Raw genomic sequence first — 47,810 nt, 5'->3', positions numbered from 1 at the left:
TTATTTTATTATCAATGTTTTTTGTCATGACAAGTTTTACAAATAGAGACGAGCCATTTGATAGGTTCTTTTCCAATGTTTCGCTTTGCATATCTTTTGTGATGAACCTGCGTCGCAGGGGTACCGCAGTAGACACATTTCCAATGGTCCCTTTTGAGAACAACATATCGTTTTCCCTTCCAATCATCTGATTTCAGATTTATGTTTCTATAATAATCCCTCCTTCTTTTACGCTTTATGTCATAAAGCAAACGCTAAAATAACCAAATAAATAATGCTAAAAGTAAAATCAGAATCTGAAAATCCATTCATTTATTTTATAGATTCAGCAAATTATACATGCCGTTTTTATTCAAATTCCGGTATGGGTGAGGATACATCTACTGTTACTCCGTTTGGGTCTTTAAGTAACAATCGTCTTTGACCGTAAAACGTGTCCGATGGCTCTCTGATGATATCAAAGCCTTCATTTTTTGCTATCTCAAAAATATCATCAGCATTTTCGACCACAAACGTTACATAAAATCCTTGAGGAATGCCTTTTATTTCATCAGGAATAATTTCACTTGTTCGGCTGATAATTCCTAACTCAAGTTGTTTGTCTTTTGAAATTAAGTGGACAAACCAGTCGCTGTCATAGTCCACATTAAAGTCGAATAATTTGGTATAATAATCTCTGCTTTCAGGTAATTTGTCGGAGCAGATGTTGGTCATCATTCTATTTATTGTTTTCATATATTTTTATAATAAAAGACTTCAGGGCCTCCTTCATCTAATCCATATAATTTACCTGCAAAAGTGAAATTAGCTTTAGTAAGTGCTCTTTGCATTTGAGTGGTTGAATTATTTGTAGAAGTGAAAACCTTATCCGACTTGCTTTGCTCACGTATAATGTCGAATGTTTTTCCACCTACCCCTTTTCTCCTGTATTTTTCATCTATAATTATCAACTCTATCCAGCCTTGGTCAAAAAAACGGTAATCGAAAATTACAAATCCAACTTCTTGCTTATCTATTAAAATGAGAAAGCATTCCTCATTTGATATTGCTTTTGTAATCTTTTCTATTCTGTGGAGTTTGATATGTTCGTCTTTGTCAAGGCTGTAGTCAAAGTCAGCTACAATTGCTCTGTCTTTACTTGTTGCTTTTCTTAACCTTATGTTTTCCATATCAATATCCTGTTTCTGCTTGCTTTAATGGCTTACATAAAGTGTTTTAGACGTAATCTAGCAAAAAAAATAACCAAAGTAAATTAGCGATTCAAGATTGCAGCTAAAACATAGTTGGACCCGGCCATGTCATATCTAAGGGGATTTATTCTTTTTGGTTTGAAGGTTTATGACAGTTTTTGGAGTATTTAATATGATTTTAGGCGGAATCTACCTTTTTTCTTAAGTCTTTTTTTGGGAATTGGACATACCTTTCCATTTAACATAACTTTTCATTTGCGGACTATCTCTGCATACTTTCTGGCTTCTAATCCTTATTTTGTGACATGTTAAAATTTACCCAAGAAGGTGCAGGGCCTGCGCTCGTTTTTATCCATGGCTTTTGTGAATCCAAATCCATGTGGAGGGATTTTATTGGGGATTTTTCCAAAGACCATACCGTCTATTGCCTGGATCTCCCTGGATTTGGGGAGAGTCCTTTATCGGGGAATCACATCAGCCTGGAAGAGACGGCTGTGCTGATTCAGGAATGGATGGAAGTAGAGGGATTGGTACAACCCATCGTCATAGGGCATTCTCTGGGGGGGTATGTAACCATGGCTTTAGCAGAACTGATGGGCATTGGCCTTAAAGGGATTGGCTTATTTCATTCTACAGCCTTTCCAGACGATGAGGAAAAAAAGCATACCAGAAACAAAACCATTTCCTTTATCAAAAAGCATGGCCTGGATAAATTTATGGATTCCTTTGTACCGCCGCTTTTTGCAGAAGAACAGCGATTAGCACAAGCTTCGCGGATAGAGGAACTGATCAGAGAAGGGAAGAAAAGCTCAAAAAATGGTGTCTTGGCTTTTCTGGAAGCCATGCGGGACAGGAAAGACAGGATGGAGGTCTGGAAGAATTTTCCCGGTCCTAAATTGATGATCGCTGGAGAGTTTGATGTGGCCGTGAAAATTGAAGCCAGTAGATTGCATCAGCCCTTTGCCACGCATTACCATGAGTTGGAAGGGGTAGGGCATATGGGGATGTTTGAACAACGAGAGAAGGCGCTTCTGGCAGTCAAGGATTTTTTGAACAATTTGTGAAGCCAAATCTAAATTTTGTTAGTCTTTAAGGCATTGGATACAAAATCCCTACCCAAGTTTTCCTTGTACTCAAAGACATAGTCCACTCCCATCGACCTATATTTTTCTGCTTGGTCCGAATACCGACTCAATGCAAAAATTTTGAAAGGGCGGTTTTTTATACGCGCTATCTCAGTCAGAGCATTCACATTTGATGTAAAATCACTTACAGTCAAAAATACAGCTTTGATTTTTTCGCAATCAACCTTGTCCCACAACTCGCTGTCTGTTGCATCTGCCCAAAGTACCTGATCTCCCTGTTGCTGTAATTCCATAATCAGGTCGTTATTATAATCCAGTCCCAAAACTTTTTGGCCATGAGTCTGGGTAAGTGCTGCAAAACTGGGGTTCCCAATGCTCCCTAATCCAATTACTAAAATTTCGGCATTGCCAAAATCCAAAGGCTCACAGTCCGGACTGTTTTCATTTTTGTTAAGTTTCAAAATAATATGCTTATACCGGTCAAATATGGCATGGGAATAGACGTTGAGCGGTGCGGCCAAAACAAAAGATAAAGACATCAACAGGGCCAATGTCACAATCCATTCATTTGGAATCAGACCTATTTGCAGTCCCACCACACCCACAATCAATCCGAATTCACTGAAATTGGTCAAACTTAAGGCGCCAAGATATCCAGTCCTTGGTTGAAGAGAAAATCTTGAAAGTATGAACAAAAACAGCAATCCTTTGAGCAAAGCAAAGGGTAAAAGCATCATAGCAGCACCAAAAGTGGAAAGGCTGGGCAACCCTACCAATCCCACATTGATAAAAAATGCAATCAAAAAAAAGTCTTTATACTCTGCCATTCGGTTATACAATTCATCAGCCTTTGGGTGATTGACCAGGAGCATCCCTATTACCAATGCTCCCAAATCAGGTTTTAATCCAACTAAACTAAAACTTAAAGCTCCTGCGATAAAGGTGGCAAAGAAACCAAAGAATGAAAACAGTTCGCCATGTTCCATTTGGTGAAGTAGCCTGCTTAGGATTTTTTGTAACAACCATAAAATAATGGGAAGTGCCAAAATCCAAAGTGATGGGATTTTTTTATCTGAAAAGGCAATAAAAAGTACTGCAAATATATCCTGTATGATCAAAATACCGATAGCAATTTTGCCATGATAGGAATCAAATTCTCCCCTTGCTTCAAGTGTTTTTACTACAAACACAGTACTGGAGAAACTCATAGCAAAACTTAGCATCAAAGTGCTCTGTAGACTTAAGTCAGAAAAAATGCTTAGTCCAAAATATGTGAGTAGCATCAATACACTTGATAAAGCCAAAATGGTTAGAACCATATGCAATGAGGCTGAAACCCATATTTCTGGCCTAAAAAGTTCCTTTAGTTTCAGTTTCAATCCAATAGTAAAAAGCAAGATTAATACTCCAATATCCGCCATGATTTCAACGGCACTGTTTAGGTTTCCCTCCTGAAGTCCTGAAAAATTGATGAGAAATCCTGCAGCAAGGAATCCTACCAGCGGAGGAAGTCCAATTCTTTTGGCAAATACCCCACAGAGAAAGGCTGCGGAGAGCCAAATTGCATCGATGTAAAATGGATTGGATATGTCCATACAGATTATAGTTCTAGCGTAAAGATCTTTGGATTATGATTGCTCCTCCTTATCCAATCAAATCTACCAACATATGGGAATGTTATTGTAAAGTAGGTCTAATTATTAAGGCTATAAAGCGTTTTAAATATTGATCAGAGTTCTTTTTTTCTTTTAAATCTTTCTGGTTATTATCAGGCTTGTCCATGATCCGGTCAATTGCATGAAGGATTTATTATTCCGTTCTAAATGGCAGCTTAGCAAGATCCACATTCCCTCCAGAGAGGATAATTCCTACTTTTTGGCCTTTGAACCGCTCCTTATGCTTCAGTAAAGCCGCCAAAGGTACCGCACAGCTAGGCTCAATGACGATCTTCATCCTTTCATAGATCAGGCGCATGGAAGCAATGATTTCCTCATCACTTACGGTCAGGATATCATCTACATGTTCCTTGATAATGGCAAAGTTGATTTTCCCGAGGGATGTCAGTAGACCGTCAGCAATGGTTTTTGGCTCTTCCATAGGGATCAGCTTCTTGGCCTGAAAAGAGCGGTAGGCATCATCTGCGCCAGCAGGTTCCCCGGCAATCACCTTGGTGGCGGGAGAAATATATTTAGTACAGAGGGCAGTGCCTCCGAGAAGTCCGCCTCCTCCCACAGGTGCTATTATGGTATCAAAAGGGATGTCTTCCTCCCACATTTCCAAGGCACAGGTTGCCTGACCTTCTATGACATCCATGTGGTCATAAGGGGGGATAAAGGTTGCTCCTGTCTTTTTGACTACAGCTTCTAAGGTAATTTCCCTTGCCATCAGGTTGGGTTCGCATTCGATGATTTCACCCCCATAGCCTTTCACAGCCTTTTTCTTAATTTCAGGCGCATTGGATGGCATGACAATGTATGATTTGATACCGGCCACAGCGGCTGCCCGCGCCAAAGCAGCGGCATGGTTACCACTGGAATGAGTGGCTACCCCATTTTGTTTTTCCTCATCGCTGAGTTTGGCCACCGCATTGGCAGCACCCCGTGCCTTGAAGGCGCCAATTTTTTGAAAATTCTCGCATTTGAAAAAGATCTTGCAACCAGCCATGGAATTGATGGCTTCAGATTTTAGGATGGGTGTGCGGTGAATAAAAGGCTGTATCCTTTGATGGGCAGCTTTGATAGCCTCTAGGGAAGGGAAATTTATCGTTTCAGTCATGGAAATAAAGATAAGAGAAGGTCCCTTAAGAGACAAAATATTTATCTTGCAGCCTATGGAAAAAAGTTTGAAACTACTGATACAAGAGGAGCAGGTATTCCCTTTGATGGGAAAATTCCTAGACCGGGGCAATACCCTTTGGATGGATTTTTCACCGGCAAATGAGGAGTTGAAGCAAGTTGATTTTTCTGATACACTCAGTTTTGATCATTATGTTTTCAGTAAGCTTCGGGCAGCGGACAAGCAGTTTGGTATTGGAGGCTATTTTGAGCAAAGGGCCATATACGCCAGGTCAGGCATGTTTGCTACCGATCAGGCGGATTTCAGAAATATCCATTTAGGGATAGATGTATGGACGGAAAGCGGTCATCCTGTATATGCGCCTTTGGAAGGGAAAATACACGCTTTTCAAAACAATTCGGGTTTTGGAGATTATGGGGCTACCATCATTTTGGAGCACCAATTGAAAGATACTGTTCTATATAGCCTCTATGGGCACCTGGCTTTGAAAGATTTGGAAGGCCTTGAGCTTGGTATGCCGGTCGCTTGTGGGCAAAAGTTTTGCCAAGTGGGTCCTTTTCCGGAGAATGGGGACTGGCCACCTCATTTACATTTTCAGTTGATGTGGGACATGCTGGGCAATTGGGGGGATTTCCCTGGGGTATGTTCCCAAAGAGAAATAGAAAAATATAGCGCTATTTGTCCAGATCCTCAGGCATTGTTGGGCTATTTGCCAAGGTAATCAGGCGAATGCCTTCGAGGGTAAGGTTTCGGTCCACTACCTCAAAGGAATCATTTAGTGTGGTGAGGATGGAGGATAGGCCTCCTGTAGCGATCACCCGGCATTGATGCCCGATTTCCTTCTCTATGGTGGCTATCATCCCCTTCACCAAGCCTGTATAACCATAGAGAATACCCGCCTGAATGGAATGCCTGGTATTTTTTCCCAAGGCTGATTTGGGCATTTTCAAGGGGACCTCAGGTAATTTGGAGGTATTTGAAAAAAGGGCCTTGATGGCTGTCTTCAATCCGGGTACAATATTGACACCTAAAATGGCACCATCGGCTGCTACAGCAGTAAAGGTGAGTGCTGTTCCAAAATCCACAATGATACAAGCCGTTTGAAATCTATCAAAAGCTGCAGTAACATTGCACATTAGGTCCGTCCCGATTTCATTGGGCTTGGTGGTACTGACCTTCAATCTCCGGTAACTTTCTCCCCGGATCAGGTAGCAGGTTTTTTCCAGATATTCATGGCAAAATTGCTGTAAAGCCGCATTGACTTCAGGTACTACAGAGGAAATACCCACATGACTGATCTGATCATTTTTGATGCCATTTTCCAAAAAGAACAAATGCACCTCTTTTTCCAATTTCAGCACAGAAAGTTCTCTATTCGTATTGACGCGGAATTCATGGGTCCACTTTTGTTGGATTTCATCATAAAATCCAAAAACGATATTGGAATTACCGGCATCAATAGCTAAAAACATAATGATCAATGGTTATAGACCGCTTGGGTATGCGATCAACTTCAAATATATAAATTGATTTTATGCTTTGGTCTTTTTTGATAACTTTCCTCCATGTATATGATAAGAAAAGGAAAGATAGAAGATCTGCCAAAAGTTTTGGAGCTGGTCAGGGAATTGGCGGTTTATGAAAAAGCTCCAGATGAGGTCATCAATACGGTGGAGAGGATGGAACAAGACGGATTTGGTCCCCATCCCGTATTTGGTTTCTTCGTCGCGGTCAAGTCAGGGACAGAAGAGATTGTAGGTACTTCGATTTACTATTACCGCTACAGTACCTGGAAAGGGAAGCGGCTCTACTTAGAGGATCTCGTCGTAACCGAGTCAGAAAGGGGAAAAGGAGCTGGAAAAATGCTCTTTGACCGTACCTTGGCCAAGACCTTGGAGGACGGTTGCTCCGGCATGACCTGGCAGGTTTTGGACTGGAATACCCCAGCCATTAATTTCTACCAAAAATATGGGGCAGACCTGGATGGGGAGTGGATCAACTGCAATTTGCAGCAGGATCAGATCAAAGAAATATTGCAAATGCAATAAGATAAAGTTGTATTTACAATATTAATGATTATCTTTGTTTTATGGCAAAAAGATATATCCTTCCCAAGAATTATGCTTCCACATCAGATGTAAGCGGTTTTTCTCCTAGTTTGGAAGAGCAGTATTTCTTTGTTCCTCCTTTTTCTACAATAGAAGAGTCCAGTTTATTGGAGAAGCCTTTTCATTTATCAGAGACAAAGGCGCTGTTTGATTACCTGCAATTCAGCCAAGCTGAGGTAGCCGAGGTCTTGGAAGTGGACCCCAGTACCTTGGTCCGTTGGAAAAAAGAAGACAGGTTGTTGAGCCGATTATTGACCAAAGCAATCAAAGACATGGATAAGATCATTGCAAAAGGAGTCAGGGTTTTTGGTACAGAAGCATTGTTTCAGGGTTGGCTGCATATCCCAAATGAAGCCTTGGGCCATAAGAAGCCTATTGACCTGATGCGCAGTCCATATGGGGTGGAGCAGGTAGATGCAGCTTTGGAAGCCATTTCCTGGGGTAATTTCCTCTAATTAACACTATGATTTTGAGGTATTTCCGATTGGTAGAAAAGTTGCCTGGCAGGTTTCCTTTAGGCTATGGACCCGGATTGGGAAGGTGGAATCCTTATGGAGTCCCTTTAATCTATGCCTGTAGCCACAATGCCCTCAATTTTCTGGAACTACTCAGTATCAAAGGCCCTGTAGTTTCCTTGGCCAACTGGTCTTTGGTCCAGTTTGATTTGGAGGCTGAGGTTCCATATTTATCGGTAGATGATTTGCCAGTGGATTGGTCCAAACGCCCACATCCAAAAAGCACCCAGGAAATAGGAGCTTACTGGGCGGGAAGTAAAGAAACCCTAGCCCTTAAGATTCCTTCCTGCCGTATCCCTTTGATCAATTACCCAGAAGAGCATAACCTATTGCTCAATCCACTTCATCCTGAGTTTCCTCAAAAAGTTAAACTCATAGAAGAAACCGAAGTTTTATTTGCCATTAATAACCTATGAACATCAACTTACAATCCCAAAGAATTCTTGTCACAGGTGCCTCAAGGGGTATAGGCAAGGCCATCGCCGAGCAGTTATCTGCTTCAGGAGCAGAAGTTATCTTACACTTTAATAGTAATTTAGAGGCAGCCAAAAAATTGGCCGAATCTCTACCCAATCCGGCGCACTTGGCTCCTTGCGACCTGTCTAACTTGGAAATGGTGAAAGGCTGGATTCCGGAATTGGCCAAAAAATTTGGAAAAATAGATGCCATTATCAACAATGCGGGAATCGCTATTTCCGTACAGGATGACGCAAGTACCGAGGACTGGACAGCTGCCTGGCTCAAAACCATGGATGTCAATATCAATGCCCTGGCCATTATCTGTAAGGAGTTTATTGAATATGCCAGAACCAACCAAAATGGAAGAATCGTCAATATTTCTTCCCGTGCTGCTTTTAGGGGAGATACTCCGGATTATTTAGCTTATGCAGCCTCTAAGGCGGCTATTGTAAGTTATACCCGTTCGATAGCCCGGTATTATGGCAAGGAGGGAATAAAGGCTTTTATCATTGCCCCAGGTTTTACACGGACAGACATGGCGCAGGACTTTATGGATCAGTACGGGGAAGCTTATGCGCTGAATGATATTGCTTTGAATGAACTGACTGAACCAAAGGATATCGCTCCTATGGTAACTATGCTTTGTTCCGGTCTGGCAGACCATGCCACAGGATGTACAATTGATATCAATGCGGGGTCATATGTGCATTGATAGGGAAATGGTAAGAGGAGAAAGGAGAAAGGGAAAAAATGGGGGGTGTAGGGTGGATGTCGGAATGATAAGTGATAGACGAAAAGCTAGACACAAGAAACAAGAACCAAGAGGGGGGGTAATTTAGGATGGAGAGTTAGGAATGAAGAATGGAGAAATCTGAAAATTTCGCTTAAGTCAAATAAAAAATAAGGCTGAAAAAAAGATTTAACCTTAGACACAGTTTAATGAACTATTCCGGGATTTCATTAAGATTTTAATGAAATCCTTAATTACCTTAACTCCTTTAATGGTGGAATGAGAATTCTGAAAGGCTCACTTTTTGTTCCTAAACCAATTTTACAGGAAAGCTGTTATTCAAAAAAAGTCTTCCATGTCATCTTCCAAAGACAGTTTCTCCCCCGAAATGATCAAGATCTTTAAAATCTTTGGACTGGGATCTTTGTTATTTGTTTTGTTGCTTTCATTCTTCAATGAGAGAAGGGCCAATAATTCAGGAGATGAAAAGCCTATGATGCGCATAACGGATGCAGATCGCTTATTTTTTAAAAACCTGCGTGCCATTCATTATGACGTGGAAGGAAGAGATGATGCCAAGATCAATATTTACCGACATGGGAAACGGCTCAAGGACCAATCCACTCCTCATCTGAATCTTTCTATTCTCATCAATCGGATAAAGGATGAAGCCTATATTTTTGTAGAACCACAACCTGATGAGTTGCCGCTTCGGCTTCAATGGGAAAATAAATTGAGTGGGGAAGAGGGAGAGTTGGTGTTTTATGGAGGGGACACTTTTGCGCATTATGAATTTGTCAGTAACTTGATACCACTGCTTGAAGAGAACATTAAAGTTGAAATGGCCGTAAATGATTCTTGGCAAGCGGTCCTTGAAGATGCGGATGTTTTAAAAACCACCATCAAGGACTACTATAGACTGACCAATAACCCAAAATAGCATATATGGATCTGCAAAGGATCAATAACCTGTGGAAATTTCTGGTTATCAAGAATAACCTAAAGTTGGATTGCTACAAGCATGAGGAGGTGACTTTTGAGATTCAAAAGGAGAATCTGGTTTTACAACACATGTTTAACCCCCGATTTCTTCAGCAATCCAAGCTTATGATATTTGAAAAAAATTTTCAGGAGAGCTGTTGTCACTTGACTTATACTGCTTCTCGGAAACGATTTGGTTTCAAGGAAAAACCGGCTTCAGCAGTTACCAAACAGGTATTTTTCCCAAAAGAGCTTTTGCAAAAACTTCATAAATTTGATTTAGAAATTAAAAAAGATAGAAAAGGCAATTACAAAGTCAGCATTTCGCCTTTTTTTCCAAAAAATATTTATGATATACTTGACAACCTGAACCCTATATCCAGGACCTTTTGGGTAAAAAACTTTTTTGCAGAGGGAATTAGGAACTGAGCAGCTATAAAGCTTAGGGTTGGTTGTCTCTTTAAAACGGATAAGTCTTATTTTGTGGGAATTAAAAAAGCCCCAAATCAATGTTGAGGCTTTTGCTATCAAACACCCATATCTTTGGCAATCATTTCTGCCAAATCATAAACCTTTACATCCTGTTCCCTTTCCTTATTTTTCACTCCATCGGTCATCATGGTGAGACAGAAAGGGCAACCCACGGCGATGGCATTGGCTCCTGTGGCAAGTGCTTCTTCCGTGCGCTCAATATTGATATCTTTGTTACCATTTTCCGGTTCTTTGAACATTTGCGCACCTCCTGCACCGCAGCATAGTCCTTTGGTACGGCATCTTTTCATTTCCACCAATTCTACGTCTAAGGCCTTGATGACTTCTCTTGGGGCTTCATAAACGTCATTGGCTCTTCCAAGGTAACAGGAGTCATGGAAGGTAATTTTCTTTCCCTTGAATTCCCCACCGCCTTGAAGCACGATTTTGCCGGAATTGATAAGCTGTTGTAAAAATTGAGAATGGTGGATCACCTCATAATTTCCGCCCAAGGCAGGGTATTCATTTTTAATGGTGTTGAAACAGTGAGGGCAGGCGGTTACTACTTTTTTGACTTCATAGCCATTCATAACCTGGATATTGGCTACAGCTTGCATCTGGAAAAGAAATTCATTTCCTGCGCGTCGGGCTGGGTCACCCGTACAGGCCTCTTCAGGACCTAGCACGGCAAAACTTACCCCGACTTTATTTAGTATTTTTACGAATGCCTGCGTCACGGCTTTGTATCTGTCATCAAAGGAACCGGCACAACCTACCCAGAATAGAATTTCCGGACTTTCGCCAGAGGAGGCCATTTCGGCCATGGTTGGAACTTTATAATTAGACATTTTTTAGACTTTTAGAGATTAGAGACGAGAAGCGAGAGAAGTGAAGCGAGATAAAACTTTCTAATCTCTCGCTTCTAAACTCTCACATCTATTTTGTTTCTTCATTTTTCAACTGATCCGCCCAATTGAATCTGTCTGTCGGGGGGAATTTCCATGGAGAGAATGAAGTTTCCATATTCTGGAACATGGCGTTCCATTGAGCAGGGGTTCCTGACTCTTCCATGGACACATACCTCCTCAGTTGGAGGATGATGGATAGTGGATCGATATTTATCGGGCAGGCTTCGACGCAGGCATTGCAGGTGGTGCAGGCATTGATTTCCTCTTTGGTAATATAATCTCCAAGAAGTGATTTTCCATCTTCCAATCCTGGACCTCCATTATCCATGCTTTTTCCAACTTCTTCTGCCCTATCCCTGACATCCATCATGATTTTTCTAGGAGACAGTTTTTTTCCTGTAAGGTTTGCAGGACACTCTGCCGTGCATCGGCCACACTCCGTACAGCTGTACGCATTCATTACATTGACCCAAGTGAGGTCATTGATATCTTTGGCGCCGAACCTTCCTATTTCAGCAGGGGGTTCAGCACTGTTCTCCGTATTTATGCCTAACATCATATTGACCTCATTGGTCACTTCAGGCATATTATTGATTTCTCCTTTTGGCTTCAGGTTGGAATACCAAGTATTGGGGAAAGCCAAAAAGATATGTAGGTGCTTTGAATAGGTGACGTAAATGGCAAAGGCCAATATACCTACAATGTGAAACCACCAGGCAAAGCGTTCTATAAAAATGAGGCTACTATCTGCCAGACCAACAAAAATCGGCTGTAAAAAGCTGCTAAAAAAAAGTCCGTCCAGTAACACATACTTTTCCACTCCCCTTGATGCAAGAATTTGATCAGTTGCGTTCATTGTCAAGATAGCAAACATCAAAACTATTTCGATGATAAGAATAAGGTTGGCATCCAATGCAGGCCAACCCTTCATTTCAGGCTTTGTAAAACGTTCTACTCTCATCACATTTCTCCGGATCAGAAAAGCCACACAGGAAACCAGCACCGCAATAGCTAAGAACTCAAAAATGTTCATTGAAATGCCGTATACTGTCCCTAAAAAAGGAGCGAAAATTCTGTGGCTTCCGGTAATTCCGTCTATGATGAATTCCAGCACTTCAAGGTTGATGATGACGAAGGCTACATAAATCAATAGGTGCAAAAATGCAGGGACTATACGTTTAAACATTTTTTGCTGACCTAATGCTACCAAAAGCATGGTCTTCCATCTTTCATTAGGTTGATCATTTCGGATTTCTCCTTTACCTAAAAAGATATTTCTTCTCACATAGCCGACTCTTTTGAAAATGATAAAGCCTGCAACAGCCAAAACCAGTAAAAAAGCCAATTGAGGTAAAATGCTCATATTGTTTGAATTAGTGTTTTATATTGGGTTTACAATAATTTTTTTAATAAAATGATTTGCATCAAAACATCAAATACCTACCTTTGCATCACTTTAACGGATTGGTGATGTAGCTCAGTTGGTAGAGCATCGGACTGAAAATCCGTGAGTCGGTGGTTCGAGTCCACTCATCACCACAAGCCCTGATAATATCAGGGCTTTTTTTATTTAAAGGCTGCTTTTTTAAGTTTATATTTCCCTTCATGGAATTGCTAAAATGCCTACGCAAAATAATAAATAGTAGGCATGCATACTATTTTTTTCGATAATTTAAAATCAGTCTAAAGTTTTTTTTTTACCAACTTGGTGTAACATTTAGATTGACCCTGCATCTTCTACTAGAATGAAGTCATTTTTTGAAACACATATTTGGCCATTAAGAAACAAGCTATACCGAATGGCTTTCCTTTGGGTGAAAGATAAGGAAGTGGCCAATGATGTTTTGCAGCAAGTGTTTGAAAAGGCATGGGTAAGACGAAATGACTTAGAGGAAATGGAGAATCCAAAAGGATGGATATTTCAAACCTTGAAAAATGAGAGTATGCAGTATTTCAGGAATTTAAAAAGGATGGAAGAATTAGCGGAACTAGAACTGGAGGATGAACCGAATCTTGAGACTGAGTCACAAGTAGAAAGAATGAAATTGGTATTCCGGTTTTTGGATAAGCTTCCTGAAAAGCAAAAGGAGGTTTTCCAATTGAGGGAAGTGGAGGGTTTGACTTATGAAGAAATTGCCGAGTACCTTGAAGTCAGTTTGGATCAGGTTAAAGTCAATCTGCATAGGGCAAGGAAAAATTTAAGAGAATATCTAATGACAAAAGAATGAAAGAACGACTTGAAGTGCTTTTGGACCGATATTGGGAGGGGGAAACAAGCCTAGAGGAGGAAAAGGAACTCAGGGACTTGCTCTCTATCATGGATGGTTATGAGACTGAAAAGGCTTTTTTCTTGGGTATCTCGGATTTTTCTGAATTACAGGAGGCTAATTTGGCAAATCCAGCCAAAGGCTATAAAAGATTCATTCCATTTTGGTCAGGTATAGCTGCAGGATTGCTGGTTTTTTTGGTTTCCGGTGTGAGTATTTACCTTCATCAGAAGAAATCAGCTGAAAAAGAAGCTTTTGAACAAGTAATCCAGGCTTTTTCATTGATTCAAGAAAACATGCAAAGGGGTACCGAAAATTTGCAGCTGCTGCAGGAATTCCAATACCTCAATACCCCTAATGAAATATTCGATATAGAAAATGAATAAGCTATGAATAAAACGATGATGCTCTTTACATTTCTTCTGATTTACTCAGGAGTACAGGCACAAGATGATGCTATAGTGAAGTTTTTTTCTAATTATATGGAAGATGACCGCTTTTCCAGGGTATATATCAGTCCCAAAATGATGCAGATGGCTGGAGGTTTTCTAAAATCTGGAGGAACTGTTTCAGACGATGAGGCCAAGGAGTTAGGAGAGTTAATTTCCAATGTTAGAGGTATTCGGATCCTTAATTCGGATGGGTTAGACGGATTGAGCTTATACAAAGAGGCTATGGATGTTCTGAATAAAAACAAATATGAAGACCTGATGGATGTAGCAGATAAAACCTCCAACACCAAATTCATGATCAGAGAAGAACAGGGTAGGATAAAGGAACTTTTGTTGATTTCCGGTTCCAAAGAGAGCTTTACATTACTGAGTATGCTGGGAGATTTCACTTACAAAGATTTAAATATCCTTGCCGACAAAACCAATATTCCTGGCATGGAGCAGTTTAAAAAGGAGAAATAAGGGAAGAGTTAAAAGACTCAAGACACAAATAGCAAGATTTAATTAGGGAAGAATTTTACACAATATTTTAAATAACGCCAAACATTATGAAAATGTACCTCATTTTATTATTTGCATCTCTGATGCTTCTAACTCAAAGGAGTTTTTCCCAAAGCAAAAGTGTGGAATCCCTTTATCAAAAGTATAAAGGTGATTCAGAATTTTTCCATCTTGATCTGGGAGGGAGTTTCATGAATTTTGCAAAAAGCTTTGATGTGAAATTGGATGAGGGGAAAGCCCAGAACTTGGCCAATTCAATGGAAAGGATGAAAATCTTTAAACTTTCATCCGGAAGTCAGTCAGCCAAATCAGAATTTCAAGTAATAAAAAAAGGATTGCAAAAAGAAAAGTATGACCTAATGATGGAAGCGAGCGACAAAGGTGGAGATTTTATGATTTATACCAAAGGCAGCAAACGCATTCAGGACGTAATTGTCTTGGTGAATGATAAATCCGGAGATTTAATTGTTCTGGAGTTGCAGGGTGATTTTGACAGCAAATTACTCTCAGAATTAGGCAATGAAATTAAGTAATCTGATAACTGATAAATGATGAAAAGCAGCTTTTGGCTGCTTTTTGGGTTTTTCAACAGTATGTTTTAAAAAATTTGTAATCGATTGCGTATTATTTTATTATCCATTGATTAAATAAATATGGAAAAAATTTTATTTTGTTGGTAAAGGTTTTTAGTCTTTTCAATTTTTTACGTTAACGATTCCGAAAAAATTTGATCGAATTATTTAATGTGTAATTATTTATTTATTTTGTTACTGTATTTATAATTAAAAGTGATAAAAATTAAAATATTTGTAATTTATTGAAATGTTGTGTATGTTTGCATTGTGATCAATAAATAATTGATCCGTCTCACCCCAAATAACCGGCTTTTGATTTTATTCGGGAGAATCCTGAAAAAGCCTAAACCAACATAATTTCTAAAACCTATTAATTATTTACTACTATGAAAGTATTATTCACAATGATGATCGCTTTTGGTGTTGCATTCAACACCATGGCAGCAGGAGACAGGCCTGCAGACGTACCGGTATCCTTAAGAAAAGTGGACCAGTCAAAAGTACAGTTGCTTTATGGTGCTGTTCCAGGGGGACAGATTACAGTGAAAATTTATGATGAAGCCAATTTCTTGGTCAAAACAGACAGAATCAATTCAAAGAATGCATTTGCCAAGTATTATGATTTCTCACAATTGAAGCCAGGTAGCTATACCATTCAAGTCGAAGAAGGCCTTAATAAAGTAGAAAAACTTGCTGTTAATTTCACTGCAGAAGTTTCAAATGCTCCATTGGTTTATTCAAAATTGGAGAAAGCGGATAACAATGCGTATAAATTACTGGTCAATTCCCTACTTCCTTCCAATTTGTCGGTATTGGTTTTTGAAAATGACAAATTGATCTATGAAGAAAAAGTCAATGGTGTAAATGGATTTCAAAAGCTGTACAAATTGAAGGGTATCAATCCAAGCTCTAAAGTAGAGTTCTTTGTCAAAACTGAGGATGGATTCTCTCAATTAATGGCAACAAAGTAATCCAGATATTTTAATTTTATATCAAAAAAAAGGCCGCGTTTTGCGGCTTTTTTTTTGAAAAATATGGTGCAGTACCAGTATTTTTTACCCTTAGTTTGAAATTTATGATTCCATTAAATAAATTTAATAGATCAGGAATAGTTGCAACTACTGACCAATGATTCTTTTTTCGTTCATTTGGTTAAATGGATAATTATTAGCATAAAGTTTAGTAATTTTATAAAAAACAGTATATAAATACAAAAAAATACCTATAAACAGATTAATAATTTTACATATACGCTTTTTTGAATAGGATATGAATTGTGAATTTTCTTGGTTAATTGGATTGGAATTCAATGTTGGGGATAGTGGGGAGGTAACATTTTTTCGTGTCTTCCGTGGAGAGTACTGAAAACCAATTATTTATTAAGCCATGAAAACATTATTAGCAATTGCCTTTGTATTGGCCATGACCAATGAGGGCAAAATCTCAGAAGAAAGAGCGGTGAATGCTCCTGTGTCCATCAAGTTGTTGGATGACAACAAAGCTTTGTTAAGATACAAGACAATCCCAGAGGGTTCGGTCTTGGTAAGGATCTTTGATGAAAACAATAAAATGGTCAAAAAACAATTTCTAAAAAAGGAATTGGCATTTGCCAAATATTATGACTTCTCCAATTTAGGGCCAGGAAACTACACGGTGGAGGTCAATGAAAAGAACCGGATCAGTGAGAGAATTCCGATTGTAATAGGTAACAAAGAAGAGAAGAACGAACAGTTCACTTCTAACCTTGAAAAGCTTCGCTGGAATTCTTACAAACTTTCTTTAGATCAGGAAAACCCAGTCGAATTTACTGTTAAGACTTTTCAAAATGGTATTTTGATTCACGAAGAGAAGATTGATCCAGTGACTTCTTTTGCGCGCAAGTATAAACTTATGGGTGTGGCCCCAAGTCACAATGTAGAATTTGTAGTAATGAGAAGCGATGGGAAGACTCAATGGTTGAGCAGCAAATAACCACAATGAATGCCAAATACCATATCTTTCAGCCTATTTATGGTAGGTATTTTGCCCCACCGTAGTAAAATAAGCGGTTGTCTCCAATTAAGGAGACAACCGCTTATTTTTTTATCAAAGAAAATATTTCAGTCTAATGACTTCTTTTTCTGTGAGGAATCTATAATTCCCTCTTGAAAGGTCTTTTTTATCTAGCCCAGCATACATGACACGATCCAAGGCGATTACTTCATAACCCAAATGGGCAAAAATCCTCCTTACAATTCTGTTCCTTCCCAAATGTATTTCAAGTCCTAAAATAGTCCTATCTTTTGAAAGCACTTGGATATCATCGACTTTAGCCAAACCATCCTCCAATTCAAGACCTTCTGAAATGAGTTTTTCATCTCCTAGTGTAATGGCCTTGTCCAGGGTTACCTGATAGATTTTTTTGATATTGTTGGAAGGATGGGAAATTTTAGCTGCCAGTTCTCCATCATTAGTAAATAGCAGTAAACCGGTTGTGTTTCTATCCAATCTCCCGACAGGAAAAACCCTTTCCTCGCATGCATTTGCGATCAGGTTCATTACCGTTTTCCTTTCCATTGGATCATCAGTGGTGGTAATGAAATCTTTCGGTTTATTGAGCAGCAGGTATACAGGCTTTTCAGGATTGATCAGTTTGTCTTTGTAACTCACCTTATCCCCTGGTTTGACTTTATAGCCCATTTCTGTAATTACCTGTCCATTGATTTTCACAAATCCTTTTTGAATCAAATTATCTGCTTCTCTTCTGGAACAAATACCTGAATTGGAGATGTATTTGTTTAGACGTATATCTTCAGTAGCATTTTTTTTACGGTGGTTTTCCTCCAGTTTTTCAAAGTTATAGTCTGGTCTTTCTTCTTTTCCTGAACTGGAATAAGGTTTTTTGAATTTTTTCTTGAAGGTTTTCTCCCTGGAAAGCTTATCAGCAGGAACCCACTCATGAATTGGCTTCTCGTCTTTTCCACGTCCCTTATATATTTTTTTGAAATCCCCCTCAGGTCTGGCCTCGGTACTTTCTCTTGATCTGTCCTCGCTTTTTCCTTTTCTTCCAGTGTAATTATCCTTGCTCCTATTTTCTTCAGGCCCTTTTCTAAACTTTGACCGTTTGTCTTCGCCCTTGTCAAAAAAATCTTTTTTGGGTTGAAATTTCCCATCTGATCTTTTCCGATCTGATTTGCCTTCGCTTCTTTGCTCAGACCTTCTGTTATTGTCTTTTCTCATAGTGGTGCAGCATCTCTGCTGGATTAATTTTAGCCTTCCTATCAAAGATCCAAATCATTGAAATTAAAAGGGATGCAAAGATAGAGAAAGAATTTTGTAAATCTTTGGGGGACTAGCTTTTATTGTAATGGGCTTCAACTGCGGCTCTTACTGTGCCATGTAGCAGCAACATTTCCCTGGCTTCATTTTCACCCAGTCCTGTGGATTCCATGATCATCCGCATTCCTCTATTGACTAATTTTTTATTAGAAAGCTGCATATCTACCATTTTATTGCCTTTTACCCGTCCAAGCTTGATCATGGTGGTGGTAGAAATCATGTTTAATACCAGCTTTTGGGCAGTTCCGGCTTTCATCCTCGTGCTGCCGGTGACAAATTCAGGTCCAACAACTACCTGAATGGGATATTCTACCTCAGCTGCCAAAGGGGTATTTAAATTACAGGTAACACAACCAGTCAATAAACCCTTTCCACGGGCAGATTTCACACCTCCAATAACATATGGGGTAGTGCCTGAAGCCGCAATTCCGATAACGGTATCATACGCATTAAAACCAAATTCCTGAATGTCCTTCCATGCTTGCTCTGGGTCATCTTCCGCATTTTCCACTGCCTTGCGAATGGCATAGTCTCCACCGGCAATTATCCCAACCACCCAATCAAATGGGACACCATAAGTTGGAGGACATTCGGAGGCATCTAAAATTCCCAGTCTACCACTAGTGCCTGCACCGATATAAAATAGCCGGCCTCCTTTTTTCATTCTCGGCACTATTTGGGTTACAAGATCAGCAATTTGAACAAGTTGGCCCGACACTGCCTCGGCCACTTTTTTATCCTCCTTGTTGATGTTTGCCAGAAGAGATGGTATATCCATCTGTTCCAGATTTTCATATAAAGAACTACTTTCTGTTGTATTACTCATAACATGTGCTGATGGTAAAGTGTTAGTCCCGCAATAGGGCTCTCTATAATCAAGTTGACCTGTATATCTGCATCGTAAGCTGCATTCCGCAGAATATCAGAATTGTAGAAAGCGATGGAGCCTACAAAGTTCACTTTTTTCTCCTTATAGTCCTTGTATTTCATGACATGCTTTTTAAAAAAATCCTGAAATGCATTATAGTAGAGCATATAACAATAAGGGTCATTTTTGTTTTCCGTAATGAAACGGCAAAAACTCGCCATATACCTTCCTGGAAAGGGTTTTTGGTATACATGCTCTATGATTTCCTGGGTGGTCAAATTGAATTTATCCAATACTTTTTCCCTGATTTTTTTTGGCATTTCCTCATGAATAAAGTCTGCCAGAAACTTACGTCCGATGTAAGCCCCACCTCCTTCATCTCCGAGAATATATCCTGGAGCAGGTCTTTTATCTACAATAATATCCCCATCATAATCACAGCTATTGGATCCTGTGCCCAAGATGCAGGCTATACCGGACTCATGCCCACAAGTAGCCCTTGCAGCAGCCATCAAGTCATGGTCCACGTTGATTTCGGCATGTTTATAAAGACTCCGAAGGGCACCCTCTACTTGTGAACGGTTCTTAGTGGAGGTACATCCTGCCCCATAATAGTATATGGTTTCCACTTTATCCCTCATTTTCAAGAGGAAGTCATCTTGAAGGTCAGTTACCATCCCCGCAGCGGTTTGGTAGTTTGGATTAAATCCAATTCCCCGATGTTGTCCAATTTCACCTTTTTCATTTATTACACGCCAGTCAGTCTTGCTGGCACCACTGTCCGCAATCAATATCATCTTATTTCTCTAATTTGCCCACTGCTTCAAATTTCAAAAAAACATTGGCTGTATGTGGAGCTTCCTGCAGCTCATTTGTTAGGTCTTGTCCTGCCCAATGTTCATAATGTTTCCCATTTTTCCAAAGTCGGGAAAGGCTAACATCGTAAATTATGCCCTGATAGGCTACCCAGACTTCGGGTTTATCCTGTCCATTACGTAGGGCGAGTTGCTGCCTGCTGTAGGTTTTCATCTACATCATTTTTAGCTGCGCATTGACCCACCTTTCTGGTATTTCCCCGGATTGGGCCATCTGATAATCTTGGTAACTACAAGGGATGATGCTTGACCTATCGTACTTTTTGTTGTCATGCTGTGGTATCTCCATCCACCATTTATCGCTTCTTTTACTCTTGTAAAAGACCAAAATGGAAGGCTTCGCATCCAAAGAAACCGTATATTTGATATAATCAGTTCCCTTAAATGATAAACTGTCTTTCCTGTCATAAAAACCTTCAATGAAATACCATATCATGGTTGCAATGACAGCCGCAGTTTTGTTTCTGTTATCGTCGAAGTAAGGTTGGTAGCCATAAATACCAATGGATGATAGCTTTTCGTTCAATCCTGCAAATCTGCATATTTGGCAGGCCTCCTCTCCTGAAAGCCCAAAAGGCTGTGCCTCCACGGCACCTGGAGCATCTTGGGAGCTAACTGCAGCCATATCAAAGCTCAGCAAGTCTGCATTTCTTATGATGGGCTCTATCTCTTTCAGATTGTGCTTTATGCTGCCCAACCTAATATGCTCAAAGTACAGCTTTTCCAATACATTGATAAGATCCTGATCTACAAGAAAACTCTGATAGGCTAAATGAGCATAATTGAATAAGAAATTCGGTTGGTGAAGTATAATGTCCTGTGCATGTACTTCCTGGTACTCTCCCTCGTCCTCCATATCCAGTTTGGCATCTACCGTAACCATAGATACCAGCTTTTCTAATCCTTCATAAGAAAGGTACTGTCCAAAATCAAGGTCATGTGTGCCTCCAAAAAAAATAGGGAGTATCTGCTTCCGCATTAAAAATTCACCTACAGCTTGAATGTACTTAATAGACTCCTCCCTACTTTCTCCCAATTTTAAATCTCCTAGGTCCACAACCTTGTATAAGCCATGGCCTTTCTTAAGATGGTAAAGCTTTTCTCTGATTTCCATCGATGCCCTGTCGATACTTTCATTTTTTTTTGCCCCTCTTTTTTCGCGAAGGCCTATAAGGGCGAGCTGTACCCCTTTGAGGTCAGGGAAAGTTTCTCCATAATAATGGATGTAATTGAAAAAACTGTTGTGGGCGTATTTCTGCTCACACAAAAATTCTGGAACAGGATCAAAGAAGGTTTTGAGATTCATAAATTCAATTTAAGCTATTCTCAAAATTAAAACAAAATCATTTGATCCAGCAAAAAATCTCTTTTTTCAAATAGCATAAAAAAAGTCCCGCAATTGCGGGACTTTTTTAGATCAACCACCGAAGTCGTCAAATCTTATATTTTCCTGCGGAATCCCCATGTCATCCAAAAGCTTCAACACAGCTGCGTTCATCAATGGAGGGCCACATAGATAATATTCTACCTCATCTGGCTCGGGATGGTTTTTCAAGTAGTTGTCATACAATACTTGGTGGATGAAACCAATATAACCATCACCTTTTTCATCTTCTAAGGAAGCCTTTATCTTCCAATTGTCTTCTGGTAGTGGTTCAGAAAGACCGATATGGAATTTAAAATTAGGGAAATCTTTTTCTATATCTCTGAAATGAGGAATATAGAATAGTTCTTTTTTAGACCTGCCGCCATACCAGTAGGAAACTTTTCTGTCTGTTTTTTCTGTATGGAACAAGTGGAATATATGAGACCTTAAAGGCGCCATTCCTGCACCACCACCTATGTAGATCATTTCTCTTTGAGTCGGGTTGATATGGAATTCACCATAAGGCCCGGAAATCATCACCTTATCTCCCGGTTTTCTGGTAAAAATATAGGAGGAACATACTCCAGGATTCACATCCATCCATTTGTTATTTGCTCTGTCCCATGGAGGCGTGGCAATTCTGATGGTCAACATGATAATATCACCTTCAGCCGGATGGTTGGCCATGGAGTAAGCCCTGAAAAGCTCCTCATCATTTTTCATTACCAAATCCCACATTTGAAATTTGTCCCACTCCCCTTTGTAGACATCAGCCGGGTGACCCAATTCTGGATGTGGGGTAATTTCCATATCTTTGAAATTACAGGTAATCGGCGGAACATCTATTTGGATATAGCCTCCTGGCTCAAAGTTCAAAGTTTCTCCCTGAGGTAACTTTACTTTAAATTCCTTGATAAAAGTAGAAACGTTGTAATTGGAAACAACTTCACATTCCCACTTCTTAATTCCGAAGATTTCTTCCGGAATTCTTATTTCCATGTCCTGCTTAACTTTAACCTGACAGGTTAACCTAACTTTTCCTTGCTTCTCTGCTCTAGATAGGTGTCCTTCTTCAGTAGGAAGCACCTCTCCACCACCTTCTTCAATTACACATTTACACATGGCACATGTGCCACCTCCACCACAAGCAGAAGGAAGAAATATTTTATTATTCCCCAAAGTACTCAATAAAGTAGAACCCGCTGATGTCACAATGGTCTTTTCCCCATTGATTACTATTTTGACATCACCGGAAGCAACCAGTTTGGACTGGGCGAACAATAGAATAAAAACCAGTAGCAAAATTATTATCGTAAATGCTACTATCGAAGTAATAATTACTGAACCCATTTATATTGAATTTTACTTTAAATTTTCACTTTAATTGCCTGTTTTAGGCCTACAAATATATTTATAATTCAAATAAATTGGCTAAAAAACGCTTTTATTTTAACCAATATGATCCTCTTCCTATAACGGGAATCTTTCCTAATTGTTGAGTAATTTTAGGAGTGTAGTCAATCTGTTTTTCAACTGCCTCCTATCGATGATGAAATCCAAGAAACCGTGTTCCAGCACAAACTCTGAGCTTTGAAACCCTTTTGGTAAATCCTTGCCTATTGTTTCTCTGATTACTCTAGGGCCTGCAAACCCGATCAATGCCCCGGGCTCAGCAATGTTAAAATCACCTAGCATTGCATACGAAGCTGTTACCCCTCCGGTTGTAGGATCAGTGAGTAAAGAAATATAGGGTATGCCAGCTTTATCCAAGAGAGCTAATTTTGCAGAGGTTTTGGCCATTTGCATTAGGCTGAAACCTGCCTCCATCATTCTGGCTCCACCAGATTTGGAAATCATCAAAAAAGGAATTTTGTGCTTAAGAGAATGATCAATGGCTCTTGCAATCTTTTCACCTACCACAGAACCCATAGATCCTCCAATAAAACTAAAGTCCATACAGGCTACCACCAATTCAAAACCGTTCATTTTTCCAACAGCAGTCCTCACTGCATCATTGAGTTCGGCTTTATTTATAGTCTGTTCGATCCTTGTGGTGTATGGTTTTGAATCGACAAATTTCAAAGGATCACCGGATACCATTTTGGTATCCAACTCTTTAAATTCGTTGTTGTCAAAAAGAATTTCGAAATATTCCTTAGATCCAATTTTGACATGATAATCATCGTCCGGGCATACATAAGAGTTGTTTTTCAATTCCCTGGTGTGGATGATGTTGCCTTTGGGTGTTTTGAACCACAAACCGTCCGGAGCATCCTTTTTTTCCTCTGTAGAGGTCTTTATTCCTTTATCAGTCCTTTTAAACCAAGCCATATTTTATTTTTTTAGGTGCTGAAATTTCCACTTCAGCGACTACAAATTTAAAGGTATTATCGATTAAATAAAATCTGACCTTTTCTATTCTGGTTAATTCTGGTAAATAGGAAAATTGCTTCGAACTGTTTGGTGCGGCAATTTGGTATGTGCCTACAACGTCAAAGCATTTCTATATTTTTTGAGAATAAGCCTTCTAATCATTTGTTGTACAATGAACTGCCGGAGGAAAAAATAATTAAACCTGGTTTTCTTCTTTGGTCATCAAAACCCTGGTTTTAGGAAGTGATTCAGGATATTTTTGTTGGATATATTCTAACATTTTTTCTCTGATATAACACCTCAGGTCAAAGGCAGTGGGGCTGTCCTTAGCACTCATGAGACAGCGCAGTTCCACGGTTTTCTCTTTGATATCGGTAACTTGCAAGACCTGTACTTTTCCGTCCCAAAGTGGAGTGCTTTCCAGTAATGCTTTTAATTTTTCTTTTAAATTATTGACAGGAATGGTATGGTCCACATAAAGAAATACAGTCCCCCAGATATCAGCGGTGGTTCTGGTCCAATTCTGGAAAGGTTTTTCCAAAAAATAATTGATCGGAAGAACCAGCCGCCGCTGATCCCAAATCCGGACAACTACATAGGTAAGGTTTATCTCTTCAATCTTGCCCCATTCGTTTTCAACCACCACGACATCATCTATTCTAATAGGTTGTGTGAATGCGATCTGAAAACCAGCCAGTAAATTGGCGATGGATTTTTGGGCTGCAAAACCCACAATAATACCCAATATCCCCGCTGAAGTCAATAATCCTGTTCCCAGTTTTCTTGCACTCTCAAAATTCATCAAAATGGCAGATGCAGCGATAACCACTAGAATGATCATGATTATTTTTCTGATAAAGGCAACTTGGGTGATCAATCTCCTTTCTCTAAGGTTATCCTCCTTTTCATAAGGATAATTTTCTAGAAAAGCATACCTCAGTACATTGGTAAATTCAAATAAAATCCAAGTGAGGTTTATAATCGAAAGTATGATAAAGAATTTATGGGAACTCAAAAGTTCCAGGTCTTCCGGAGAGAATAGCGGTTCAATCAATGGGAAAAATACAAAAAACAGCCCCCACTTCAATGAATTCGAAAATCTGGATAATGCTTTTCTGGCTTTCTCTTTCTGAGGTTTGTACAGCAGCTTTGCCAGTGGTTTAAAAAACATATAAAGGATCAGGTGACTGAATACCAGTAGTCCAAGAGTGGATAGGATAAATATTGTAGTTTCGTTTAACAATAGTCAGAGATTAAGATTAGCATGGTATAATGGATGTTCAACGTTATTCTCACAAATGGCAAACCATTCATTTTGAGGCCAGGTTTTCCAAGGAATTATGTTGACTGTTATTTCGTGAAAAAACAAAATTCTAATTATATTTCTAATCTCTTTAGACAAGAGAAGTGAATTGAATGATTCTCAAAATAAAACTTATAACCCAAACATGCAACTCATCTTTCTCTTTCTTTTTTCTGCGGCAATCTTGATCGGGGCTTATTTTATATATGGGAAATATGTTTTTAAAAAATTCAAAATAAACAATGACAACATCACCCCTTCCCATAGATTAAGTGATGGGATTGATTACGTTCCCAGTAAACCAATAGTTGTTTTGGGGCACCATTTTGCTTCCATTGCTGGTGCAGGACCAATAGTCGGGCCGATAATAGCTGTTACATTTGGATGGATTCCTGCAGTGATTTGGATCTTAATAGGAGGTATTTTTTTTGGTGCGGTGCATGATTTGGGAAGCATGGTTGTTTCCTTAAGAAATGACGGGAAGTCAATAGGGGTAATCATACAGAAAAATATTGGAAAAAAGGGAAAACAGCTTTTTATCATTTTCAGTTTTTCCACCCTGATTCTGGTCATAGGTGTTTTTGCCGATATTATTGCCAAGACCTTTGTCAATAATCCTGGAGTAGCCTCAGCTTCCATATTATTCATTGTGCTGGCGGTAGCATTCGGTATCATCAATAGATTTATCGGAAGTAGCAAAACAGCATTTGTTGTCATATCCGTATTAGGAATATTCTTAATGTATTATTTTGTGTATTTGGGCATGCAGCTTCCCTTCGTTTTAGATTACCAAATATGGATTTATATCTTGCTTGGGTATGCCTTTATAGCTTCGGTAACTCCTGTTTCCATGCTGTTGCAGCCCAGGGATTATTTGAATAGTTTCTTATTATACGGACTTATTATCGCGGCAGTGGTGGGTGTGTTCATTGCCAATCCCGAGATCAAGATGGATAATGATATCCACATTGCAGCAGATAATTTAGGTTATTTGTTTCCTGTTTTGTTTGTGACTATTGCCTGTGGGGCGATTAGTGGATTCCATTCTTTGGTGGCCTCAGGTACGACTTCTAAGCAATTGGACAGAGAGGGTGATGCCAAGCTGGTAGGTTTTGGAGGGATGTTGATAGAGTCCTTTTTGGCCATTATATCCGTTGGGGCAGTAGTTGTACTGAGTCGTGGGGAATATCTGGGAAGATTAGGAGAAGAGGGCCCAGTTCCTCTTTTTGCCAGTGGCTTGGGAAGTATGATTTCATCCATGGGAATTTCCGAGCAGTTTGCCGTGGGGTTTGTGGCTTTGACTGTTTCGGCATTTGCCCTTACCACTTTGGATACCTGCACCCGATTGGCGAGGTTTACCCTTCAGGAATATTTTGAGGATATTAAAAGTCCCATAGGAAAGAAGGTTTCCCAAAACAGGTACATTTCCACTTCGGTAGTGGTAATTTTATCCATCATGCTATTGGCTTCAGGAGGCTTTACTATTTTATGGCCTATTTTTGGTTCGGCCAACCAGCTTCTAGCTGCTTTGGCTTTACTGGCTATAGCAGTATGGCTGATCAGAAAGAAAATCAATGCCACCTTTGTTACCATTCCCATGTTTTTCATGTTCACGGTTACTTTGACTTCATTAGGACTTTTTGCTTGGAAAAATTTTCAAGCAGAGGTGTATGTCCTATCGGTAATTGCGGCACTGCTCTTTGTACTTTCTATTTCTCTTATTGTTTTGGCTTCAAAAAGCCTGAAAAAGGAGATAGAAGAACCTGTAAAAATCTCTTAAGAAAACATCCCCAGCACAACTCATGCCGGGGATGTATCAGCAACAACAAACCGTATGTGTTTTTTTACATGGCACGATCCATTTTGGCCTTGTTTACCGCATAAGTGCCCACGAGTTTCCCTTGTTTTGTTCCCTCTGTTGCGTCAAATCTGTAATGGATGCCTCCATAAATCCGGGATACGGCCGCCTCTTCTGCCCAAACCTCAAATTGATTGGCATCTTCTGGGAAAAAGTAAGACAAGACCTCAGCTGCTGAAGCTGAGAAGGTGCTATGTCCTGAGGTATAGGCAGGAAAATTAGGGGTGCCTAATATGGTTTTAAAACCGGGGACACTTTCTACCGGCCTGGGATAGTGGTAATAGTATTTGGTATCCCAGCATGCGACTCCCGCATCCATGATGGCGGTATTCATATATGCAAATACCTGTGCGGCCCTTAATGGATTCAGCTTATTTTTCACAATGGAAATTTTCGCAAACTTGTTCCAATGACCCGGAGGGGTATAGGAACCCAAGCCATCTTCCCACCAATTGGCAACTCTTCGTTGTGCCACTGTCATGTTTGAGGCATACCTTTTTAGTTCTTGTACATCAGCCTGGAACTGGGCCGAGCCAATGGCTGGGGGAGGAGGTGAGCGAACCTCTTCTACTGAAGGTACATGCCACATCCTTACGTTTCCAAAAAGAGGAGTCAGTCCTACAGGTCTCTTAGGGGTTTCTGTATTTTCCCATTTCCAACCGAATCTTTCAAAAGCAGCATTGGCGATAGAATCGGAAACAGCTTTGGATGTTTGGGCTTGAGCCATTCCATCGGTAGATGCCCGTTGTTTCGCTAAGGAGACGATTTCCTCTGCAATGGAAATTCCTGCTTCAATATCGCTTGGGACATTTTGACCGGAGTGTAGCAAGCTTTTGAGATGCTCTTGGTATTTTTCTTCCAAAAAAGCAGCCTCCAATGGAAACATCAATGTTAGTATTTCTTTTGAAGCCTTAGCAATGGCCGCCCCATGGGAAGGATAAGCAGGCAGTTGGTTTTGGGGATAAGCAGATTGGATAGCATTATCCACCCGATAGGGTGCTTCCCTATTGTGTTGGAATTTATAATGCCAGGTGACTATCAAGGCATCAAACTGTGCCACACTCAAGTAGGCCAACATCCTACTGGTGTAGGGCGGATGAGCAAATGGAAATGGTGGAGGCCCCAAAGGATTGGCAGGATTAGGCAATGTGTAGGTGCCGTCTGCATTTGGGCCAGGAATAAGGTTGTATTTTGCCGCCATTTCCAAAGCAATTTCATTCCACCTGATTACCGGATTATTGCTCCAATACCGAACCGCTTGTCGGTCAGCTGCAGATATTTTGGAAATGGATTCCTTTACTGAAGCCAACTCAGCTTGATAAGCAGCAGAATTGGTGGCTTCAGGGGAGGCAATGTTGATATTTCCTAGGTTACTGACCAAGATGGTTTGCCAACTGCCTCCATCCTCATCCAGATTGTTAAAGGTATAATCTTCAAACTCGTAGAAGTTTGGGGTGTCTTCCAAGCAGGAACTTAATAGCCAAAGGAGTAATACAAGTCCCCAAGTAGAATTGGTATATTTTTTCATGGTAGTTGCGGTTAATAAACTTTAAACTGATAAGTGATACCCAGTCCGAAAGTGGTGGCTTTGCCCATATTTCGCCCACTTATGGTTTGGTTGAAATAGGCCAATGCCCCCAAGCCCCGGTCTGCTTTGATGTAGTATTGCGTCCATACACCAATTTGGCTGACTTCCATTTTATTGGTTGGTTGTGGTCTGTTATAAGCCCGGATGTCATCACCCGTTAGACAATTGAGACTCATGTAAGTGGCCTCGAGCCTTAGCCTGTTTTCAAATGCCCAATACCCAATGGCGCCATGGATATTGAGAGCGCTTGGAACGTTCATAAAAGAGGAGTACACACTTCCATCCTGGTAATAATAGTTCCGTTCGATTTCAGTTTGTCCTCGCCATAAATACGCAGCAGCAATCCGGAACACGAGTCCATTATCCATTTTGTATCCTCCGATTCCCCTCAGTCCTATTTCAGGCGCACCAGCCCCAATGCTAAAAGGCATATAGTCTGAAAGGTAGTTGCCCACAGGCGTGCTAAAGTGTGTATTGGTCAGGAAAAGAATCCTTCCGGAACCTACACGATGTTGAAGCCAATCCACTTTCATGGAAATACTTAAATCCTGTAGACCGGATTGGCCTACCTGTGTGCCTCCCGATGCTTCGGTGCTGATGTGAGGTAAACTGGCGATGAGGTTGATTTTTTTGGTCAGTCCTATGGCCAGCATAGGCATAAACATTTGTCTGGTAAAAGTCCCGATGTTGGCATTCTCCCGTAGGTAAGCGCCTTCCCAGTATTGGTTCCAAGAACTGTGTTCATACATTCCGGCAAAACATATTTCACCCTTTGGCATCATGATTTCATCAAAAGGTAATTGCCCTTTAGCAATGGGTACATAGGACATATAAACCATGGTCAACATGGCTATCGTCCAATAAAACTTTTTCATTGAATTTTCAGGTTTGATAATAATAAGAAGTCAAGTCTTGCCCTGAAAAGACTAAAGTGTTTTTGTCCAATTCAAAATTTCATTAGAATTGTAAACACAGGGCAGCTTAGGCTACCTGAGGAGGGGGAGTGGTAATGTCTGGATATTGATTCTTAAAAGCTGAAAAAATAAACCCTATCATTTGTTTTTCTTCGCTTACCGGATGGTTAAAGCAGATGTCATTTTTCGGTTGTGTATAGTCTTTGACAAATATTTTTGATAAAATGGAATTGTTGCCGGAATCAGGCAATTCATCTTGCACCAGGGCACTGATCCAATGTTTGATGGTCAGGTCAAGGTTTCTTTTGGCGGTATCGGGAACATAGACTACCTGTAAAGTGTCCTTGACATACCGCTGCTTGATAGCCCGGTAATGCTGTCCATTTTTTTCAAATCGGGTATTGGTCGTCCTGAATTCTTCCTCGTCGGCCATATAAGGAATGCTCATGGGGATTTCAAGCATCCTTTCCTCCCAGCCCTCTTTTTGCTCGGAATAAATTTTTTCTACCCAGTTTTTTTCAATTTGGATATGAAATGAAAAGTAGGCCACATAATACCCAAAGTGGTATAATGCAAAGCAAGATAGAAGCAATATGGCACTGAGTTTTCTCAAAATCCAGAATTTATTTCTTCCAATTTAGGTAATTTTTTTAAAAGTTTATAAACCCAAAAGCGCATTTAAAACGCTTGATGATGACACAAATGGAACTTATGGGTTTTTATTTAGAAATTTCCACCGAAAAGATTCTCAATATTATTGTTGAGGATTGAATTAAGATCGGAATTACGGTGTTATTATTGTATATTGAGAAATCCGTAAAATTCACCAAGTGCTTTAATTTTAATTCGATCGGTTCAGGAAAACCACCATTCTTTTTTTCAATCATTATCCAGGATGAAAAATTCTGATCATACCCATAAAATATTTGGGTGAGCAATTAAGGTATTTTAATCAAGCAAGATCAATTCCTGTATGCTTTAACCAACAGGAAAAACATGGATGAGGTATGCAGCGAGCGAAAGGGTTAAGGGATCTGTTCAAACAAAACCTCATTAAAACATAAAAACAAGAAAATGAATATAGTTAGAAGTTGGAGAGAGCAAAAAGTAATGTTGAAGTGGAGGTTCCCTTTTCTGAATGATACAGATTTTGTATTTGATGAAGGAGAAAGGGAAACGATGCTTCAAAAGCTTTCTAAAAAACTAAACCTAAGCAGACAGGATATGGAAAGTCTTCTGGCAGAGATACAATTGTATTAGACCGGTTTTCTGGAAGATTCATTTAAAATTCATGCAATGAACAGAAACATAAAATTTGAGGATGCGGGAAGCTCGATTTTCCTTGAAACTGTAAGAGAGCGAACAAAGAACTACTTTGATGCAAATAAAATTTCAACCAAGGCAGACTGGCGTATGGTTGCGAAAACTATTGGTCTTTTGCTCCTATGGGGACTTTTATATTGGAGTTTTTTGTTTGCCAATGTACCACTGTTCCTTAAATTTATAATTGCAGCAGGATTGGGTATCACCATGGGATTGATTGGCTTCAATATCTGTCATGATGCGCTTCATGGAGCTTATGCCAAATCCCCTTGGAAAAACAAAGCCCTCGGATGGTTATTCAACGCCATTGGTGCCAATGTATATGTCTGGAAAATGACCCACAACCGCATTCACCATACATTTACCAATATCGTCGGACATGATGCAGACCTGGAAGTTGCACCGGGAATCATAAGAATCCATGAAGACGAGCCAAAAAAATGGATACACAGGTACCAGCATGTTTATGCGTTTTTCCTTTATTCATTATCTTCTATTTCATGGTTTTTCAAAAAGGACTACATGAAATTTTTTGATAAATCACTTCGGGTAAACGGGAAAAAGCCACCCAGAATAGAATATTTTAATCTTTTTTTCTTCAAGCTGGTTTATTATGCGTTTTTTTTGATTATTCCTTTGCTGGTCATGGAAGTAGCATGGTGGCAGGTATTATTACTGCTTTTGGTTATGCACCTGGCCGAAGGGACACTTATTGGCAATGTTTTTCAATTGGCCCATTTGGTAGAAGAGACAAATATGCCAAATCCCAAGCAGAATGCCGAAATTCATGATTCATGGGCAATCCATCAGATGCGGACTACGGCTAATTTTGCCAGAGGCAATCCTCTAGCAGGATTTTTATTTGGAGGGTTAAATTACCAAATTGAACACCATTTATTCCCAAATGTTTGCCATGTGCATTACCCAGACATTTCTGTCATTGTTAAAGCTACAGCAGAAGAATTTGATGTACCTTACCTGGAAAACGAAACTTTTTCTTCAGCACTGAAATCCCATTCCAATTTTCTCCAAAAAATGGGAAGGCCAAAGAAAACAGAAGAACTTTTATCAGCGAAAGTGTAAAATTCATTTTGAAGATAATATGGTCTGATTAATCTTAGAAAAACATTCGTTCAATTATTTTCTAAGAATTTCAGTATGCTCCGGAAAGGGCTTTATAAAAATTTCAAGAGATAACAGGTGCTTAATGCAAAAAGAGTCAATGCACCATAAATTTTAATAACCTTGCTCCGGTTCATTCGATCCAAAAACCAAAGTACCGTAACCGGCTTGTACAATCCTGCCAACTACGAAACCAAACCAAAACCTGCAAGGATTAAGAAGAACCAACGCAACGCTTCCATCATGAGTTAGCTAAATTCAGTCACATAAAAAAGGAGCCATTGCAGCTCCTTTTTTTTAATCTTTATTTTTTCTTTTTGATTTCCTGCATCATGTACCCTTCAATGGTATCGTCGATTTCTATGTTATTAAAGCCTTTGATGGAGACCCCACATTCGTAGCCAGCTTTGACCTCTGACACATCGTCTTTGAATCGCTTCAATTGATCGATTACACCATCATGAATTACAATGCCATCTCGGATGACCCTGATTTTATTTTTTCGTGTGATGTACCCGTCTGTTACATAACAACCGGCTACGGTACCCACCTTGGAAATTTTGAAGACCTCTCTAACCTGTATGTTTCCTGTAATAATTTCTTCAAATTCTGGTTCAAGCATCCCTTCAATCGCATCTTTGATTTGATTGATGGCGTCATAAATAATAGAATAATGCCTAATCTCAATTTCCTCTTGCTCCGCCAATCGCTTGGAGTTGGAAGAAGGCCTTACGTTGAACCCAAGAATGATGGCATCTGAAGCAGAAGCCAATAGTACATCAGATTCAGAAATCTGTCCTACACCTTTATGGATGATATTTACCGATACCTCATCCTTAGAAAGTTTGAGCAAGGAATCAGAAAGCGCTTCAACAGACCCGTCCACGTCGCCTTTGATGATAAGGTTCAATTCCTTAAAGCTACCAATTGCCAAACGCCTTCCAATTTCATCAAGTGTAATATGTTTCTTGGTGCGCATGGATTGCTCTCTGAGAATCTGCTCTCTGGAATTGGCAATCTCTCTTGCTTCCCTTTCAGTATCATAGACTTTGAAGCTATCACCTGCCTGAGGTGCGCCACTTAGTCCCAAAACCTGAACCGGAGTAGATGGCCCTGCTTCTTTTAGCTTCTTGCCTTTATGGTCGAACATGGCTTTTACACGCCCGTAGTGCGGACCTGCAAGCATGATGTCTCCAACATGTAAAGTTCCAGCCTGTACCATGATAGTGGCAACATAACCTCTACCTTTATCCAATGATGCTTCGATTACAGTTCCTACAGCCTTTTTATGGGAATTGGCTTTTAGTTCCAAAACCTCAGCTTCCAGCAATACTTTTTCTAATAATTCGTCAACACCTGTACCCATTTTGGCAGAAATATCCTGAGATTGGTATTTACCTCCCCATTCTTCCACCAATAGGTTCATGTTGGCCAATTGTTCTTTGATCTTATTGGGGTTGGCATTCGGCTTATCGATTTTATTGATCGCAAAGATCATCGGTACGCCTGCTACCTGCGCATGATTGATGGCTTCCTTGGTCTGAGGCATGATGTCATCGTCTGCAGCTACCACAATGATGGCAACATCTGTGATTTTAGCTCCCCTTGCACGCATCGCTGTAAAGGCTTCGTGACCCGGAGTATCCAGGAAGGCAATTTTATCTCCACCAGAAGTGGTTACATCATAAGCACCGATATGCTGTGTGATGCCACCTGCTTCATCTGCGGTTACTTTAGATCTTCTGATGTAGTCCAAAAGAGAAGTCTTACCATGGTCTACGTGACCCATAATGGTTACGATTGGAGCTCTTGGATCCAAATCTTCCGGGCTATCATCTTCTTCGGCAACCTCTATTTCCTCATCAGGTTTGGTAAATTCAACCTCATAATCAAATTCATCAGCTATAATGGTGATGGCCTCTGCATCCAATCTTTGGTTGATGGAAACAAACATGCCAAGTGACATGCAGCTAGCAATTACCTGATTCACAGAAACATCCATCAGTGAGGCGAGGTCATTGGCAGAAATAAATTCTGTCACCTTCAATACCCTTGTATCTTCCTGACCATCGAGTTCCTCCTTTTGTCTTTCCGCTTTTTTATCCCTTCTTTTCGCTTTGCCACTTCCTGCTTTACCGCCCCCCTGAAGTCTTGCAAGGGTTTGCTTGATCTGATCTTGTATTTCTTTTTGGGTAGGCTCTGCTTTTTGAACCCTGCCTGTATTTTGATTGGCTCCACGTCCTTTGCCTTTTCGGTCTCTTGGGCCACCGCCACCAGCTTGTCCTGGTCTGCCGCCTTGTTGTGGCTTATTGGCATCCACAGGCCTGTCAGAACCACCGGCTTTGTCAATTCTCTTCCTAGGTCTTTTCTTCTTTTCTTTCCCTTTTTCATCAGAAGAAGCCACAGGTTTCCCTTTCTTCTTGGATCTCTCTGCCGGTAGTTCAATCTTACCCAAAACAGTAAGCCCTTTCAATGCATCAGCTTTAGCAGAAATAACCTGCAAAGGTTTTTTCTGCTCCGTTTGATCAGGTGTTTCTGTCTTTTGTTGAGGTTCTTTTTTAGCTTCTACAGGTTTTGGCTTTTCTGTTGGTTGAGGAGCAGGCGTTTCTTTTTTTGCCTCTGGTTGAGGAGTTTTTTCTTTTTTAGCGTCGTTGTCTTTAGGTTGAGGCTTCACAGCCTGTGGGGTACTCTCTTTTGGCTTTGGAGCAGGTTTTGGTGCCTCCTTGATTTCTTCTTTGACTTTGGGCGCTTCAGGAGCCTTCTCTTCTTCTTTCTTAGGCTCTTCTTTCTTGCCGCTAAGGTCAATTTTACCCAAAACTTTGATTCCTTGAAGCTTTGGAGCATCTACAGGGACCTTTTCTAGCTTTTCTTCTTTGGGTGCTTCCGGTTTGGGCTGAGGCTTTGGTGCCTCCGTAGGTTTTGCTTCCTGAACCGGCTCAGGTTTTTTCTCCTCCTTCGCATCTGATTCGGCTTCAATGGTAAAAGTCTCATGGTGACGCTTACCTATAGAAAGATGAGAAGCTTCCTCTTTTTCCATAGCAGAGGATTTGAACTCCTTGGCCAACATGTTGAACTGATCCACGTTGATTTTGGAGTTGGGATTGTTTTCTACTTCAAAGCCTTTCTTAGCAAGGGACTCCACAATCGTAGATATTCCTACGTTGAGTTTCCTTGCCACCTGGCCCAATCTCATTGTTTTTTCTTCTGACATACGCGCTAAAAACTCTCTCTAATATATGTTTTGGCAAATATAGGCCAATTATTTCTCTTATTTGGCCTTTATTTATTGTTCAAATTCCTGTCTTAGGATTTTAAATACCTCATCAATGGTCTCTTCTTCCAATTCAGTCCTTCTTATAAGGTCTTCTTTGGTAAGTGAAAGTACACTTTTTGCAGTATCCAGTCCTGTTTTCTTCAACTCATCAATTACCCAATTATCAATTTCATCCACAAATTCTTCCAAATCCACATCTTCCTCCTCGTAATCACTGAGTTCTCTAAATACATCAATTTCATAACCTACTAGTCTGGAAGCCAGTCTGATGTTGAATCCTCCCTTGCCGATTGCCATGGACACCTGGTCAGGTTTCAGGTAGACTGAGATACGCTTGTTATCCTTATCTACAGTAAGGGAAGTAACCTTAGCAGGGCTCAATGCTCTGGCCACATAAAGGTCCAGGTTGTCTGTATAATTGATGACATCAATATTCTCATTCTGAAGTTCCCTCACTATAGCATGTATTCTGCTTCCTTTCATTCCTACGCAGGCTCCCACAGGGTCAATTCTGTCATCGTAAGATTCTACTGCTACTTTGGCCCTTTCCCCGGGCTCCCTAACAATCTTTCTGATTGTGATCAGGCCGTCAAATACTTCGGGAACTTCATTTTCGAATAATCTCTCCAAGAAAATCGGGGAAGTTCTTGATAAGATAATTCTCGGATTCCCATTGACCATTTCCACTTTGTGAACAATGGCCCTGACCGTATCTCCTTTTCTGAACCTGTCCTTGGAGATCTGCTCTCCCTTGGGGAGTATAAGTTCGTTGCCTTCTCCATCGATCAACAATACTTCCCTTCCCAAAATCTGATATACTTCCGCAGATACTATCTCACCTACCAGTTCTTCATATTGATTGAAAAGCAAATCCTTTTCCAAATCTTTGATTCTCTGAATCAGGGTCTGTCTGGCCATCATTACTGCCCTTCTGCCAAATTCTTCCAGTTCAATTTTTTCATACACCTCTTCCCCAACTTCAAAATCGGGTTCGATTTTTCTGGCTTCGGTCAGGCTGATTTTATCAAAATCCCAAATGTCTTCTGAGTTATCATCTACAATTTCCCTGATTCTAAGGATTTCAAGGTCACCCTTGTCAGCATTGATGGTTACATCAAAGTTTTCATCTGTCTCATATTTCTTGCGAATCATCGCTCTAAATACATCTTCCAGAATACGGATCATGGTTGGGCGATCCACATTTTTAGATCTTGCAAACTCTGCAAATGATTCTATAAGAACTTTAGCATCCATTTTTTTTATTTAAAAGAGACCAACACAATTGATTTTTTTATCAGTTCCAAAGGCAGAGTAATTTCTTCCTCAATGGCCTTTTTCCCCTTTTCTTTTTTTGTTACTTTCAGTTTAATATCTGTATCCGATACCGATAAAAGCGTACCTTCTAATTCTTTGCCTTCCTCTAGACTTACTTTTAATCTACGACCTACATTTTTATTGTACTGCCGCTTGGAGGATAGGGGATAATCCACGCCCGGAGAGGAAACTTCCAGGACATAAGCCCCAGGCAAAAGCTCCATGGCCTCAATCTCTTCCCCTACAGAGCGGCTTACTTTGGCACAGGTACCAATGTCCAGGCCAGTATCCGAATCGATCAGTATTTTTATCTGAGGCTTATTGCTTTTGTCAGCCACCTGTACTTCTACTACAAAATGAGCCTCGTCGGGCAGGTGCTTATTGGCAATTTCCTCTATTTCTTGTTTTAAATTCATGTCTTTCGATGCTGATAAATGAAAGAGGGGACTGATGTCCCCTCCTAAAGCACGGATAATACTCCACAAAGGTAATAAATTTATATTTACAAAAAAAAACCACATTGTTGTAATAAATTGAGAATTAGATAATAATTTTGCCCACCCACGTTAAATGTTCTAAGCATTTCATACTATATTTAGCACCTTACCAATCAGACCAATCAATAAACACACATAATGGGATTATTCGATTTTTTTTCAAGCGATATTGCAATTGACTTAGGAACGGCCAACACGCTGATTATTCATAAGGATAAGATTGTAGTAGACGAGCCTTCTATCATTGCCATAGACAGGACTACCAATAGGGTACTCGCTGTAGGAAAGGATGCCATGAACATGCATGAGAAAACGCATGAAAACATCAGGACAATCAGGCCTTTGAAAGATGGGGTGATTGCTGATTTCTATGCAGCCGAGCAGATGATCAGAGGAATGATTAAAATGATTCCAGGACATAAAAAAGGAATGTTTCCCAAATCCCATAGGATGGTCATCTGTATTCCATCTGGAATTACAGAGGTGGAAAAAAGAGCAGTAAGGGATTCAGCTGAACATGCCGGAGCCAAAGAAGTTTACATGGTCTATGAACCCATTGCTGCTGCCATCGGTATTGGCATAGATATAGAAAAGCCTATGGGATCAATGATTGTGGATATTGGAGGAGGTACCACTGAAATTGCACTGATAGCCCTTTCCGGTATAGTGGCAGATCAGTCCATACGGGTGGCGGGAGATACCTTTACAAAAGATATTTTGGATTACATGCGCAGACAGCATAACCTACTTATAGGAGAGCGTTCTGCTGAAAAGGTGAAAATAGCCATAGGCTCGGCATTGACCGAACTTGACGATGCTCCTGAAGATTACGAAATCAGGGGTAGAGACCTGATGACCGGAATTCCTAAGGTCATTAAGGTGTCTTATTCAGAAGTGGCTTTTGCATTGGATAAATCTGTCTCCAAAATCGAAGAAGCTGTATTGAAGGCATTGGAAATTGCCCCTCCCGAATTATCCGCAGATATTTATGACAATGGAATCCACCTTACTGGAGGAGGGGCTTTGCTAAAAGGCCTCGACAAAAGATTGCATCAAAAAACCAAATTGCCCATTCATATAGCAGAAGATCCTTTAAGGGCAGTAGTAAGAGGTACAGGAACTGCTTTGAAAAATATAGACAATTTCAGAACTGTCTTGATGACCTGATGATTGAATGCAGCGCATATTATTATTCCTATATAGAATAAGGGCTTTTCTGTTGTTTGTTGTATTGGAAGCAGCAGCAATTTCGCTGATCGTTTCCAATAATTCACAACAGGGTTCAGTCTTTTTCAATAGTGCCAACCAATTAAGTGGGAACATACTCAACACGCAGAGTAATGTATTTGATTATTTTTCTTTGGTCTCAGTAAACAAAGCTTTGCTAGAGAAAAACACGGTACTCTTGCAGGAACTCGAAAGGTATAGGCAACCGGCAGACAGTATTATTATTCCTTTGGATACCTTAATGGCCTCCAATTACCAATTCAAAGGAGCAAAAATCATCAATAATTCCATTAACCTTTCCCAAAATTTTTTGACGATAAACAAAGGCGCCAAAGATGGTATCAAAGAAGGGATGGGAGTATTTAATGAGGAAGGTGTAGTCGGAAGGGTAAAAGGGGTTACAAAAAACTTTGCCTCTGTAATCTCCTTGCTCCATACCGAACTTCTGGTTTCATCCAAAATCGAATCCTCTGAGGTTTTTGGTTCTACAAAATGGGATGGCAGAGATTCCAAAAAAGCAAAATTACTATATGTGCCCAGGCATGTAGACCTGCAGGTGGGAGATAAGGTGGTCACATCAGGTTACAATGCTGTCTTTCCCGAAGGAATTCCTATAGGTGAAATTATTGAAGTCGCTCAGGGGGCGGAGACCAATTATCTGGATATCACCATAGAATTGGCAACAGACTTCTCCAGGGTTTCCTATGTATACCTCGTGGAAAACCTTTTTGAGGATGAGCTACAATCTTTAGATCCATCAAACTGAAATGAACAGCAACAGGATATTTTTATTGATAGGAGGTTTTTTGATTTACTTGATCATTCAGGTGGTCTTGCTTAAAAACATGGTGGTTTTTGGTTTTGCATTCTGTTTTTTATATGTGCTCTATATTTTGCTTCTTCCGCTGGAAATGAAGACTGTCCCGGTTATGCTGATTGCTTTTGGGCTGGGCCTGGGAGTGGATGTGTTTTATGATACTTTGGGCTTACATACAGCCAGTTTGGTAGCTTTGGCCTTTCTTAGGAATTTCTGGCTGAAAATACTGACCCCCACAGGTGGATATGATGAAAACTTACAACCATCTATCTTGAATATGGGTTTTGGTTGGTTTACCTATTATAGCTTGCCATTGATCATTTTACATCACACATTATTTTTTTATATTGAAAACATAGGAACCAATTTGTTCTTTCCTGTCGTTCAAAAAATTATAGCAAGTATTATTTTTGTCTATGTAATGAGTATCATTGTACAATTAATGTTTTATAGGAGAAGAAGGGGTTTATAAATGAATGATCAAAGACCAATTGTCATCGTAGTAGCCATTGCATTGGTGGGTGTGGTGCTCTTGACCAAATTGTTTTTGATTCAGGTTGCTGATGACAGTTTTTTAAAGAGAGCGGAAAGAAATGCCATACAAAGGGTAGTGGATCATCCTTACCGGGGTTTGGTCTATGACCGTACCGGGAAAATCATGGTCTACAATAATCCCATATTTGACCTGATGGTGATTCCCAAAGAATTCAGTGTAGGGGATACTGCCAGATTCTGCGAACTCTTTCAGATCAGTAAAGAACAGTTGATTGAAGGCTATAATGCTGCCAAGAAGTATTCTACAGTGAAGCCTTCTCCTTTGATCAAGCAGATTTCTACTACTGATTTTGCCCGTATTCAGGATTACCTTATTGATTACCCCGGTCTTTTTGTAATGACGAGGGCAGTAAGGTCCTATCCCCAACCCGCTGCATCCAACGCATTGGGATACATTGGAGAAATTAGCGCGAGGCAATTGGAGAGAGATAGCCTCAATTATTACAGGCAAGGAGATTATGTGGGTTTAAGTGGGGTTGAAGGTTATTATGAACCCGAACTACGGGGTTTGAAAGGGGTTAAGTATAAAATGGTGAATGTAAGGGGAGTGGATAAAGGGGCCTTTAAAAGTGGAGAATATGATACTGCCTCCATTGCAGGCCATAATCTAACTTCAACCATTCATCTTGAACTCCAGGAATATGGGGAGATGTTGATGTCCGGAAAGCGGGGATCTGTGGTGGCCATAGAACCAAAAACCGGTGAAATTTTGGCCATGATTTCAGCTCCGACATATGACCCTAACCTGCTTACCGGGGCCAAATTTGGAGAAAATTACCTGGTACTGAACAGGGATGAAAGCAAACCGCTTTTTAATAGGCCCATAATGGCCATGTACCCTCCGGGATCCATCTTCAAGGTTGTCCAATCCCTAATAGGTCTCCAAATGGGCGTGCTCACACCAAATACTACTTACTCTTGTAACCGCTCTCTTGTGGCTTGCCATAACCATCCCAACCCCGTCAATTTATTTGGGGCTGTAAAATATTCCTGTAATCCTTATTACCATCAGGCCTACCGCGCCATGATCAACAGAGAGGTTTCAAGGAATACTTTTAAAGATACTGAGGTCGGACTGGATGCCTGGAGGGAATATGTACTGAAATTTGGCCTTGGAGGACCTTTGGGTATAGACCTTTACAATGAAAAAGGTGGTTCCATACCTGCAAGTCAATATTATGACAGGATTTATGGTTCTGGAAGGTGGAAATATTCTACCATTTATTCCCTGTCTATCGGACAAGGGGAAATGATGGTAACTCCTCTTCAAATGGCCAACTTGGCAGCTGTTTTTGCCAATAAGGGATATTATTACACACCGCATTTGGTAAAAGCTGTTAATGGAGACCCTAATAAGATACCCCTGAAATACAGGACCAAAAATGATGTGGGGGTCGATGCCCATCATTTTGACCTTATTCAGGATGCTATGGCAGAAGCAATTTATGGTACTGCAGCCAGGGCTGCGATCAAGGATATTGCCATTGCAGGTAAAACCGGAACAGCGCAAAATCCACAAGGAGAAGACCACTCTGTATTCATTGCTTTTGCACCAAAAGAAGATCCGCAAATTGCTATCGCCGTTTATGTGGAAAATGCAGGCTGGGGAGGTAGGGCCGCTGCAAGTACAGCCAGCCTGATGATTGAAAAATACCTTAGGGGTAATATCACCCGTCCTGCCCTGCAAGATTATGTATTGGCAGGAAACTTTATTTATTGACAGTGAGACAGGAGGATTTATACATCAATAAAATAGATTGGATTACGATTTTAATCTATGCTTCCCTGGTCATTTTGGGCTGGTTCAATATTTATGCAGCTGTTTATGATGGAGAAGCAGCTAAAAGTATCTTTGATTTCTCCATCAACTCCGGAAAACAACTGGTCTGGATAGGGACCGCAGTACTGCTTATTACCTTGATCATGGTAGCTGATCACCGGCTCTTTGAAAACCTTTCTTTGGTACTGTATGGTATTTTTCTCTTTTTTTTATTGATTACGCCTTTTTTTGGGAAAGAGATCAACGGGCAGCGTGCATGGTTTGAAATTGGTGCTTTTAGGCTACAGCCAGCAGAATTTGCCAAATTTGCTACTGCCCTCGCACTTGCCAAATTTATGGAAAGACCAACATTTGACCTTGGCCAGGGAAAGTACCAGTTGCAGGCTTTGGCGATCATTTTTATACCAGTGGCTTTGATCATGCTCCAGCCGGATACCGGGACAGCCATGGTTTACTCCGCATTCTTTGTTATGTTGTATAGAGAAGGTATGCCGCAGCGCTATTACATATTCGGGCTTTCTTTCATAACAATTTCCTTGTTGGCGCTCGGAATAGAAAATAACATCTACATTGTTCTTGGAGTAGTAGTCTTGGTTCTTGCCCTGATCTGGCTGGGTAAAAAAAAATGGAGCAGGATTATCGGTTTCTCGGTACTTGGACTCTTGGTCATTGGATATACTTACAGCCTGGACTATGTGGTCTCCAAATTGCCGGAACATCAGCAAAATAGAATTATGGTTTTGTTTAATCCAGACCTTGATCCTTTAGGGGTCGGATGGAATGTGACCCAGTCAAAAATAGCCATCGGATCAGGTGGGCTTATGGGCAAAGGCTACCTGGAAGGAACCCAGACCAAATTTGACTTCGTGCCCGAACAACATACAGATTTTATCTTTTGTACTTTAGGAGAGGAGTTTGGATGGCTGGGCTCTTTTGTGGTAATTTTCTTGTTTTGTGCCTTATTGATACGCTTGGTTTTTCTTGCTGAAAGACAGAAAAACAGGTTTTCGAGGGTTTACGGTTATGGTGTGATCTCCATCTTATTTTTTCATTTTATGATCAATATAGCCATGACAATTGGCCTTTTTCCGGTAGTCGGTATCCCCCTTCCCTTTATTAGCTATGGAGGTTCTTCTTTATGGTCATTTACCATTTTGCTGTTTATTTTTATCAAACTCGATTCCCACAGGATTCAGCTCTTGGGAAGGATGAGCTGAGATCAGTTTCTGTGATCAAATTTTCGAAATATCAATTGTAACAGTTCATTTACCTCGTCCGAATCTTTATTCCAATTGAGTTCCGCGACGTACCGCTGATTGAGCAGTTCAATGGCTTCTGCAAAACTTTCACATGCATCCAGGGATTTAAGTGCATTTCCCATTAAATCCGGATTTCCATCAAACAAGGCTCGGGTAAACATAAACTTTTGATTGATCCCTACACTTTCTGAGAGGTCTTTGATACTGCCTTTCATGATGGAATATTCTTCCATTTCAAATTTTGACCATACCTGAAGTGGGTCCAGGGCTTTTTCTCCATCCTTGATTTTATGATTTGAAGCTTTCTCGACAGAAGATTTTTCAGAAGCCTCCCCAGGGGTTAATTCCTCTTTTTTTTCCGGCATTTCTGTGATGGATTCTTCACCACTTTCTGTGTGCGAAGAGACTTGGCTTTCCTGGATTTCAGGAGACTGGGAACCTGCCTGCTCTGAATCCGAATCTTTTACTTCCAGACCGGTAGTATTGACCAATCGGGACCAATCGATTGCTTGAAAGGTATGCATGGAGGACAATAGTTTTTCGGCGGGCTCCAATTTATCATTGAACTTCTCGAAATTTTGATTCAGGGCCTGCTGATAAGCTTCCACTGTTTGTGGAATTCCCGCCCTGTCAATCAGGTTGGATATAAGATCCGTATGCCATTTGAAATACTTTTTATTTTCTTTGAGGTAGGAATTTAACCTGCTGGATTCTTTTTTCTCAAACTCCTTTTCAAAATAAGCTACAGGGTCAAGGGCCAGATGGATAGCTGCTGCAACAGCTTCCCGGAGTAAGGGTTCAAAATCTTTCCTTTCTACTTTAATGCTGCGGGATAGCACATTCATGAATTCCCGAAGGGCTTCATGGACAGCATTGTCCCTGTAGTCAAAATAGGGATTGCTTTTGAGCTTTTCCAATTCTTTTTGCCAAGCTTCAAAAAGCGATTTGATGGTAAAAAAATTTACCTGAACACTCGGGGTAAGTTGAACCATTTGAGGCCCGGTCATGTATTTCCTTTGTGAAAAATATTCCTTGCAGATTTTGTCCGTAAATTGTGCTGCGTAATCCTGAATGTATGTATTGTTGATGGTCATAAGCTATCGAATTGTTAGAAACAAGTCACTTCCCAACGAAAATCATGATCAAAGTTATTATAGAAAATCTAAAAAATCACGAAATAATTTCATCGGAGAGCGGACGTAAAGTTATTGAATTAATTCATGAAAACTACATAGACTGGATGCATGCTTGTGGAAAAAAGGGCAGGTGCACCACTTGCAAAATGATTGTCCGTGCAGGAATTGATGGTCTTAGTCCTTTGACGGAAAGGGAAGAATTTTTCAGGGCAAGAGGAAGATTAAAAGCCGATGAAAGGTTATCTTGCCAAGCAAAATTGGAATCAGGGGAACTCTTGATCCGCGTAGCAGAAGAAAATAAATTCCCTCATATGGAATATACGGAGTAGGCATATGTTTATTGAACCTTCTATAGGGAAAACCAGATCAAAAGATAAGAAAGGCCATATTGAGGTCGTATGCGGTTCTATGTTTTCCGGGAAAACCGAAGAACTGATCCGAAGGTTGAACAGGGCTTTGATAGCCAAACAGAAAGTGGAAATATTCAAACCTACGGTAGATAAGCGCTATCATGAATTTGATGTGGTTTCCCATAATGAAAATGCCATCCGCTCTACTCCTGTTAATTTTGCCGAAGACATTATCTTATTGGCAGGCGACTGTGATGTGGTTGGGATTGATGAGGTTCAGTTTTTTGATAACCGGATCATTCATGTGGCCAAGGTCCTGGCCAATTCCGGAAAAAGAGTCATTCTTGCGGGATTGGATATGGACTTTGAGGGCAATCCATTTGAACCCATCCCCCAGTTACTGGCGATAGCTGAGTATGTGACCAAGGTACATGCGATCTGCATGAAATGCGGGGACCTGGCATCCTATTCTTTCAGGCTTTCAGCCACAAAGGAAAAAGTGCTTCTTGGTGAAAAGGACAGTTATGAAGCCAGGTGCAGAAAATGCTTCTATGAAGACCTTAAATAATGAGGGGCTTATGTTAATCAAGACCCAAGGTATTGTCATTTCTTACATCCGGTACAAAGAGACTTCCATTATAGTTAGGATTTTTACCCGGGAACTGGGACTTAAATCTTATATTGTCAATGGGGTACGAAGCAGCAATGCCAAGGTAAAAATGGGCTTTTATCAACCCCTTACTTTTTTAGACCTGGTGGTGTATGATAAAGAAAATGCCAACCTGCAACGTATTTCAGAAGTACGGTTAGGGAAGGCCTACCAAAGAATTCCTTTTGATTTTCAACGTTCTGGTATTGCTTTGTTTGTTGCTGAAGTTTTGGCCAAATCCATCTATGATGGTTATCATAATGAAGACTTATTCGATTACTTGGATCTGGCCATTGGGCAACTGGACGGGGATATGGCACTTTTGAGTCATTACCCGGTAGCCTTCTTATGGGAAACCTCCAGGTATCTTGGCTTTGCACCTGATGATGCCATGGGTTTTTTTGAGGAACTTAAGGAGAATTTCACCAAGCAAATGGATTGGCAGCCTGAAATGCTTTACCTACAAGGTTTGATGGAAACATCTTTTGGATTCAGGGGAAATGTCCCCTCCCATATCCGAAGAAACCTTCTGGATCATATGTTGCTGTTTTATTCCAAGCACTTGGATCAACATTCAGAATGGAAATCGGTGAAGGTCCTGAGGCAGATGATGAAGTAGGAAAGGGAGGACCTTTAGAGTTAACGGTTAATAGTTAACATAAAAATTTTGAACAAAATAGGGTTCAGGGTTCAGTGTTCATTTAGTTAACATTGAATATTTGAACATAAATCGGTTCAGGGTTCATGGGTTCATGGTTCATGGTTCAGTGTTCAGTGTTCATGGGTTCATGGATACCTTATAAGATTCGTAAAACCATGAACGTGTGAACGTTTGAACAAAATAGGGTTCAGTGTTCATGGGTTAACGGTAACAGTTGACAGGCAGTGAACATTTTAACAAGATAGCTCCTTGGTACTTTGTACAAAGTTCATTAATTGTATGGAAACTAGGTCCCTTTTGCTTTCTTTTGTGTTTAAAATTTGCGTATTCAATTTTGATCCCGTATTATTGTGGCATTACAGTAATTAAAAATCCTGACCCCCTTGGATTTTTACTTTCCTGAATATCTTTTTCATTCAGATCAGTAATACTCAATACAATCAATCAATACTATTCACACACATCTTAGTATCAAATTAATACCATAAGCTTTTTATGTATAACATAGAAGAATTAAGAATCAGACTTCTTTCTGAACTGAAGGAAATTGCAGAGGAATTGGGCGTAAAAAATTTCAAGAACCTCAAAAAAGACGATCTTGTTTATGCCATTTTGGACCAGCAGGCCATCACCCCCGAACAGGCATTGCCTAAGAAGAAGCCTTCATCGGTAGCAGCAGAAACCCCAGAACCAGAGAAGAAAAGTCCCGCTACACCACCCAAGGAAGCAGAGGCAGAGACCAAGCCAAAATTTAAAAGACAGAACGTGACTGAAAAAGAGGCTGCTGAAAAAGCAGCAAAAGAGAAATCCGAATCAAAATCAAAGCCCCCTGTCAAGGAAAAAAGAGAGGAGAAAAAAGAAGAAAAGGCGACTCCCAAAAAACCTGCTCCGACTCCAGCTCCGGCTCCTGCAGCCGCACAGGACGATGAGAAACCAAAATTTATCAGGCCCAGAAGAAAAGTGGTGGAAGTGGAACCTACACCTTCCGCTGCAACATCTTCCACACCTGCTGAGGGAGAGGCAGATCTTCCAAGAAGAAAAAATTTAAGAGATACAGAAGAGGCACATATTCCATCAGCAGAAGTAGTGCCTACCAAAAAGCGTCCTTTCGTGAGTGTGCGGGAGTTTGAAGGTATTATTGAAAACGAGGGAGTTTTGGAGATCATGTCCGAAGGATATGGCTTCTTGCGTTCTCTGGATTACAATTACCTGGCCTCTCCGGATGACATTTATGTATCTCCTTCACAGATCAAACTTTTTGGCCTAAAAACAGGAGACCATATCAAGGGAACTATCCGTCCTCCCAAAGAAGGAGAAAAATATTTTGCGCTTTTAAAAGTCATCAGCGCCAATGGGAAAACCACAGAAGAAATCCGCGACCGGATTCCTTTTGAGTACCTAACACCTTTGTTTCCGGAAGAGAGATTGAACCTTTCTACCCGTCATGACAATTACTCCACCCGAATTCTGGATCTTTTTGCACCTATAGGTAAGGGACAAAGGGGCATGATTGTGGCACAGCCCAAGACTGGTAAGACGGTATTGCTGCAGCAGATTGCCAATGCTATTGCGGAAAACCATCCCGAAGTGCACCTGATGGTGCTCTTAATAGATGAAAGACCGGAAGAAGTTACCGATATGGCACGTTCAGTAAAAGGAGAAGTTATTTCTTCAACATTTGATGAGCAGGCAGATAGGCATGTAAAAGTGGCTTCTATCGTTTTGGAAAAAGCAAAGCGCATGGTAGAATGCGGACATGATGTGGTTATCCTATTGGATTCCATTACCCGTTTGGCCCGTGCCTACAATACTGTAGTGCCTTCATCAGGAAAAATCCTTTCAGGTGGTGTTGATGCCAATGCCCTGCACAAACCGAAGCGTTTCTTTGGTGCAGCAAGGAATGTGGAAAATGGGGGATCATTGACCATTATCGCCACAGCACTGGTTGAAACCGGTTCCAAAATGGATGAGGTGATTTTTGAGGAATTCAAGGGTACTGGCAATATGGAATTGGCTTTGGACAGGAAATTGTCCAACAGAAGGATTTATCCGGCCATCGATGTGCCGGGTTCTGGTACCAGAAGGGAAGATCTACTTATGGACAAGGAGGAAATGCAAAGGGTATGGATTCTCAGAAAACTCATGTCCGATATGAATTCTCAGGAAGCCATGGAGTTCCTGTTGCAGCGTATGAAAGGCACGAGGGACAATGTGGAGTTTTTGATTTCTATGAACGGATAAAGATTAAGAATACATATACTTTTCAGAAACCCGGCAGAAATGTCGGGTTTTTTAAATATTGGATTTTGCAGTTTAGATAGAATATTTTGTAATGTGCTATTTTT

General features: G+C 40.4%; 49 protein-coding genes and 1 tRNA gene. 27 read left to right on the top strand and 23 right to left on the bottom strand.

Annotated elements, in window-relative coordinates:
• Positions 1-11: 11 nt before the first annotated feature.
• The 3 genes from QZT73_RS15475 to QZT73_RS15465 all read right to left on the bottom strand — a co-directional run bounded on the left by QZT73_RS15475 (position 12) and on the right by QZT73_RS15465 (position 1,169).
• Positions 12-251, bottom strand: a complete 240-nt coding sequence (locus QZT73_RS15475) for an HNH endonuclease (protein ID WP_363331102.1) — start codon at positions 249-251, stop codon at positions 12-14.
• 97 nt (positions 252-348) lie between these two features.
• Positions 349-717, bottom strand: coding sequence for a VOC family protein (locus QZT73_RS15470; RefSeq protein ID WP_291784227.1), 369 nt, complete (start codon positions 715-717; stop codon positions 349-351).
• A gap of 14 nt (positions 718-731) precedes the next feature.
• Positions 732-1,169, bottom strand: a complete 438-nt coding sequence (locus QZT73_RS15465) for a GNAT family N-acetyltransferase (RefSeq protein WP_291789105.1) — start codon at positions 1,167-1,169, stop codon at positions 732-734.
• 326 nt (positions 1,170-1,495) lie between these two features.
• Here QZT73_RS15465 and QZT73_RS15460 point away from each other — a divergent pair, with 326 nt between their 5' ends.
• On the top strand, positions 1,496-2,254 hold the full coding sequence (locus tag QZT73_RS15460; RefSeq protein WP_291789104.1) for an alpha/beta hydrolase: 759 nt from the start codon (positions 1,496-1,498) through the stop codon (positions 2,252-2,254).
• A gap of 8 nt (positions 2,255-2,262) precedes the next feature.
• Here the strand turns inward: QZT73_RS15460 and QZT73_RS15455 are convergent, their stop codons facing one another.
• Both QZT73_RS15455 and QZT73_RS15450 read right to left on the bottom strand, forming a co-directional pair.
• A complete protein-coding gene (locus tag QZT73_RS15455; protein ID WP_291784221.1) occupies positions 2,263-3,870 on the bottom strand; it encodes a cation:proton antiporter in 1,608 nt (535 codons plus the stop codon).
• A gap of 214 nt (positions 3,871-4,084) precedes the next feature.
• Complete coding sequence (locus QZT73_RS15450) at positions 4,085-5,050, bottom strand: pyridoxal-phosphate dependent enzyme (protein WP_291789102.1); 966 nt, start codon at positions 5,048-5,050, stop codon at positions 4,085-4,087.
• Here QZT73_RS15450 and QZT73_RS15445 point away from each other — a divergent pair.
• On the top strand, positions 5,049-5,792 hold the full coding sequence (locus QZT73_RS15445; protein WP_291784216.1) for a peptidoglycan DD-metalloendopeptidase family protein: 744 nt from the start codon (positions 5,049-5,051) through the stop codon (positions 5,790-5,792). The two genes, QZT73_RS15450 and QZT73_RS15445, sit on opposite strands and share 2 nt — an antisense overlap.
• Here the strand turns inward: QZT73_RS15445 and QZT73_RS15440 are convergent.
• Positions 5,746-6,543, bottom strand: a complete 798-nt coding sequence (locus QZT73_RS15440; RefSeq protein ID WP_291784214.1) for a type III pantothenate kinase — start codon at positions 6,541-6,543, stop codon at positions 5,746-5,748. The genes QZT73_RS15445 and QZT73_RS15440 overlap by 47 nt on opposite strands.
• A gap of 93 nt (positions 6,544-6,636) precedes the next feature.
• Between QZT73_RS15440 and QZT73_RS15435 the strand changes: the two genes are divergently transcribed.
• The 6 genes from QZT73_RS15435 (at position 6,637) to QZT73_RS15410 (ending at position 10,293) form a co-directional block, all read left to right on the top strand.
• The gene (locus tag QZT73_RS15435) at positions 6,637-7,119 is read left to right on the top strand and encodes a GNAT family N-acetyltransferase (RefSeq protein WP_291784213.1); all 483 of its coding nucleotides are present in this window, start codon (positions 6,637-6,639) and stop codon (positions 7,117-7,119) included.
• 41 nt (positions 7,120-7,160) lie between these two features.
• Complete coding sequence (locus QZT73_RS15430) at positions 7,161-7,634, top strand: antitoxin Xre/MbcA/ParS toxin-binding domain-containing protein (RefSeq protein ID WP_291784211.1); 474 nt, start codon at positions 7,161-7,163, stop codon at positions 7,632-7,634.
• Between the two features lie 8 nt (positions 7,635-7,642).
• A complete protein-coding gene (locus tag QZT73_RS15425) occupies positions 7,643-8,110 on the top strand; it encodes an RES family NAD+ phosphorylase (RefSeq protein WP_291789100.1) in 468 nt (155 codons plus the stop codon).
• Positions 8,107-8,865 carry an SDR family oxidoreductase gene (locus QZT73_RS15420; RefSeq protein WP_291789097.1) on the top strand — a complete coding sequence of 253 codons (759 nt, stop codon included), beginning with the start codon at positions 8,107-8,109 and terminating at the stop codon, positions 8,863-8,865. Before QZT73_RS15425 ends, QZT73_RS15420 begins: the two co-directional genes overlap by 4 nt.
• Positions 8,866-9,238: 373 nt before the next feature.
• Positions 9,239-9,823, top strand: coding sequence for a hypothetical protein (locus QZT73_RS15415; RefSeq protein WP_291784205.1), 585 nt, complete (start codon positions 9,239-9,241; stop codon positions 9,821-9,823).
• Positions 9,824-9,828: 5 nt separating this feature from the next.
• On the top strand, positions 9,829-10,293 hold the full coding sequence (locus QZT73_RS15410) for a hypothetical protein (RefSeq protein WP_291784203.1): 465 nt from the start codon (positions 9,829-9,831) through the stop codon (positions 10,291-10,293).
• A 98-nt stretch (positions 10,294-10,391) separates the two neighbouring features.
• On the opposite strand, the gene QZT73_RS15405 is transcribed toward QZT73_RS15410, so the two are convergent.
• Together QZT73_RS15405 and QZT73_RS15400 are read right to left on the bottom strand one after the other, a co-directional pair.
• On the bottom strand, positions 10,392-11,183 hold the full coding sequence (locus tag QZT73_RS15405; protein WP_291789094.1) for a (Fe-S)-binding protein: 792 nt from the start codon (positions 11,181-11,183) through the stop codon (positions 10,392-10,394).
• An 88-nt stretch (positions 11,184-11,271) separates the two neighbouring features.
• Positions 11,272-12,606: a 4Fe-4S dicluster domain-containing protein gene (locus tag QZT73_RS15400; RefSeq protein ID WP_291783676.1), complete on the bottom strand. Its 1,335-nt coding sequence runs from the start codon at positions 12,604-12,606 to the stop codon at positions 11,272-11,274.
• A 103-nt stretch (positions 12,607-12,709) separates the two neighbouring features.
• Between QZT73_RS15400 and QZT73_RS15395 the strand changes: the two genes are divergently transcribed.
• The 7 genes from QZT73_RS15395 to QZT73_RS15365 all read left to right on the top strand — a co-directional run bounded on the left by QZT73_RS15395 (position 12,710) and on the right by QZT73_RS15365 (position 17,009).
• Positions 12,710-12,782, top strand: a tRNA-Phe gene (locus tag QZT73_RS15395).
• Positions 12,783-12,988: 206 nt separating this feature from the next.
• Positions 12,989-13,471, top strand: coding sequence for a sigma-70 family RNA polymerase sigma factor (locus QZT73_RS15390; protein WP_291789092.1), 483 nt, complete (start codon positions 12,989-12,991; stop codon positions 13,469-13,471).
• Complete coding sequence (locus QZT73_RS15385; RefSeq protein ID WP_291789089.1) at positions 13,468-13,896, top strand: hypothetical protein; 429 nt, start codon at positions 13,468-13,470, stop codon at positions 13,894-13,896. Before QZT73_RS15390 ends, QZT73_RS15385 begins: the two co-directional genes overlap by 4 nt.
• Before the next feature lie 3 nt (positions 13,897-13,899).
• Positions 13,900-14,424: a DUF4252 domain-containing protein gene (locus QZT73_RS15380; protein ID WP_291789086.1), complete on the top strand. Its 525-nt coding sequence runs from the start codon at positions 13,900-13,902 to the stop codon at positions 14,422-14,424.
• A gap of 92 nt (positions 14,425-14,516) precedes the next feature.
• Positions 14,517-14,996, top strand: coding sequence for a DUF4252 domain-containing protein (locus QZT73_RS15375; protein WP_291789083.1), 480 nt, complete (start codon positions 14,517-14,519; stop codon positions 14,994-14,996).
• Between the two features lie 428 nt (positions 14,997-15,424).
• Entirely contained in the window at positions 15,425-16,009 is a 585-nt protein-coding gene (locus QZT73_RS15370; RefSeq protein WP_291780184.1) for a hypothetical protein, read from the top strand.
• Positions 16,010-16,424: 415 nt separating this feature from the next.
• Complete coding sequence (locus QZT73_RS15365; protein ID WP_291780181.1) at positions 16,425-17,009, top strand: hypothetical protein; 585 nt, start codon at positions 16,425-16,427, stop codon at positions 17,007-17,009.
• 114 nt (positions 17,010-17,123) lie between these two features.
• On the opposite strand, the gene QZT73_RS15360 is transcribed toward QZT73_RS15365, so the two are convergent.
• The 8 genes from QZT73_RS15360 to QZT73_RS15325 all read right to left on the bottom strand — a co-directional run bounded on the left by QZT73_RS15360 (position 17,124) and on the right by QZT73_RS15325 (position 25,009).
• Positions 17,124-18,257: a pseudouridine synthase gene (locus tag QZT73_RS15360; protein ID WP_291780178.1), complete on the bottom strand. Its 1,134-nt coding sequence runs from the start codon at positions 18,255-18,257 to the stop codon at positions 17,124-17,126.
• A 112-nt stretch (positions 18,258-18,369) separates the two neighbouring features.
• On the bottom strand, positions 18,370-19,182 hold the full coding sequence (gene murQ, locus QZT73_RS15355; RefSeq protein ID WP_291780175.1) for an N-acetylmuramic acid 6-phosphate etherase: 813 nt from the start codon (positions 19,180-19,182) through the stop codon (positions 18,370-18,372).
• Positions 19,179-20,021 (bottom strand): N-acetylglucosamine kinase, encoded by an 843-nt coding sequence (locus tag QZT73_RS15350; RefSeq protein ID WP_291780172.1) that lies wholly within the window; start codon positions 20,019-20,021, stop codon positions 19,179-19,181. Before QZT73_RS15350 ends, murQ begins: the two co-directional genes overlap by 4 nt.
• Before the next feature lies 1 nt (position 20,022).
• Positions 20,023-20,253, bottom strand: coding sequence for a cytochrome b5 domain-containing protein (locus QZT73_RS15345; RefSeq protein ID WP_291780169.1), 231 nt, complete (start codon positions 20,251-20,253; stop codon positions 20,023-20,025).
• Positions 20,254-21,405 carry a formimidoylglutamase gene (locus QZT73_RS15340; RefSeq protein ID WP_291780166.1) on the bottom strand — a complete coding sequence of 384 codons (1,152 nt, stop codon included), beginning with the start codon at positions 21,403-21,405 and terminating at the stop codon, positions 20,254-20,256.
• Between the two features lie 111 nt (positions 21,406-21,516).
• Positions 21,517-22,815: an NADH:ubiquinone reductase (Na(+)-transporting) subunit F gene (nqrF, locus tag QZT73_RS15335; protein ID WP_291780163.1), complete on the bottom strand. Its 1,299-nt coding sequence runs from the start codon at positions 22,813-22,815 to the stop codon at positions 21,517-21,519.
• 138 nt (positions 22,816-22,953) lie between these two features.
• Positions 22,954-23,796: an acetyl-CoA carboxylase, carboxyltransferase subunit beta gene (gene accD, locus QZT73_RS15330; protein ID WP_291780160.1), complete on the bottom strand. Its 843-nt coding sequence runs from the start codon at positions 23,794-23,796 to the stop codon at positions 22,954-22,956.
• A 238-nt stretch (positions 23,797-24,034) separates the two neighbouring features.
• On the bottom strand, positions 24,035-25,009 hold the full coding sequence (locus QZT73_RS15325) for a mechanosensitive ion channel domain-containing protein (RefSeq protein ID WP_291789080.1): 975 nt from the start codon (positions 25,007-25,009) through the stop codon (positions 24,035-24,037).
• A 277-nt stretch (positions 25,010-25,286) separates the two neighbouring features.
• Here QZT73_RS15325 and QZT73_RS15320 point away from each other — a divergent pair, with 277 nt between their 5' ends.
• Positions 25,287-26,921 carry a carbon starvation protein A gene (locus tag QZT73_RS15320; protein ID WP_291789077.1) on the top strand — a complete coding sequence of 545 codons (1,635 nt, stop codon included), beginning with the start codon at positions 25,287-25,289 and terminating at the stop codon, positions 26,919-26,921.
• A gap of 64 nt (positions 26,922-26,985) precedes the next feature.
• Here QZT73_RS15320 and QZT73_RS15315 read toward each other — a convergent pair whose 3' ends face one another.
• The 3 genes from QZT73_RS15315 to QZT73_RS15305 form a co-directional block, all read right to left on the bottom strand.
• Positions 26,986-28,527, bottom strand: coding sequence for a phosphatase PAP2 family protein (locus QZT73_RS15315; RefSeq protein WP_291789074.1), 1,542 nt, complete (start codon positions 28,525-28,527; stop codon positions 26,986-26,988).
• Positions 28,528-28,538: 11 nt separating this feature from the next.
• Complete coding sequence (locus tag QZT73_RS15310; protein WP_291789072.1) at positions 28,539-29,462, bottom strand: transporter; 924 nt, start codon at positions 29,460-29,462, stop codon at positions 28,539-28,541.
• 106 nt (positions 29,463-29,568) lie between these two features.
• Complete coding sequence (locus QZT73_RS15305) at positions 29,569-30,114, bottom strand: hypothetical protein (protein ID WP_291780221.1); 546 nt, start codon at positions 30,112-30,114, stop codon at positions 29,569-29,571.
• A 461-nt stretch (positions 30,115-30,575) separates the two neighbouring features.
• Here QZT73_RS15305 and QZT73_RS15300 point away from each other — a divergent pair, with 461 nt between their 5' ends.
• A complete protein-coding gene (locus QZT73_RS15300) occupies positions 30,576-30,761 on the top strand; it encodes a hypothetical protein (RefSeq protein WP_291780224.1) in 186 nt (61 codons plus the stop codon).
• Positions 30,762-30,797: 36 nt separating this feature from the next.
• A complete protein-coding gene (locus QZT73_RS15295; protein ID WP_291789070.1) occupies positions 30,798-31,907 on the top strand; it encodes an acyl-CoA desaturase in 1,110 nt (369 codons plus the stop codon).
• 343 nt (positions 31,908-32,250) lie between these two features.
• Here QZT73_RS15295 and infB read toward each other — a convergent pair whose 3' ends face one another.
• The 3 genes from infB to QZT73_RS15280 all read right to left on the bottom strand — a co-directional run bounded on the left by infB (position 32,251) and on the right by QZT73_RS15280 (position 36,950).
• Positions 32,251-35,157, bottom strand: coding sequence for a translation initiation factor IF-2 (gene infB / locus QZT73_RS15290; RefSeq protein ID WP_291789068.1), 2,907 nt, complete (start codon positions 35,155-35,157; stop codon positions 32,251-32,253).
• 72 nt (positions 35,158-35,229) lie between these two features.
• Positions 35,230-36,474 carry a transcription termination factor NusA gene (gene nusA, locus QZT73_RS15285; RefSeq protein WP_291780232.1) on the bottom strand — a complete coding sequence of 415 codons (1,245 nt, stop codon included), beginning with the start codon at positions 36,472-36,474 and terminating at the stop codon, positions 35,230-35,232.
• 5 nt (positions 36,475-36,479) lie between these two features.
• Positions 36,480-36,950 carry a ribosome maturation factor RimP gene (locus QZT73_RS15280; RefSeq protein WP_291780235.1) on the bottom strand — a complete coding sequence of 157 codons (471 nt, stop codon included), beginning with the start codon at positions 36,948-36,950 and terminating at the stop codon, positions 36,480-36,482.
• 219 nt (positions 36,951-37,169) lie between these two features.
• On the opposite strand from QZT73_RS15280, the gene QZT73_RS15275 reads away from it, so the two are divergent.
• The 5 genes from QZT73_RS15275 to rodA are packed head-to-tail and all read left to right on the top strand — an operon-like array spanning position 37,170 to position 42,627.
• Positions 37,170-38,198 (top strand): rod shape-determining protein, encoded by a 1,029-nt coding sequence (locus tag QZT73_RS15275; RefSeq protein ID WP_291780237.1) that lies wholly within the window; start codon positions 37,170-37,172, stop codon positions 38,196-38,198.
• Positions 38,199-38,205: 7 nt separating this feature from the next.
• Entirely contained in the window at positions 38,206-39,024 is an 819-nt protein-coding gene (gene mreC / locus QZT73_RS15270; RefSeq protein ID WP_291780241.1) for a rod shape-determining protein MreC, read from the top strand.
• Between the two features lies 1 nt (position 39,025).
• Positions 39,026-39,547 carry a rod shape-determining protein MreD gene (locus QZT73_RS15265; protein ID WP_291789066.1) on the top strand — a complete coding sequence of 174 codons (522 nt, stop codon included), beginning with the start codon at positions 39,026-39,028 and terminating at the stop codon, positions 39,545-39,547.
• Complete coding sequence (locus QZT73_RS15260; protein ID WP_291780245.1) at positions 39,548-41,350, top strand: penicillin-binding transpeptidase domain-containing protein; 1,803 nt, start codon at positions 39,548-39,550, stop codon at positions 41,348-41,350.
• A gap of 2 nt (positions 41,351-41,352) precedes the next feature.
• Positions 41,353-42,627, top strand: a complete 1,275-nt coding sequence (rodA, locus tag QZT73_RS15255; protein ID WP_291789063.1) for a rod shape-determining protein RodA — start codon at positions 41,353-41,355, stop codon at positions 42,625-42,627.
• A gap of 2 nt (positions 42,628-42,629) precedes the next feature.
• Here the strand turns inward: rodA and QZT73_RS15250 are convergent, their stop codons facing one another.
• Positions 42,630-43,763 (bottom strand): hypothetical protein, encoded by a 1,134-nt coding sequence (locus tag QZT73_RS15250; RefSeq protein WP_291789061.1) that lies wholly within the window; start codon positions 43,761-43,763, stop codon positions 42,630-42,632.
• A gap of 44 nt (positions 43,764-43,807) precedes the next feature.
• Between QZT73_RS15250 and QZT73_RS15245 the strand changes: the two genes are divergently transcribed.
• From QZT73_RS15245 to rho, 4 genes are all read left to right on the top strand, one after another.
• Positions 43,808-44,134, top strand: coding sequence for a 2Fe-2S iron-sulfur cluster-binding protein (locus tag QZT73_RS15245; RefSeq protein WP_291780253.1), 327 nt, complete (start codon positions 43,808-43,810; stop codon positions 44,132-44,134).
• Positions 44,135-44,138: 4 nt separating this feature from the next.
• Entirely contained in the window at positions 44,139-44,723 is a 585-nt protein-coding gene (locus QZT73_RS15240; RefSeq protein WP_291780256.1) for a thymidine kinase, read from the top strand.
• The gene (gene recO / locus QZT73_RS15235; RefSeq protein ID WP_363331101.1) at positions 44,680-45,423 is read left to right on the top strand and encodes a DNA repair protein RecO; all 744 of its coding nucleotides are present in this window, start codon (positions 44,680-44,682) and stop codon (positions 45,421-45,423) included. Before QZT73_RS15240 ends, recO begins: the two co-directional genes overlap by 44 nt.
• Positions 45,424-45,960: 537 nt before the next feature.
• Entirely contained in the window at positions 45,961-47,706 is a 1,746-nt protein-coding gene (gene rho, locus QZT73_RS15230; protein WP_291782394.1) for a transcription termination factor Rho, read from the top strand.
• Positions 47,707-47,810 lie beyond the last annotated feature (104 nt).

The organism is Cecembia sp. (assembly GCF_007126775.1).
Lineage (GTDB): Bacteria > Bacteroidota > Bacteroidia > Cytophagales > Cyclobacteriaceae > Cecembia.
The sequence above is the reverse complement of the archived record's forward strand: the minus strand, read 5'-3'. Positions and strand labels throughout refer to the sequence as shown.

What these genes read in the sequence shown, in the direction of transcription:
- QZT73_RS15470 (WP_291784227.1), bottom strand. Translation starts at nt 717, where the DNA reads ATGATGACCAACATCTGCTCCGACAAATTACCTGAAAGCAGAGATTAT.
- QZT73_RS15465 (WP_291789105.1), bottom strand. Translation starts at nt 1,169, where the DNA reads ATGGAAAACATAAGGTTAAGAAAAGCAACAAGTAAAGACAGAGCAATT.
- QZT73_RS15460 (WP_291789104.1), top strand. Translation starts at nt 1,496, where the DNA reads ATGTTAAAATTTACCCAAGAAGGTGCAGGGCCTGCGCTCGTTTTTATC.
- QZT73_RS15455 (WP_291784221.1), bottom strand. Translation starts at nt 3,870, where the DNA reads ATGGACATATCCAATCCATTTTACATCGATGCAATTTGGCTCTCCGCA.
- QZT73_RS15445 (WP_291784216.1), top strand. Translation starts at nt 5,049, where the DNA reads ATGGAAATAAAGATAAGAGAAGGTCCCTTAAGAGACAAAATATTTATC.
- QZT73_RS15450 (WP_291789102.1), bottom strand. Translation starts at nt 5,050, where the DNA reads ATGACTGAAACGATAAATTTCCCTTCCCTAGAGGCTATCAAAGCTGCC.
- QZT73_RS15440 (WP_291784214.1), bottom strand. Translation starts at nt 6,543, where the DNA reads ATGTTTTTAGCTATTGATGCCGGTAATTCCAATATCGTTTTTGGATTT.
- QZT73_RS15435 (WP_291784213.1), top strand. Translation starts at nt 6,637, where the DNA reads ATGTATATGATAAGAAAAGGAAAGATAGAAGATCTGCCAAAAGTTTTG.
- QZT73_RS15430 (WP_291784211.1), top strand. Translation starts at nt 7,161, where the DNA reads ATGGCAAAAAGATATATCCTTCCCAAGAATTATGCTTCCACATCAGAT.
- QZT73_RS15425 (WP_291789100.1), top strand. Translation starts at nt 7,643, where the DNA reads ATGATTTTGAGGTATTTCCGATTGGTAGAAAAGTTGCCTGGCAGGTTT.
- QZT73_RS15420 (WP_291789097.1), top strand. Translation starts at nt 8,107, where the DNA reads ATGAACATCAACTTACAATCCCAAAGAATTCTTGTCACAGGTGCCTCA.
- QZT73_RS15415 (WP_291784205.1), top strand. Translation starts at nt 9,239, where the DNA reads ATGTCATCTTCCAAAGACAGTTTCTCCCCCGAAATGATCAAGATCTTT.
- QZT73_RS15410 (WP_291784203.1), top strand. Translation starts at nt 9,829, where the DNA reads ATGGATCTGCAAAGGATCAATAACCTGTGGAAATTTCTGGTTATCAAG.
- QZT73_RS15405 (WP_291789094.1), bottom strand. Translation starts at nt 11,183, where the DNA reads ATGTCTAATTATAAAGTTCCAACCATGGCCGAAATGGCCTCCTCTGGC.
- QZT73_RS15400 (WP_291783676.1), bottom strand. Translation starts at nt 12,606, where the DNA reads ATGAGCATTTTACCTCAATTGGCTTTTTTACTGGTTTTGGCTGTTGCA.
- QZT73_RS15390 (WP_291789092.1), top strand. Translation starts at nt 12,989, where the DNA reads ATGAAGTCATTTTTTGAAACACATATTTGGCCATTAAGAAACAAGCTA.
- QZT73_RS15385 (WP_291789089.1), top strand. Translation starts at nt 13,468, where the DNA reads ATGAAAGAACGACTTGAAGTGCTTTTGGACCGATATTGGGAGGGGGAA.
- QZT73_RS15380 (WP_291789086.1), top strand. Translation starts at nt 13,900, where the DNA reads ATGAATAAAACGATGATGCTCTTTACATTTCTTCTGATTTACTCAGGA.
- QZT73_RS15375 (WP_291789083.1), top strand. Translation starts at nt 14,517, where the DNA reads ATGTACCTCATTTTATTATTTGCATCTCTGATGCTTCTAACTCAAAGG.
- QZT73_RS15370 (WP_291780184.1), top strand. Translation starts at nt 15,425, where the DNA reads ATGAAAGTATTATTCACAATGATGATCGCTTTTGGTGTTGCATTCAAC.
- QZT73_RS15365 (WP_291780181.1), top strand. Translation starts at nt 16,425, where the DNA reads ATGAAAACATTATTAGCAATTGCCTTTGTATTGGCCATGACCAATGAG.
- QZT73_RS15360 (WP_291780178.1), bottom strand. Translation starts at nt 18,257, where the DNA reads ATGAGAAAAGACAATAACAGAAGGTCTGAGCAAAGAAGCGAAGGCAAA.
- murQ (WP_291780175.1), bottom strand. Translation starts at nt 19,182, where the DNA reads ATGAGTAATACAACAGAAAGTAGTTCTTTATATGAAAATCTGGAACAG.
- QZT73_RS15350 (WP_291780172.1), bottom strand. Translation starts at nt 20,021, where the DNA reads ATGATATTGATTGCGGACAGTGGTGCCAGCAAGACTGACTGGCGTGTA.
- QZT73_RS15345 (WP_291780169.1), bottom strand. Translation starts at nt 20,253, where the DNA reads ATGAAAACCTACAGCAGGCAGCAACTCGCCCTACGTAATGGACAGGAT.
- QZT73_RS15340 (WP_291780166.1), bottom strand. Translation starts at nt 21,405, where the DNA reads ATGAATCTCAAAACCTTCTTTGATCCTGTTCCAGAATTTTTGTGTGAG.
- nqrF (WP_291780163.1), bottom strand. Translation starts at nt 22,815, where the DNA reads ATGGGTTCAGTAATTATTACTTCGATAGTAGCATTTACGATAATAATT.
- accD (WP_291780160.1), bottom strand. Translation starts at nt 23,796, where the DNA reads ATGGCTTGGTTTAAAAGGACTGATAAAGGAATAAAGACCTCTACAGAG.
- QZT73_RS15325 (WP_291789080.1), bottom strand. Translation starts at nt 25,009, where the DNA reads ATGTTTTTTAAACCACTGGCAAAGCTGCTGTACAAACCTCAGAAAGAG.
- QZT73_RS15320 (WP_291789077.1), top strand. Translation starts at nt 25,287, where the DNA reads ATGCAACTCATCTTTCTCTTTCTTTTTTCTGCGGCAATCTTGATCGGG.
- QZT73_RS15315 (WP_291789074.1), bottom strand. Translation starts at nt 28,527, where the DNA reads ATGAAAAAATATACCAATTCTACTTGGGGACTTGTATTACTCCTTTGG.
- QZT73_RS15310 (WP_291789072.1), bottom strand. Translation starts at nt 29,462, where the DNA reads ATGAAAAAGTTTTATTGGACGATAGCCATGTTGACCATGGTTTATATG.
- QZT73_RS15300 (WP_291780224.1), top strand. Translation starts at nt 30,576, where the DNA reads ATGAATATAGTTAGAAGTTGGAGAGAGCAAAAAGTAATGTTGAAGTGG.
- QZT73_RS15295 (WP_291789070.1), top strand. Translation starts at nt 30,798, where the DNA reads ATGAACAGAAACATAAAATTTGAGGATGCGGGAAGCTCGATTTTCCTT.
- infB (WP_291789068.1), bottom strand. Translation starts at nt 35,157, where the DNA reads ATGTCAGAAGAAAAAACAATGAGATTGGGCCAGGTGGCAAGGAAACTC.
- nusA (WP_291780232.1), bottom strand. Translation starts at nt 36,474, where the DNA reads ATGGATGCTAAAGTTCTTATAGAATCATTTGCAGAGTTTGCAAGATCT.
- QZT73_RS15280 (WP_291780235.1), bottom strand. Translation starts at nt 36,950, where the DNA reads ATGAATTTAAAACAAGAAATAGAGGAAATTGCCAATAAGCACCTGCCC.
- QZT73_RS15275 (WP_291780237.1), top strand. Translation starts at nt 37,170, where the DNA reads ATGGGATTATTCGATTTTTTTTCAAGCGATATTGCAATTGACTTAGGA.
- mreC (WP_291780241.1), top strand. Translation starts at nt 38,206, where the DNA reads ATGCAGCGCATATTATTATTCCTATATAGAATAAGGGCTTTTCTGTTG.
- QZT73_RS15265 (WP_291789066.1), top strand. Translation starts at nt 39,026, where the DNA reads ATGAACAGCAACAGGATATTTTTATTGATAGGAGGTTTTTTGATTTAC.
- QZT73_RS15260 (WP_291780245.1), top strand. Translation starts at nt 39,548, where the DNA reads ATGAATGATCAAAGACCAATTGTCATCGTAGTAGCCATTGCATTGGTG.
- QZT73_RS15250 (WP_291789061.1), bottom strand. Translation starts at nt 43,763, where the DNA reads ATGACCATCAACAATACATACATTCAGGATTACGCAGCACAATTTACG.
- QZT73_RS15245 (WP_291780253.1), top strand. Translation starts at nt 43,808, where the DNA reads ATGATCAAAGTTATTATAGAAAATCTAAAAAATCACGAAATAATTTCA.
- QZT73_RS15240 (WP_291780256.1), top strand. Translation starts at nt 44,139, where the DNA reads ATGTTTATTGAACCTTCTATAGGGAAAACCAGATCAAAAGATAAGAAA.
- recO (WP_363331101.1), top strand. Translation starts at nt 44,680, where the DNA reads ATGAAGCCAGGTGCAGAAAATGCTTCTATGAAGACCTTAAATAATGAG.
- rho (WP_291782394.1), top strand. Translation starts at nt 45,961, where the DNA reads ATGTATAACATAGAAGAATTAAGAATCAGACTTCTTTCTGAACTGAAG.